The organism is Deinococcus fonticola (assembly GCF_004634215.1).
Classification (GTDB): domain Bacteria; phylum Deinococcota; class Deinococci; order Deinococcales; family Deinococcaceae; genus Deinococcus; species Deinococcus fonticola.
In genome coordinates this window covers 111,786-166,708 of the sequence record NZ_SMMH01000004.1, presented here as the reverse complement: position 1 = coordinate 166,708, position 54,923 = coordinate 111,786, and the positions used below count along the sequence as shown (strand labels likewise).

Annotated in this window: 58 protein-coding genes, 1 tRNA gene and 1 pseudogene (2 of these 60 cut by a window edge); 23 read left to right on the top strand and 37 right to left on the bottom strand. The window is 64.5% G+C overall.

The annotated features are described in order from the left end of the window. The 4 genes from E5Z01_RS04105 to E5Z01_RS04090 all read right to left on the bottom strand — a co-directional run. Window positions 1-761 carry the 5' portion of a serine hydrolase gene (locus tag E5Z01_RS04105; RefSeq protein WP_420810828.1) on the bottom strand. The gene continues 313 nt to the left of window position 1, outside the view, so the window shows 761 of its 1,074 coding nt (coding positions 1-761); the start codon lies at window positions 759-761; the stop codon falls past the left edge of the window. Window positions 762-971: 210 nt separating this feature from the next. Beyond that, window positions 972-1,817, bottom strand: a complete 846-nt coding sequence (locus tag E5Z01_RS04100) for a DegV family protein (protein ID WP_135228204.1) — start codon at window positions 1,815-1,817, stop codon at window positions 972-974. A 228-nt stretch (window positions 1,818-2,045) separates the two neighbouring features. Beyond that, complete coding sequence (locus E5Z01_RS04095) at window positions 2,046-5,294, bottom strand: heterodisulfide reductase-related iron-sulfur binding cluster (protein WP_135228239.1); 3,249 nt, start codon at window positions 5,292-5,294, stop codon at window positions 2,046-2,048. Window positions 5,295-5,450: 156 nt separating this feature from the next. Continuing rightward, complete coding sequence (locus E5Z01_RS04090; protein ID WP_167757756.1) at window positions 5,451-6,107, bottom strand: winged helix-turn-helix domain-containing protein; 657 nt, start codon at window positions 6,105-6,107, stop codon at window positions 5,451-5,453. Window positions 6,108-6,262: 155 nt separating this feature from the next. Between E5Z01_RS04090 and E5Z01_RS04085 the strand changes: the two genes are divergently transcribed. Beyond that, window positions 6,263-6,793 carry a hypothetical protein gene (locus E5Z01_RS04085; RefSeq protein WP_135228202.1) on the top strand — a complete coding sequence of 177 codons (531 nt, stop codon included), beginning with the start codon at window positions 6,263-6,265 and terminating at the stop codon, window positions 6,791-6,793. A gap of 47 nt (window positions 6,794-6,840) precedes the next feature. Here E5Z01_RS04085 and dxs read toward each other — a convergent pair whose 3' ends face one another. From dxs to E5Z01_RS04070, 3 genes are all read right to left on the bottom strand, one after another. Further along, entirely contained in the window at window positions 6,841-8,715 is a 1,875-nt protein-coding gene (gene dxs, locus E5Z01_RS04080; protein WP_135228201.1) for a 1-deoxy-D-xylulose-5-phosphate synthase, read from the bottom strand. Further along, window positions 8,712-9,395, bottom strand: a complete 684-nt coding sequence (locus E5Z01_RS04075; RefSeq protein WP_119765598.1) for a hypothetical protein — start codon at window positions 9,393-9,395, stop codon at window positions 8,712-8,714. Before E5Z01_RS04075 ends, dxs begins: the two co-directional genes overlap by 4 nt. Window positions 9,396-9,565: 170 nt before the next feature. After that, window positions 9,566-10,231 (bottom strand): PspA/IM30 family protein, encoded by a 666-nt coding sequence (locus E5Z01_RS04070; RefSeq protein WP_135228200.1) that lies wholly within the window; start codon window positions 10,229-10,231, stop codon window positions 9,566-9,568. A 148-nt stretch (window positions 10,232-10,379) separates the two neighbouring features. Between E5Z01_RS04070 and E5Z01_RS04065 the strand changes: the two genes are divergently transcribed. After that, window positions 10,380-11,627 carry an MFS transporter gene (locus tag E5Z01_RS04065; RefSeq protein ID WP_240738170.1) on the top strand — a complete coding sequence of 416 codons (1,248 nt, stop codon included), beginning with the start codon at window positions 10,380-10,382 and terminating at the stop codon, window positions 11,625-11,627. A gap of 30 nt (window positions 11,628-11,657) precedes the next feature. Here E5Z01_RS04065 and E5Z01_RS04060 read toward each other — a convergent pair whose 3' ends face one another. Further along, window positions 11,658-12,458, bottom strand: coding sequence for a hypothetical protein (locus E5Z01_RS04060; RefSeq protein WP_135228199.1), 801 nt, complete (start codon window positions 12,456-12,458; stop codon window positions 11,658-11,660). A 323-nt stretch (window positions 12,459-12,781) separates the two neighbouring features. Here E5Z01_RS04060 and E5Z01_RS04055 point away from each other — a divergent pair, with 323 nt between their 5' ends. Further along, the gene (locus tag E5Z01_RS04055) at window positions 12,782-13,462 is read left to right on the top strand and encodes a TetR/AcrR family transcriptional regulator (protein ID WP_240738169.1); all 681 of its coding nucleotides are present in this window, start codon (window positions 12,782-12,784) and stop codon (window positions 13,460-13,462) included. 76 nt (window positions 13,463-13,538) lie between these two features. Here E5Z01_RS04055 and E5Z01_RS04050 read toward each other — a convergent pair whose 3' ends face one another. The 16 genes from E5Z01_RS04050 to E5Z01_RS03975 all read right to left on the bottom strand — a co-directional run bounded on the left by E5Z01_RS04050 (window position 13,539) and on the right by E5Z01_RS03975 (window position 26,279). After that, window positions 13,539-14,102, bottom strand: a complete 564-nt coding sequence (locus E5Z01_RS04050) for a Rieske (2Fe-2S) protein (RefSeq protein ID WP_240738168.1) — start codon at window positions 14,100-14,102, stop codon at window positions 13,539-13,541. Window positions 14,103-14,112: 10 nt separating this feature from the next. After that, window positions 14,113-14,664: a TlpA family protein disulfide reductase gene (locus tag E5Z01_RS04045; protein WP_135228197.1), complete on the bottom strand. Its 552-nt coding sequence runs from the start codon at window positions 14,662-14,664 to the stop codon at window positions 14,113-14,115. A gap of 19 nt (window positions 14,665-14,683) precedes the next feature. Next, window positions 14,684-15,175: a cytochrome c maturation protein CcmE gene (gene ccmE, locus E5Z01_RS04040; protein WP_135228196.1), complete on the bottom strand. Its 492-nt coding sequence runs from the start codon at window positions 15,173-15,175 to the stop codon at window positions 14,684-14,686. Continuing rightward, window positions 15,172-15,288, bottom strand: a complete 117-nt coding sequence (locus E5Z01_RS04035; RefSeq protein WP_135228195.1) for a heme exporter protein CcmD — start codon at window positions 15,286-15,288, stop codon at window positions 15,172-15,174. The genes ccmE and E5Z01_RS04035 overlap by 4 nt, the downstream gene beginning before the upstream one ends. Beyond that, window positions 15,281-15,994 (bottom strand): cytochrome c biogenesis protein CcsA, encoded by a 714-nt coding sequence (gene ccsA / locus E5Z01_RS04030; protein WP_119765610.1) that lies wholly within the window; start codon window positions 15,992-15,994, stop codon window positions 15,281-15,283. Before ccsA ends, E5Z01_RS04035 begins: the two co-directional genes overlap by 8 nt. A 130-nt stretch (window positions 15,995-16,124) precedes the next feature. Further along, window positions 16,125-17,249, bottom strand: coding sequence for a M48 family metallopeptidase (locus E5Z01_RS04025; protein WP_135228194.1), 1,125 nt, complete (start codon window positions 17,247-17,249; stop codon window positions 16,125-16,127). 140 nt (window positions 17,250-17,389) lie between these two features. Continuing rightward, window positions 17,390-18,592: a YjgN family protein gene (locus E5Z01_RS04020; RefSeq protein ID WP_240738167.1), complete on the bottom strand. Its 1,203-nt coding sequence runs from the start codon at window positions 18,590-18,592 to the stop codon at window positions 17,390-17,392. Between the two features lie 89 nt (window positions 18,593-18,681). Beyond that, window positions 18,682-18,993: a hypothetical protein gene (locus tag E5Z01_RS04015; RefSeq protein WP_135228193.1), complete on the bottom strand. Its 312-nt coding sequence runs from the start codon at window positions 18,991-18,993 to the stop codon at window positions 18,682-18,684. 22 nt (window positions 18,994-19,015) lie between these two features. Beyond that, window positions 19,016-19,462, bottom strand: a complete 447-nt coding sequence (cdd, locus tag E5Z01_RS04010) for a cytidine deaminase (protein ID WP_135228192.1) — start codon at window positions 19,460-19,462, stop codon at window positions 19,016-19,018. Then, window positions 19,455-20,807 carry a hemolysin family protein gene (locus E5Z01_RS04005; protein ID WP_135228191.1) on the bottom strand — a complete coding sequence of 451 codons (1,353 nt, stop codon included), beginning with the start codon at window positions 20,805-20,807 and terminating at the stop codon, window positions 19,455-19,457. The genes cdd and E5Z01_RS04005 overlap by 8 nt, the downstream gene beginning before the upstream one ends. A 270-nt stretch (window positions 20,808-21,077) precedes the next feature. Beyond that, window positions 21,078-21,260 (bottom strand): hypothetical protein, encoded by a 183-nt coding sequence (locus E5Z01_RS04000; protein ID WP_135228190.1) that lies wholly within the window; start codon window positions 21,258-21,260, stop codon window positions 21,078-21,080. A gap of 128 nt (window positions 21,261-21,388) precedes the next feature. Further along, window positions 21,389-21,625: a hypothetical protein gene (locus E5Z01_RS03995; RefSeq protein WP_135228189.1), complete on the bottom strand. Its 237-nt coding sequence runs from the start codon at window positions 21,623-21,625 to the stop codon at window positions 21,389-21,391. Window positions 21,626-21,754: 129 nt separating this feature from the next. After that, a complete protein-coding gene (gene leuS / locus E5Z01_RS03990; RefSeq protein ID WP_135228188.1) occupies window positions 21,755-24,259 on the bottom strand; it encodes a leucine--tRNA ligase in 2,505 nt (834 codons plus the stop codon). Continuing rightward, window positions 24,256-24,570: a hypothetical protein gene (locus E5Z01_RS03985; RefSeq protein ID WP_135228187.1), complete on the bottom strand. Its 315-nt coding sequence runs from the start codon at window positions 24,568-24,570 to the stop codon at window positions 24,256-24,258. The genes leuS and E5Z01_RS03985 overlap by 4 nt, the downstream gene beginning before the upstream one ends. A 219-nt stretch (window positions 24,571-24,789) precedes the next feature. Then, window positions 24,790-25,743, bottom strand: coding sequence for a hypothetical protein (locus tag E5Z01_RS03980; RefSeq protein ID WP_338069130.1), 954 nt, complete (start codon window positions 25,741-25,743; stop codon window positions 24,790-24,792). After that, a complete protein-coding gene (locus E5Z01_RS03975) occupies window positions 25,740-26,279 on the bottom strand; it encodes a gamma carbonic anhydrase family protein (protein WP_135228186.1) in 540 nt (179 codons plus the stop codon). Before E5Z01_RS03975 ends, E5Z01_RS03980 begins: the two co-directional genes overlap by 4 nt. A 170-nt stretch (window positions 26,280-26,449) precedes the next feature. Here E5Z01_RS03975 and E5Z01_RS20340 point away from each other — a divergent pair. Both E5Z01_RS20340 and E5Z01_RS20335 read left to right on the top strand, forming a co-directional pair. Beyond that, window positions 26,450-26,767: pseudogene (locus E5Z01_RS20340) on the top strand (phosphotransferase-like protein); the annotation flags it as partial. Window positions 26,768-26,816: 49 nt separating this feature from the next. Continuing rightward, on the top strand, window positions 26,817-27,005 hold the full coding sequence (locus tag E5Z01_RS20335; RefSeq protein WP_205750461.1) for a phosphotransferase-like protein: 189 nt from the start codon (window positions 26,817-26,819) through the stop codon (window positions 27,003-27,005). Window positions 27,006-27,044: 39 nt separating this feature from the next. Here the strand turns inward: E5Z01_RS20335 and E5Z01_RS03965 are convergent, their stop codons facing one another. From E5Z01_RS03965 to lipB, 4 genes are all read right to left on the bottom strand, one after another. Further along, window positions 27,045-27,374 carry a hypothetical protein gene (locus E5Z01_RS03965; protein ID WP_135228185.1) on the bottom strand — a complete coding sequence of 110 codons (330 nt, stop codon included), beginning with the start codon at window positions 27,372-27,374 and terminating at the stop codon, window positions 27,045-27,047. 80 nt (window positions 27,375-27,454) lie between these two features. Beyond that, on the bottom strand, window positions 27,455-28,801 hold the full coding sequence (locus E5Z01_RS03960) for a vWA domain-containing protein (RefSeq protein WP_135228184.1): 1,347 nt from the start codon (window positions 28,799-28,801) through the stop codon (window positions 27,455-27,457). 144 nt (window positions 28,802-28,945) lie between these two features. Further along, a complete protein-coding gene (gene lipA / locus E5Z01_RS03955) occupies window positions 28,946-29,941 on the bottom strand; it encodes a lipoyl synthase (protein ID WP_135228183.1) in 996 nt (331 codons plus the stop codon). Window positions 29,942-29,996: 55 nt separating this feature from the next. Continuing rightward, complete coding sequence (lipB, locus tag E5Z01_RS03950; RefSeq protein ID WP_135228182.1) at window positions 29,997-30,752, bottom strand: lipoyl(octanoyl) transferase LipB; 756 nt, start codon at window positions 30,750-30,752, stop codon at window positions 29,997-29,999. Between the two features lie 176 nt (window positions 30,753-30,928). On the opposite strand from lipB, the gene E5Z01_RS03945 reads away from it, so the two are divergent. After that, window positions 30,929-31,621 carry an alpha/beta fold hydrolase gene (locus tag E5Z01_RS03945; RefSeq protein ID WP_167757755.1) on the top strand — a complete coding sequence of 231 codons (693 nt, stop codon included), beginning with the start codon at window positions 30,929-30,931 and terminating at the stop codon, window positions 31,619-31,621. Here E5Z01_RS03945 and cysM read toward each other — a convergent pair. Beyond that, complete coding sequence (gene cysM / locus E5Z01_RS03940) at window positions 31,618-32,532, bottom strand: cysteine synthase CysM (protein WP_135228180.1); 915 nt, start codon at window positions 32,530-32,532, stop codon at window positions 31,618-31,620. The genes E5Z01_RS03945 and cysM overlap by 4 nt on opposite strands. 182 nt (window positions 32,533-32,714) lie before the next feature. Here cysM and E5Z01_RS03935 point away from each other — a divergent pair, with 182 nt between their 5' ends. Then, window positions 32,715-33,527, top strand: coding sequence for a serine O-acetyltransferase (locus E5Z01_RS03935; protein WP_135228179.1), 813 nt, complete (start codon window positions 32,715-32,717; stop codon window positions 33,525-33,527). 128 nt (window positions 33,528-33,655) lie between these two features. Next, on the top strand, window positions 33,656-34,180 hold the full coding sequence (locus E5Z01_RS03930) for a GNAT family N-acetyltransferase (protein ID WP_135228178.1): 525 nt from the start codon (window positions 33,656-33,658) through the stop codon (window positions 34,178-34,180). Here E5Z01_RS03930 and E5Z01_RS03925 read toward each other — a convergent pair. Next, a complete protein-coding gene (locus E5Z01_RS03925) occupies window positions 34,171-34,962 on the bottom strand; it encodes a coiled-coil domain-containing protein (protein ID WP_420810827.1) in 792 nt (263 codons plus the stop codon). The two genes, E5Z01_RS03930 and E5Z01_RS03925, sit on opposite strands and share 10 nt — an antisense overlap. Before the next feature lie 209 nt (window positions 34,963-35,171). Between E5Z01_RS03925 and rplS the strand changes: the two genes are divergently transcribed. Continuing rightward, window positions 35,172-35,642: a 50S ribosomal protein L19 gene (rplS, locus tag E5Z01_RS03920; RefSeq protein WP_119765644.1), complete on the top strand. Its 471-nt coding sequence runs from the start codon at window positions 35,172-35,174 to the stop codon at window positions 35,640-35,642. Window positions 35,643-35,799: 157 nt separating this feature from the next. Here rplS and tsaB read toward each other — a convergent pair whose 3' ends face one another. Further along, complete coding sequence (gene tsaB, locus E5Z01_RS03915; RefSeq protein ID WP_135228176.1) at window positions 35,800-36,342, bottom strand: tRNA (adenosine(37)-N6)-threonylcarbamoyltransferase complex dimerization subunit type 1 TsaB; 543 nt, start codon at window positions 36,340-36,342, stop codon at window positions 35,800-35,802. A gap of 249 nt (window positions 36,343-36,591) precedes the next feature. Between tsaB and E5Z01_RS03905 the strand changes: the two genes are divergently transcribed. The 3 genes from E5Z01_RS03905 (at window position 36,592) to ruvB (ending at window position 40,196) form a co-directional block, all read left to right on the top strand. Next, window positions 36,592-37,725 (top strand): citrate/2-methylcitrate synthase, encoded by a 1,134-nt coding sequence (locus E5Z01_RS03905; protein WP_119765648.1) that lies wholly within the window; start codon window positions 36,592-36,594, stop codon window positions 37,723-37,725. 119 nt (window positions 37,726-37,844) lie between these two features. Next, window positions 37,845-39,092: a M28 family peptidase gene (locus E5Z01_RS03900; RefSeq protein WP_135228175.1), complete on the top strand. Its 1,248-nt coding sequence runs from the start codon at window positions 37,845-37,847 to the stop codon at window positions 39,090-39,092. Window positions 39,093-39,191: 99 nt separating this feature from the next. Then, window positions 39,192-40,196 (top strand): Holliday junction branch migration DNA helicase RuvB, encoded by a 1,005-nt coding sequence (ruvB, locus tag E5Z01_RS03895; RefSeq protein ID WP_135228174.1) that lies wholly within the window; start codon window positions 39,192-39,194, stop codon window positions 40,194-40,196. 167 nt (window positions 40,197-40,363) lie between these two features. Here ruvB and ada read toward each other — a convergent pair whose 3' ends face one another. Further along, window positions 40,364-41,431 (bottom strand): bifunctional DNA-binding transcriptional regulator/O6-methylguanine-DNA methyltransferase Ada, encoded by a 1,068-nt coding sequence (gene ada / locus E5Z01_RS03890; protein WP_135228173.1) that lies wholly within the window; start codon window positions 41,429-41,431, stop codon window positions 40,364-40,366. 60 nt (window positions 41,432-41,491) lie between these two features. Further along, the gene (locus E5Z01_RS03885; RefSeq protein WP_135228172.1) at window positions 41,492-41,842 is read right to left on the bottom strand and encodes a hypothetical protein; all 351 of its coding nucleotides are present in this window, start codon (window positions 41,840-41,842) and stop codon (window positions 41,492-41,494) included. Window positions 41,843-42,116: 274 nt separating this feature from the next. Here E5Z01_RS03885 and E5Z01_RS03880 point away from each other — a divergent pair, with 274 nt between their 5' ends. Together E5Z01_RS03880 and E5Z01_RS03875 are read left to right on the top strand one after the other, a co-directional pair. Next, window positions 42,117-42,431 carry a hypothetical protein gene (locus E5Z01_RS03880; protein ID WP_135228171.1) on the top strand — a complete coding sequence of 105 codons (315 nt, stop codon included), beginning with the start codon at window positions 42,117-42,119 and terminating at the stop codon, window positions 42,429-42,431. A 21-nt stretch (window positions 42,432-42,452) separates the two neighbouring features. Continuing rightward, window positions 42,453-42,812, top strand: coding sequence for an arsenate reductase family protein (locus tag E5Z01_RS03875; RefSeq protein ID WP_170311948.1), 360 nt, complete (start codon window positions 42,453-42,455; stop codon window positions 42,810-42,812). Window positions 42,813-42,855: 43 nt separating this feature from the next. Here E5Z01_RS03875 and E5Z01_RS03870 read toward each other — a convergent pair. Next, window positions 42,856-42,945, bottom strand: a tRNA-Ser gene (locus tag E5Z01_RS03870). Between the two features lie 219 nt (window positions 42,946-43,164). On the opposite strand from E5Z01_RS03870, the gene murJ reads away from it, so the two are divergent. The 4 genes from murJ (at window position 43,165) to E5Z01_RS03845 (ending at window position 47,248) form a co-directional block, all read left to right on the top strand. Beyond that, a complete protein-coding gene (murJ, locus tag E5Z01_RS03860) occupies window positions 43,165-44,778 on the top strand; it encodes a murein biosynthesis integral membrane protein MurJ (RefSeq protein WP_135228170.1) in 1,614 nt (537 codons plus the stop codon). A 12-nt stretch (window positions 44,779-44,790) separates the two neighbouring features. Continuing rightward, a complete protein-coding gene (locus E5Z01_RS03855) occupies window positions 44,791-45,531 on the top strand; it encodes a peptidylprolyl isomerase (protein ID WP_135228169.1) in 741 nt (246 codons plus the stop codon). Window positions 45,532-45,607: 76 nt separating this feature from the next. Next, complete coding sequence (gene trxB / locus E5Z01_RS03850; RefSeq protein ID WP_135228168.1) at window positions 45,608-46,591, top strand: thioredoxin-disulfide reductase; 984 nt, start codon at window positions 45,608-45,610, stop codon at window positions 46,589-46,591. Window positions 46,592-46,732: 141 nt separating this feature from the next. After that, complete coding sequence (locus E5Z01_RS03845; RefSeq protein ID WP_135228167.1) at window positions 46,733-47,248, top strand: HD domain-containing protein; 516 nt, start codon at window positions 46,733-46,735, stop codon at window positions 47,246-47,248. A 34-nt stretch (window positions 47,249-47,282) separates the two neighbouring features. On the opposite strand, the gene E5Z01_RS03840 is transcribed toward E5Z01_RS03845, so the two are convergent. The 3 genes from E5Z01_RS03840 to E5Z01_RS03830 form a co-directional block, all read right to left on the bottom strand. Further along, the gene (locus E5Z01_RS03840; protein ID WP_135228234.1) at window positions 47,283-48,173 is read right to left on the bottom strand and encodes a complex I NDUFA9 subunit family protein; all 891 of its coding nucleotides are present in this window, start codon (window positions 48,171-48,173) and stop codon (window positions 47,283-47,285) included. A gap of 327 nt (window positions 48,174-48,500) precedes the next feature. Beyond that, a complete protein-coding gene (locus E5Z01_RS03835) occupies window positions 48,501-48,959 on the bottom strand; it encodes a DIP1984 family protein (RefSeq protein ID WP_135228166.1) in 459 nt (152 codons plus the stop codon). 23 nt (window positions 48,960-48,982) lie between these two features. Further along, window positions 48,983-49,789, bottom strand: a complete 807-nt coding sequence (locus E5Z01_RS03830; protein ID WP_135228165.1) for a hypothetical protein — start codon at window positions 49,787-49,789, stop codon at window positions 48,983-48,985. Between the two features lie 124 nt (window positions 49,790-49,913). On the opposite strand from E5Z01_RS03830, the gene E5Z01_RS03825 reads away from it, so the two are divergent. The 5 genes from E5Z01_RS03825 to glmU all read left to right on the top strand — a co-directional run. Beyond that, a complete protein-coding gene (locus E5Z01_RS03825) occupies window positions 49,914-52,199 on the top strand; it encodes an endonuclease MutS2 (RefSeq protein ID WP_170311947.1) in 2,286 nt (761 codons plus the stop codon). Window positions 52,200-52,206: 7 nt separating this feature from the next. Next, window positions 52,207-52,749, top strand: a complete 543-nt coding sequence (locus tag E5Z01_RS03820) for a chloramphenicol phosphotransferase CPT family protein (protein ID WP_338069129.1) — start codon at window positions 52,207-52,209, stop codon at window positions 52,747-52,749. Beyond that, window positions 52,746-52,922, top strand: coding sequence for a DUF2256 domain-containing protein (locus E5Z01_RS03815; RefSeq protein WP_135228162.1), 177 nt, complete (start codon window positions 52,746-52,748; stop codon window positions 52,920-52,922). Before E5Z01_RS03820 ends, E5Z01_RS03815 begins: the two co-directional genes overlap by 4 nt. Then, window positions 52,916-53,800, top strand: a complete 885-nt coding sequence (locus E5Z01_RS03810) for a GNAT family N-acetyltransferase (RefSeq protein WP_135228161.1) — start codon at window positions 52,916-52,918, stop codon at window positions 53,798-53,800. Before E5Z01_RS03815 ends, E5Z01_RS03810 begins: the two co-directional genes overlap by 7 nt. Before the next feature lie 78 nt (window positions 53,801-53,878). Continuing rightward, window positions 53,879-54,923, top strand: the 5' portion of a protein-coding gene (glmU, locus tag E5Z01_RS03805) for a bifunctional UDP-N-acetylglucosamine diphosphorylase/glucosamine-1-phosphate N-acetyltransferase GlmU (RefSeq protein WP_167757754.1). Its footprint extends 398 nt past the window's final position; the window shows 1,045 of its 1,443 coding nt (coding positions 1-1,045); its start codon is at window positions 53,879-53,881; its stop codon lies off the right edge, out of view.

The following is a 54,923-nucleotide window of genomic DNA, read 5'->3' as shown; positions in this document are numbered from 1 at the left end:
GCGACGTTCCCGGCCGCCTGCGCTTTCAGGGCGTAGCGTCCGAACCCTTTTTGCGCCACGTCGCGCTGCCACTTCACCGCCCGGGCGCTCAGGCCGGGGTTCAGGTACTCGTGCGCCAGCAGGGTGCTGAACTCGTAAGGGGTACTCAGGTTGTGGGTCTTCAGGTCGTCTGCGGGCTGATAGCGGTGGTCGAAGTAGCCGTCCAGTTTGCGCTGAATAAAGTCGGAACGGTACTGGCGGGCATCCTCGTCGATGAGGGTGGCCAGCCGGGCGCGTTCCTCGCCGGTGGCCGTGACCCACCGGCCAGTGCCGTTGAAGGTGTCCGACAGGCCCGCTTCCATGACCCACCAGTTACGGGTCGGCATGATCAGGCGCGACCTGCACAGGCCCAGATGGTCGGCGATGTCCTGCACGCTTTGCAGCCCCACCCGGCGGTGAATGATGTCGGTGGCGGTGTTGTCACTCCACTGAATCATGCGCGTGGACAGGTCACGGATGGTCGTGCCGTCAAACGGGTAGGCGCCCAGGCTCTGGTTGCTGCGGGTCACGTCAAAACGCTCGGTGGGCGAGACCTCCCCCTGATCGAACTTTTTCAGCAGCGCCCACAACACCGCCTGCTTGTAGGTGCTGGCCAGCGGAAATTCGCTGTCCGGATTGGTGCCCACCGCCCTGATGACGTTCAGGGTCACCGGGTCGACCTGCGCCACCCAGAGCCCCAGGCGGCCACTCAGCGCAAAGGGCGGCGCCGGCGCTTTCGGCACGCGGGGCGCGTCCGGCAGGCAGCCCCCAGGCCTTAGCGTGGTTCTATCTTCTGACGCCTGGGCCTGTGTCACCGGATTCTGGGCCACCGAGGCCCGTTTCAAAGTCACCTCTGGCCCGGAACTGGCCGCGCCTGGCTTGCCCTGGCAGGCCACCAGGGCCAGCATGACCAGAACGGCGGGACACAGCCGCCGTGGTGCATGCCCCGGCACTTACACGCTCTGGGGTTGCAGCGCCACACCCGCCGCGCCCGGCCCGGCGTGGGTGGCCACCACCGCCCCGATCTGGAAACTGCCGAAATCCTTGAAATTCACGCCCTGCAAGCCGCTACGGATGTCCTCAAGCAGCCCCTCGCCTTCCACCGTACTCAGGAACGCCACCCGCGCCCCACCGTGTTGCTCGGCGTACTTGCGCGTGTGATCTACGATGTCCTGCACCGCCTTTTTGGATCCGCGGGCGCGCCCGCCGGCCTCCACCCGGCCATTTTTCACCACCAGAATGGGCTTGATGTTCAGCAGGCCCCCCAGCAGCGCCGTGGCCCCGCCGATCCGTCCGTTGGCCTTCAGGAAATCCAGCGTGCCGACCGTGAACCGGAAATCCGACTGCTGCGCCAGTTGCCCCAGGGCAGCCACGATGTCCCTCACGTTCTGCCCCGCCCCGGCCAGTTGCGCGGCCCGCACCGCCTGCATGCCCAGGCCCAGGCTTACCGTGCGGCTGTCCACCACCGTGACCCGCTCACCGAACTCCTGCGCGGCCAGCCGGGCGCTGCCCACCGTGCCGGACAGCTGACCGCTGATGTGAATGCTCAGCACCTTCTCGGCGTGCTGCAGCGCCTCGCGGTAAGTCGCCGCAAACTCTGCCGGGCTGGGTTGCGAGGTGCTGGGCAGTTTCTTCCCGCCCCTAATGCCTTGAATCAATTCGGCCGAGTTGATGTCCAGACCGTCCCGGTGCATTTTGCCGTCGAACAGCACATAGAGCGGAACGACAGTGATGCCGTGCCGGGCGGCGACTTCTGGACTCAGGTCACTGGTCGAGTCCGTGACGATGGCGATGGTCATTAGGGAATAATACGGCTTTGAAAAATAGAATTGGACTCCAAGCTGTTTTTCCGAACGGAGGAGAGGCAGGAAAAGACTGTTCTGTCGGGCGCGGAGGGCCTGTGGATGATGCTCCCAAATTCACGCAGGAGATCGCCGTGGGCCATACGTAGGGCGAACGTGGCCAAAGCCATAAAAAGAGCGCCCCGCCCAGCTTTTTGCAGGCGGAGCGGGGTTGGGGAAAGGAAGTTAAGAGGGTTTCTTGGGTGTCCACTTCCTGCGGCCCGTGTCCGGGTTGGTCGGGGATTGTGCCGGGGGGGCCGCCGGGTCGGCCGTGGCTGCGGCCCCCTGCTCCAGCGCGTTCTCACCCGCCTGCTCCAGGTAAACGTGCTCGGTGATGGGGGCCAGGTCGGCGTTGGCAGGCGCTGGAGCAGTCTGGATAGGTGCAGTCGCGTCTGCCGGTTTCTTCGGTTGCCACTTGGGACGCTCGCCTGCTGGGGCTGTTGCCGGGGTCACGTTGGCGGGTTCGGCGGCAGGGGCAGTGACCACTGGAGCGGCACTCGCAGGAGCGGTTTCGTCGGTAGCTGGGGCTTTCGGAGTCCATTTCTTCCGCTCACCTGTCGCCTCCGTTATTGACTCCGCCGTCGATGCGGCAGTAGGGGCTGCGGGTGTGGTCACGACTGGTGTGGGCTGTGCAGCAGTCGCGTCCTCCGCTTTCGCTTTTGGCTTCCAGGCCTGGCGGGCCGGCGCTTCACCCGTGGCGGGTGCGGCCGGGGTGGCGTCCACCTCCGTGACGGGAGCGGCGTTTACGTCATCACTCTTGGCCTTCGGAGCCCAGGCTTTGCGGGTGGAAGTGTCGGCAGAGGGAGCGGCGGCCGGGGCCGTTTCCGGCGACACCACAGCGGCGCTCACGTCATCTGCCCCTTTGGGTTTCCAGGCCTTCCGCGCCGGGGCAGCCTCCGGTGCAGGTGGTTGGGGCGCAGCCGCGGCAGGCGTGACTGGCGTGGGCGTGGCGCTGACCTCATCTGCTCCCCTGGGTTGCCAGGCTTTTCTGGCCGGGGACTCGCCGTCCGTAGCGGGCGCAGGGGGCGGCGTGACCACATCATCGCCCCCTTTGGGCTTCCAGGCCCTGCGCTGCGTGACCTGCTCGGGGTGTTCGGCCTGCGCTTCGTGCTGAGTGCCGCTGCCCGCCGGGCTGCCGGGTTGCTGGTTGATGAAGTCGGCGTTCGTCTGCCCAACCACGGCGTCGGGGGCGCCCGTACCCGCGTGCGTTCCGGTCACGTGCATGGGCATCTGCGCGTTCGGGGCGCTGGCGTACTCGGGCTGGTGAATGGGGGAGACGGGTTCGGGGCCGGTGGGCAGAACCTCCTCGCCAGTGGCCCGCATCACGCTTTCCAGCATGAGCTCGGCCACGTCCTTCACGATGATGTCGTCGCGTTTCTGCTTCTCGGGGGTGCTGTTCATCATGGCCTTGCAAAAGGGGCAGCCCACCGCCAGCACCTTCTCGCTGGGGCCATTCTTCTCGTAATCGGCGCTGCGCTCGGCGGCACTGTCCAGCCGGGCCTGAATCTCGCGGAAACGGTTATCAGACACCCGCTCGCGGCCTTCTTCCTCCTCCTTCCAGAACTGCGCGCCGCCCGCGCCGCAGCAGAAGCTGTTCTCGCGCTGGCGTTCCAGATCGAGGATTTCCCCAGCCATCCTGGTAATCAGGGTGCGCGGGGCGTCGTACACGCCGTTGTGGCGGCCCAGGTAGCAGGGGTCGTGGTAGGTGACGTGGTCGCCGAGGTTCGCCAGCGGCAGTTTCCCGGCGGCCACCAGCGTTTCCAGGTACTCGGTGTGGTGGATGGTGCGGTAGTCCCCGCCGATCTGCCGGTACTCGTTGCCGATGGCGTTCATGCAGTGCGGGCAGGTCGCCACGATCAGCTTCGGGGCCACCGTGTTCAACGTTTCCACGTTCTCCTGCGCCAGTTGCTGGTACAGGAATTCGTTCCCGGCGCGGCGCGCGCTGTCGCCGGTGCAGGCTTCTTTCTTGCCCAGCACCGCGTAGTTCACGCCAGCCTTGTCCAGCAGTTGCACGAAACTGCGGGCGACCTTCTGCGCGCCGGGGTCATAGCTGGCGGCGCAGCCCACCCAGTAGAGGACGTCCGGCTCGGGGTTCTCGTCGATGGTGGGCACCTTCAGGCCCTCGGCCCACTCCATGCGCTTGTCGCGGCTGATGCCCCAGGGGTTGCTGGCGCGTTCCATTCCGCGAAACGCTGTCTGGAGTTGCTGCGGGAATTCCCCGGCCACCATCACCTGATGCCGGCGGATGTCCACGATGTCGAGCATCTGCTCGTCCTGCACCGGGCACACCTGCATGCACGCGCCGCAGGTGGTGCAGGCCCACACACTTTCCTCGTTGATGGCGAATTCCAGCAGCGGGTGCGCGGTGCTGGCCCCCGCCTCGAACGGCACGGGTTTCAGCGTGAACGGACTGTGCCCCGACGCGATGACGTTCAGTTCCATGCGCTTGTTGATTTCCAGCGCGGCGGGCGAAAGCGCCTTGCCGGTGGCGTTCGCCGGGCACACGTCCTGGCAGCGGTTGCACTGGATGCAGGCATAGGCGTCGAGCAATCGGGGCCATTCCAGTTCTTCCAGCTTCTCGGCGCCCAGTTTGGGTTCCTCGGACTCCATCGCTTCCTCAAGGCCCTTCATGGGCGGCAGCACGCCGCTCCCGACAGGGCGTTTCAGCGCGTAATTGAGGGGGGCCAGGAAAATGTGAATGTGCTTCGTGAACGGGAAGTACGCCAGGAACGCCAGAATGCTGCCCAGACCGCCCCAGAACCCGAAAATACGGATGGCGTGAATGGCACTGTCACTCAGACCACCGAACAGCAGGCTGCCCGTCCCTGAAGCGAAGGGTTGCAGAATGTCGTACCCACCGTGCAGTCGGGCTTCCTCCACCATTTTCGCGGCGTTCCCCACGAAACGGCTCCCAATGTGAAACAGGATGAACGCCGAGACGATCAGGCTGTCGCGCTTGATGTAGTTCTGCCGCACCAGCGGATGCAATAGCGTCTTCTCGGTGAAGCGGAAATCCCGTTTGCTGGGCGTCCACAGCCGGCGAATCAGCAGCCCGACCACGCCCACATACACCAGGAAGCTCATCAGGTCGGCCAGGAAGTTGTACACCGCGCCCAGCGGGTGACTGCTCAGGATGGAAAAGTGAAAGTACCCCTCCAGCCCGTCGATGACGTTCACCAGCAGGTAGTAGGTGAAGCCGTAGAAGATGAAGCTGTGCAGGATGCTGATGCCGGTGCGGCGGCGGAAGGTGCGCTCCTGCGTCAGGGCGGTGACCAGCGCGTACCCGATGCGGCCAGGCAGATGGTCGGTACGCGCCTCGCTGGCGGGCGCGCCGCGCATGATCCGCAGGTACAGGCGGTAGAAGCCGTATACGCCAATGCCGCCCACAATCAGGGCGAAAATCAGGAAGGCAATCTGGTGAAAGAGGGGCAGCAAGTCGGGAACCTCCAGGGCGCTGTTGGGCAACAGACAGCGGGATTATTGAACTCAGTTCAAAGAACTTGGGGAAGTATAACGAAAAGCATCGGATACAGCACAGCATAAACGCTCAACCGCGCACCAGATACCCTGCGCGTCACCCGAGCCAGGACATCACTGACTTTCCGGATCGATGTACTGCGGGTGGTACAACACCGTCAACACGTGCGGCCGCCCGTCTTCCTCCTGCTGCCCGGTGTACTTCATGAGCAAATTGAACAGTTCCCCTTCCAACTCCCGCGCTGCCGTTCGGCCCAGCCGCAACACCGTGCCGTGAAACACCGCTGCTGGCGAGTCAGCACCGTAATCCGTGAACACCTGCATCTGCTGATCAGCCATGCCGTAAAAATGTCCCGACGCCAGTTGACCCGCCAGAATGCCCCCCACCGGCTTCTCGCAATGCTCGAAAATACGGTGGTAATTCAAACGAAAACGCTCCGCGAACGGCTGAAACAAATCCAGAAAATACTCGTTCAACGGGTAAAGACTTGTTGGAATGAAGAACTCCTGCGCTGTTGCGCGGTACACCTTCACGTCCCGCCCACGGCGTTTCTGGTGCGCCACGACCTTCAGTAACCCCAGTTGCTCGAAACGCTGTACCCGTCGGTAAACATTATTCAAATCCAGCCTAAGCTGCTCGGCCACCGCCTTAATGGTCTGACCACCCGGTGTCATGAACGCCCGCAAAATCGAGAGTTGTGGCTTGTCCAGCAACACCTGCGCCGCACGGAAGTCTTTAACGACTTGCACGTTTCGTTCAGCGTCCGTCACATTCCACTCTCCTTTAACGACTTGCACGAACCACTATAAATGCAAGTGGACACCCGCTAACCTCGGACTGGCATTAAAAGCGGAACACGGGAAAGACGCTGTTGACCACAAGCAAAGCGGCATGTTACCCGTTCCCCTAAAAAGGAGAGTCTGCCATGAAGAAAATAACCTTGAGTATGTTGACCCTCGCCACCCTACTCAGCGCCTGCGGAGGCGGGGGCGGCGGAGGTACTGGTAACGGCGGTGGAGACGGCGGCAATGGCGGAACAGGCAACACGGCCCTGCAAACGAAACTGGCCGCCTGCCCCGTCCTCTCGCAAAGCAGTGATCCCAGCGCCAGCGCCTGCCTGACCGGAACATATACCGGAACCAACCCCGCAGGCGCAGCTTGCAGCTTTACCATCCGGGCTGACGGCAGTTACGACTTCACCAGCCCCACCCTTACGTACAGCTACACACCAACTGCCAAGAGTTTCCGTTTGTTTGACCACTCCAGCCTGCAAGGAGCGCATCAAGTCCTGTGGAGCATGAATGACCCCATTCAAACCGTGACGTCCTATGAAGTGGATTTCATAGCACGTTTCGGAACTGGGTTTACTGGTGCGCTGTCCAAAATTGAGATCAAAGCCGAAAAAATAAACCCGGACAGCAGCCGGGTAAATGCAACCTGCGTCGTCCCGCTCTAATTTCTGCCGACAAAGGGCGTCATCATGTGAGTGGTGACGCCCTTCGTTTACACACCCACCGGCACGTCCACGCCTAGTTCGGCCAGCGCGGTGCGAATGGCGGCGGCGTCGATGCCGCTGCGGGCATGCACGCTCTCGACGGTGGCGTGATCCTGGAACTCGTCCGGGATGCCCAGCACGCGCACCGGAACGTCCAGGTTCATTCGGTTCAGGGCCTCCAGCACGGCGCTGCCGAAGCCGCCCACCACCGTGTTGTCCTCCACAGTGATGATGGCGCGGGCTTTTTCGGCCACCTCGCGCAGCAGGCTCTCATCCAGCGGTTTGACGAAACGGGCGTTGACCACCCCGACATTGGGGAGGTTCCAGGCGGCCTTCTGGGCGTACTCCAGCGCCTTGCCACCGGCCAGAATCACCACGTCGTCGCCTTCTTTCAGGCGTTCCCAGCGGCCCCACTCGATGGCCGGCCAGGTGCCGTCCGGTACTTTCTCGGTGTTGCCGCGCGGATAGCGGATGGCGTAGGGCCCGGCGTGCTCCTGTGCCCACTTCAGCATGCCACGCAGTTCGGCGGCATCTTTGGGTAGGCCGATGTGCAGCCCGGGGATGCTGCGCAGGAAACTCAGGTCGAACACACCGTTGTGTGTCGCGCCGTCCGCGCCCACGATCCCGGCGCGGTCGATGGCGAAGGTGACATTCAGGTGCTCGATGGCCACGTCATGCAAAACCTGATCGTAGGCGCGTTGCAGGAAACTGCTGTAGATCGCCACGATGGGCCGCAGACCCTGCAGGGCCATGCCGGCGGCGGTGGTCACGGCGACCTCCTCGGCAATGCCCACGTCCAGGTAACGATTGGGATGCTGACGGCTGTACTCGACCAGGCCGCTGCCCTCACGCATGGCGGGCGTAATGACGAAGGTGCGGGGGTCCTGGCGGGCCAGTTCCGTCACTGCGTCCCCGAAAGCGGCGCTCCACGAGTAGGCGCTGCTGGGTTTGAACTCGCCGGTGTCCGGGTCGAATTTGGCCGGGCCGTGCCAGTAGATGGGGTCGGCCTCGGCGTAGGGCAGGCCCTTGCCCTTGCGCGTCACCACGTGCAGGATGGTGGGTCCGTCCAGGTCGACCAGCCTCTCGATCAGCCACACCAGTTCCTCGACGTTGTGGCCGTCGACCGGGCCGACGTAGCGCACACCCATCGCCGCGAAGGGGTTCACGCTGGCCGGGTCGAAGAAATGCCGGGTGCTGTTCTTGGCGCGGCTCATGAAGTTGGCCAGCGGTTTACTGATGGTCTCCACCGCCTTCTTTCCGGCCCCCTCACCCTCCTGAAACCACTTCTGCACCTGCAGGCCGCGCATGAACTTGTTGATGGCCCCCACGTTCTCGCTGATGCTCATCTCGTTGTCGTTCAGAACGATCAGCATCTTGCGGTTCATGTCCCCGATGGTGTTCAGGGCCGCCAGCGCCATGCCGCCGGTCAGCGAGCCGTCCCCGATCACGGCGGCCACGTGGTAATCCTGGCCTAGCGCGTCGCGGGCCATCGCCATGCCCAGGGCGTTGGCCAGGCTGGTGCTGGCGTGCCCCACGGTAATGGCGTCGTGCTCGGATTCGCTGACCTTGGTGAAGCCCGAGAGGCCCCCTTCCTTCTTGATGGTGGGCATCTGCTCGCGCCGCCCGGTCAGGATCTTGTGCGCGTAGGCCTGGTGGCCCACGTCGAACAGAATGCGGTCACGCGGGCTATTCAGCACGTAGTGCAGCGCCACGATCACGTCTGTGGCCCCCAGGCTGCTGGCCAGGTGCAGGCCCCCCTGCGAGCACACCCGCACGATCTCGTCACGCACCTCCTGCGACAGTTGCGGCAATTGCTCGCGGGACAGGCGTTTAAGGTCACGCGGGGACTTCACGCGGTCGAGCAGCGGCGTGGTCTCGTTCACCGTTTCACCTCGAAATTCTTGGCGGTCAGCAGCAGCGCCTCAGGGGTTCGCACGTCCCCGACGAAGGGGGCGAACCAGTACTGCTGGGCCGCCGGGAACAGCCCGCCCACGTCGTCACTGATCTGGCGCGTCACCACGAACACGTTGTAGGTCGCGCTGCCCACCTTCACCTGCCGCTGATCCTGCACGTCGTACTGGTACTTCAGGGTACCGGAGGCCGCCACCTTGCCGCCCTCCATGATCACCTGCACCTTGCTGCTGCCTTCCCAGTGCAGGCCCACCTTCCAGGCCGTCGTGGCGGGCGCTTCCTGCCAGGCCGGGTCAAGCGTGACCGTTACGCCCGGTTTGGTGAAGCCCAGCAGTTTCACGCCCGAGGCGTCGTAATTCCGGAACCAGGTCTGCTCGGCCCCGCGCCCGGTGAGTTGCGTGGCGTACACGTTCTGCCCCTGAAAAATGGTCGGCCCCAGCGTCCGCAACACGTAAGGTGTGGCGTTCGCCTCGCCCTCGGGCACGTAAGTCCAGACCAGGCCGGTCTGGTACGGGTAAAAGGACACCCCGCTGGCACTCGTGTTGGCCGTCACCGTTCCCGGCGCCACCTGCTGGGGGGCGCAACTCCCCAGCAGCGCAGCAAGACCCAGCAGCAGCCAACCGTGACCCGGAAAAAAAGAAGCGCGCAACATAGCTGTCATTGTGTCAGGATTTCATGTTTCCCGTGATGAAGCGTCCATCAAGAGGAGGAGGAGTGATGGCGCGCAATCTGGTTTGCCTCACCGGCTACAGAGCCGGCAACAGAAAAGCGGCAGTCCACGCGGGACGGCCACTCTTCAGCTCAGGTTCAGGTCGGGCGGGCTCAGTTCTGGCCGATCTTGGCCTTCAGGGCGGCCAGGGCGTCGTCCACGTCCTTGTCGCGGCCCAGATCCTTGAGCTGCTCGTCGAAGTCCTTTTCCTTGCGCAGTTCGCCCATGGCGCGGTTCTTGTCCTCCATCGCGGCGACTTTTTCTTCCATGTCCTCGAAGGCGTCCATGGCCCCCCCCGCCTTGTCGAAGCCGCTCACCCTGTCCAGCGTGGCTCCAGCCTGCGCGGTCTTCTGACGGGCGGCCAGCAGGGTCTGCTTGCTCTGCATCTCGTCGATCTTGGCTTCCAGCGCGCGCAGCTGGGTCTTGAGCTGGTCGACCATGGAAGTCTGGCGCTCGCGCTGCTCGTCGAAGCCGCGGGCCAGGTCCTTGTGGTTCTGGGCGCGGCGCAGGGCTTCCCTGGCCAGGTCTTCACTGCCGCCGCGCAGGGCTTCCTCGGCTTTCTTCTCGTACTCGGCGGCCAGGGTGCGGTTGGTGTTGCCTTCGCGCTCCAACTTGGCCGCCTGGGCCATGGCCTCGGCCACCTCGCTGCGGGCTTCGCTGTACGCGCCGCGCATGTCGCGCAGGGCCTGGTCGATGATCTTGGCGGGGTCTTCGGCCTTGCTGATCAGGTCGTTGACGTTGGCGCGGAGCAGGCGGGACAGGCGGTCAAGGATGCTCATGTGTTTTCCTCCAGGAGGGTGGGTGGCGGTTTCGGGAAGATGCCCGCAGCACGGACGGCCACCGGCATCAGTCATCGTTACGTATGAGACCACACTAGCGTTCCATACGAATCCTCAGGCCGCCCTTCCCTCAAGATAGTCTGAAGACATGACCACCCCCCCGACCCCCGTGCAAGGCGGCATGAACCGCGCCTGGCTGACGGTCGGCGTGACCATCGTGGTGCTGCTGCTGGCGGCAGGGGCCAGAAGTGCGCCGGGCGTCTTTCTGAAGCCCATGCAGGCCGACACCGGTTTCACGCTGACCACCCTGAGTGGCGCGGTCAGCGTGGGGCTGCTGCTGTTCGGGCTGGGTGCTCCGCTCAGCGGTTACCTGATGGACCGGCATGGGCCGCGCCGCGTGGCGAGCCTGGGCCTGCTGCTGGTGGCGGCCGCTTTCCTGGCCAGCGCTTTTCTTCGCACGGAGGGGCAGCTGTATGCACTGTGGGGCGTGCTCAGCGGGCTGGGCACCGGCCTGGCCGGCAGCGTGCTGGGGGCGGCGGTCGCGGCCCGCTGGTTCAGGGCGCGGCGCGGGCTGGTCACCGGGGTCTTCGGCGCGGCCACCAGCGCCGGGCAACTGATGTTCATTCCGCTGCTCACGCTGGCCTCGGGGGGACAGGACTGGCGTTTGGCCAGTGCCGGCATCGGGCTCGCCGCCCTGGCGCTGGCCCCCGTGTTCTGGCTGCTGCTGCGTGACCGGCCTTCAGAAGTGGGTCTGGGCCTGGACGGCGAGCCGCTTGACCCGGCAGCGGCGCACATCCCCCCGCCCCAGCCGGACAGTTCAGTCATGCGCCGCGCCCTGACCTCGCGCGACTTCTGGCTGCTCTCGGCGACTTTTTTCGTGTGCGGGGCCACCAGCAACGGCATCATCGGCACGCACTTCATCTCATACTGCAATGACCTGGGCCTGAGCGCCGGGTACGCCGCCGGGATGCTGGCGGTCATGGGTGCTTTCAACTTTGTGGGCACGCTGGGCAGCGGCTACCTGACCGACCGCTTCGACCCGCGCGTGCTGCTGGCCGCGTACTACGCCTTCCGGGGTCTGAGCCTGCTGCTCTTGCCGGCCCTGCCGCCGGGCGCCAGCCTGGGGGCCTTCGCGGTGCTGTTCGGCCTGGACTACATCGCCACTGTGCCGCCCACCGTGGCCCTCACCGCCCGGCGTTTCGGCGCGGCCAACGTCGGCACGGTGTACGGCTGGGTCTTTTTTGCCCATCAGCTGGGCGGCGTGGTGCGCGATCAACTGGGGCAGTACGGCCCGGCGTTCCTGGCCGCCGGGGTGCTGGCCCTGCTGGCAGCGGGCCTGGCCCTGGGCGTCACCCGCCCCGTGCCCCCGACACCGCAACGGGCAGCGGCGAACTGAGGTTCGCCGCTGCCCGTTGCGCGTAATACTTCAGAACACGATGGGTTTCACGCCCACGCTGTCGCTGCCGCAGGCGATGGTAATGCCGTTGGCCGTATCGGTGACGGTGCAGCCCAGCGAGCGCAGGTCGGCGGCAGGAAACAGCAGGTTCTTGCCGTCGGTCAGTGGCACCATGGGCAGGTCGACCGTCCCTCCGCCGCGCTGCGCCACCTTGGAACCGGCAGTGATGGTCAGGGCCGTCTGACCGGGGGCGTTCAGGCGGTACTTGCCGCCCCCCAGGTTGATCACGTTGACCACGCCAGCCAGGTCACTGTCCAGCAGGTACGCCTGACCTTTGACGACCCCGGCGGGCGCGGCAGGTTTGGCCGCGACCGGCTTGGCCTGCACCGCGTCGATCACCACCAGGGTTTCCTGGGGCGACAGGTTACTGAGCAGCACGTAAGCGGCCAGGTTGCCGCCCTCCTGCACCAGCAGACTGCTGGCCTGAGCGCTGGTTTTCCAGTCGCCCAGCGCCTGCGGGCCGACCACGCCGCGTACCGCCGGGCGCACCGTATTGACCGGGGACTTGGTGTACAGGCACACCGCCAGTGGGCTGACCTTCAGGGCCTTGGGGCAGGTCAGCAGTTGGCCCTTCACGGCTTTGCTGATGCCCACCGATAAGGCGCTGACAGTGCGGTGGGTGGTCGCCAGCACCCGCGCGGTTTTGGGGGTAGCGCTGGGCGCAGGGTTGGTGGCGGGCGGCGCGGCTGGTGTGGTGGGGGCGGTCTGTGCCAGGGCCAGGCCGCCGCTCAGCAGCACGGCCAGCGGCAAGGTGAAGCGTTGCATGGGCATACGGCGCATGTTACGGGCCATGCATGAGGATTCACTTTGAGCGCCGTCAGAGGCGGGTCATACGGGTTAGGGCTATGCCACCTGGTGATGGGCGAAGCCCTCATCCAGCAGGGATCGTGAGCTGAGGTGACGAGGATGCTGGGTCGACCATGATGTGTTGCTGCAGAAAGCCCGTTGCCTGCCCAGATGAAGAACTCTTCATCTAATGAAAGAATTGCACATCGTTTAGCCCAACAGCTTCCCAGGGGCTAGTGACCGGGTGTCCTTTTAATGGGTGAAGCGTTTCACCATGTGCTGCGCGCAAAGCCTCTATGGTGCGCCGTGTGTCACACGTAACTTCGCGTCCCCTGCGGGCGCGCAATGCCGAGGAAAAGAAAAAACGCCGCATCGAGATTCTGCGGGCGGCAGAACACCTGTGGCGCACCACCCCCTACCCCGACCTCAGCATGAGCCAGGTGGCCCGCGAAGCCCAGCTGGCCAAAGGCACCCTGTACCTGTATTTCGACACCAAGGAAGAGCTGTTCCTGGCCCTGCTGACCGAGCACCTGGAACACTGCCTCAAGGATCTGCTCCGTGGCCTGGAGGCGGCCCGCTGCACCAGCGCCGATCAACTCACGGATCTGCTGGTGGCCCGCGTGGTGCCGCAGGAGGGCCTACGCCGCCTGCTGGTGCTGCTGACCACAGTGATCAATCCCAGCCTGGCCGACGAGCAGAGCCAGAACTTCCGGCGCATGCTGCTGCGTTACGTGCTGCCCATTTTGGACGTCATGCCCTTCGAGCGGCGCACCAACCTGCGCGTCCTGATGCACATGTACGCCCTGGCCCTGGGCTGGCAGCTGGCGTCCAGCGGCTCGGGCCTCGAAACCCGGGCCGTGTTTTCCTTCCCTTCGCCGGACATTTCCCCGCGCCCCCGCTTCGAGGACGAGTTCCCCCGTGCCCTGCGCGCCAGCGTGCGTGCCCTCGTGGAAGAGGCCTACGCTTCAGTCGCCATTACCGCCGACTGAGACGGCCCTCGACCAGTGCAACGCGTGACGCTTGCTGGTCGTTCCTGCCACGCCGCTGGGTGGGCAGGCCTTCCGGTCAGGTGGAGAGGATCGGGGCCGGTTCAATTCCGGTGGCGTACACGTCCTGACCCCGAAGTTCCAGCTGGACGCGCGGCAGCGGCAAAGTAGCCTTGCCGAACATGGCCTCGCCGCCGCGCAAGGGGTCGAAGACGCTGTAATGACAGCGGCACCCCAGCTGCGGGTGACGTTCGCCTTTGGGCGGGCGGTAGTTGTAAGCGAAGGCCAGCACTTCCAGGTCTTTGACCAGATTCACCGGGCAGCCCAGGTGCGTACATACCCGCGAAAACGCCACGAGGTGTGCCTCGCCGGCCTCGAGGCCGCCCTCCACAAGACGCGGAACGCGCAGCAGCGTGCAGGGACGGCGGTCATAGAAGAAGTCGACTTCCGACCACTCGCCGGGCAGGGCACTGAGGGCCGCGATTTTCTGTGCGGGGCCAGCCACGAAGTGCGGTGCCCCCACCTTCTTCTTGCCGAAGGTGATCTTGGCGGCGTACCACCCCATGAACCCGAACGCCCCAGCCGTGCCCGCGACCGGCAGCATCCACCAGCGTTCCAGCACCTCGCGCCGCGTGATTTTCACTGGCTGACCTTCATAGGGGAGACACTCCAATTTTTTTCAGGCCTTCGTTCAGGCGCTCGCGGCTCAGGCCGCCCTTGTCGATGTGACGCACTACGCCGCGTGAATCGATGAACACCGTCTGCGGCAGGCCCGACACCTGGTAGGCACTCCCGGCGTCCATCTTCGCGTCGATGGCGTTGGGGTAGGTCAGGCGGTACTCCTTCACGAACTTGCGGGCGTTGCCCAGATTGCTGTCCTGAAACAGCACGCCCAGCACCTGATAGTTGCCGCGTTGCCGCCGGGCATCCAGGTCACGAAAGAGAGGCGCCTCGTCACGGCACGGGCCGCACCACGACGCCCAGAAATTCAGCACCAACGGACGCCCCCGGAACGAACTCAGGTCGACCGATGACCCGTCCAGGGCCTTCAGGACAAAAGTGGGCGCCGGCTGCCCCAGCAGTGAACCGTCCGCTGGCCCGCCCGGCGCGGGGCGCAGCAGCAGGAGCGCCAGCACCGCCACCAGCACAAAAGCCAGCAGCGGCGGCAGGAACCGCAGGGGAGAGGAGGTGCGGCCCAGTCTCATGTGGCCTGTCTCACCCGCATCAGTTGGCAGGCCTGGCGTCCTGAAGCATCTTCTTCAGGTCGGCCTGGTTCTCGGGAACGTTGTACTCCTCGGAGTGCTTCACGATCAGTTCAGTGGCGTGAAAGGTGGTTCCCTGGAACTCGCCGCGCACCACCACGCCCTGGTTTTCCCTGAACAGGTCGCTGACCGCCCCTTGGTACTTCACCGGAAAACTGACCCCGCCGTCCGTGACGGTGAAACTCAGGTTCAGGGATTGCGGGTCGTTCTTCACGTCCTTGACCAGCCCGCCAATGCGGATGGCCTTGCCCTGCAACCTGTCCTGTTGCTGCTGGTACTCGGTGGGCGTGACGAAATATTCCAGGCTTTTGCCCACGTTGCCGAACAGAATGAAGCCCGCCAGGCCGCCCACCGCCAGCACCCCCAGCAGGGTGGGCAGCGGGCTGCGTTTGCGCCGCCGGGCCTGCGGCAGGGCCTCAGGCGAACCGGGGGCAGGGGAAGGGGTTCCGGTCATAAGTCGTCCTTTGGCAGGTTTTTGAGGCGCAGCCACATCCAGGCCAGGTAGCCCAGCAGCAGCAGCAGCGTCACGGCGTACACCACGATCACGTAACTCGAGTACTTATCCACGGATAGATTCTCCCTTCAGGTTCAGGTCGCCCAGCAACTCGCGTTCCTCACGGACTTCCTCGCGCAGCGCCAGGATACCGCGCACGCGCAGCAGGTACAGGTATAGCAGCGTAAAGGCCAGCGTGGCCACCAGCAATACCCAGCCGTAAATGGGCGCGGCCTCGAAGCTGGGTTTGCCCAGCAGGCGCAGCGTCTGGGTCTGGTGCACGCCGCGCCACCACTCCACCGCCATGTAATTGATGGGCACGTACAGCGTCCCGACCAGGCCCACCACCGCCGACACGCGCGCGCGCCGATCCGGGTCGTCGATCAGGCTGCGAATCAGGAGGTAACCGCCGTACACCACCAGGCTCAGGGCGGTGGTGGTCAGGCGGGCGTCCCACGTCCAGTACACGCCCCAGGTGGGTTTGGCCCACAGCATCCCGCCCAGGATGGTGCCCAGCGTGAACAGCACGCCGATCTCGGCGCTGGCCATGGCCAGGCGATCCCAGCGGCGCTCGCGCCTGAGCAGGTACAGCAGGCCGAACACGCCCGTGCCGATGTACGCCAGATAACTGAGCCAGGCGCTCGGCACGTGCAGGAACATCAACCTGACCAGCGAACCCTGGTTCACGTCCAGGGGCGCCTTGAGGCCCAGGGCCACCGCCACCAGCAGGCTCAGCAGCGTGGCGGTTCCCAGCAGCGTCGTAAGGCGATCTTTGAGCATCCTGTCTCCTCTTCTGCGCTCTGCGCCGGGCCTTGACCTGAAGTCGGCCCACCTCCGCGTTCACGCTGGCTCCAGATTGCCGCAGCGCCCGCTTTCCCGCAAGTCCGACTGTCCCCGCCGCCAGCAGCCTTCAGGGAGTGGGCTTGCCCTGTTCTTCGATGGCCCTCAGGTGCTCGATGCGCTGCTTCGTGCCGGGGTGGGTGTTCAGCATGTCCTCGGCGCGGCCGGCATCCTGAATGCTGTCCTCGGTGGCTTTGAGGTCGTCCTTTTCCAGCCGGGCCAGAATGCGGCGCAGCGGCGAGGTGGTGCCGTAGGCCTGCATCATGTAGGCGCCCGCCACCTCGTCCGACTGGGTTTCGGCGCGGCGCGAGTAGCCGTTCGAGAGCAGGGTGGTCGGCACGGCGGCAGCAAAGGACGTGGCGCTGACCAGGTCGCCCGTCAGGGCCACCCCCAGCAGTGAGAGGCCCAGGCCCTGGTAGACGCTGCTTAGCGCGTGCCGGTGTGTGACGTGGCCGGTTTCGTGGGCCAGCACGCCCATCAGTTCGCGGTCGCTGCCGGCCAGCGCCACCAGTTGATCGGTCATGACGACCGTGCCATTGGGCAGCGCAAAGGCGTTTGCCCCGATGGAAAACCCGCGCCCGCCAGCTTTCTGCGGTTTGCCGTCACGCAGCAGCAGCGTGTAGGGGTACGCTCCCCCGGCCCAGTCGCGCACCTGTCGGAATTGCTGCTGCAACTGCGCCTGCCGCGCCGCGCTGAGCCTGGACGGCCCCATGAATTCCCCGTTGTCCAGCAGCTTGATGGCTTCACGGTCAAATGAGGCCAGCACGCTGCGCGGGGTGGCGGCCGCCGCCTGCCGCGCCAGGGCCGGCAGCCCGTAAGTCAAAAACCCCCAGGTGAACACCCCCAGCGCCGCCAGCGCCGCCAGTGTCAGGCTCCAGCGCGACTCGATGTGCCGCACCCGTCCCAGACCCCGGTTGCGGGTGGTGCCCGCCTCCAGCCGTGAGATGGCCGCGTCGTCCGGCGTTTCAAAGCGCCCCCCGCCCGGCAGTTTCACGATGCGCCGGATGCGCCCCAGCGGCGGCTCGATGCGCAGGTCGCTGACCTGCCAGCGTTCTTCCAGCGCGCTCAGCGGGCCGTCCGGCTGCACCTGCAGCAGCACCTGCTCGCCCACCACCTGCAACAGGGCCGCGCGGTTGCGGCTGCTGTGCCCATCGAAGTAAATCCCCTCTATCTTCAGGTTCAGGCCCTCAGTCATCACGTCCACCCCGCCAGAGTCGTTCTCCAAATTTCGTCAGGCGGGGAAAGATATCCCACATGACTCCATTCTTCGTCCTGCTCATCTCCATTCATTCGCTTCGCTCGGACAAAAGGCTCTGCGTTCTTTTGTCAGATGCGCTAGAAACCCAGGTTGATGTCCAGCAACTCGGTGGCCGCCTCGCCCAGCGCACTTTCCTGTTGCCCCATCTCCGCCGTGAAGTCGTCCAGGTCGGCGATGGCCCGCACCTGAATGTGCGGCGCGAGGTAATTCATGCGCCGCACCGCTGCCCAGGGCGTCAGAAGGCCCAGCGTGAGAAGTTGCGCGGCAGTGTTCGACAGCGTGATCCACACCAGCCGCCAGGGGCTGAAGGTGGCCCCCAGGCGCACCACGCCCCCCAGTTCCACGTTGTTCAGGACGTACTTCATGGTGGCGGCGCGCACGTACTGCCAGGCCCCCAGGTAGACCAGCAGAAACACCAGGTACGCCGTCGCCAACGCCGCCACTATGCCAGTCATGCTCGCGGCGCTGAGGTCCTCCCAGTCCGCCAGACTCCCCAGATCGAGGGCGCTGAAGAGGCCGAAGCCCAGCAAGCCCAGGCCCAGCAGCAGGATGACCCCGCCAAGGGTCAGGCCCAGGCCAGTCAGGCCAAAGATGAAAAACGGCCCCACATCGCCCCGGAAGCGCCCACTCGCCTGACCGTAGTGCACGCCCTCGACCTGGTAACGCCGCTGCATGAACCACGCCCACGGCAGCGCCAGGCCCACGAAGCCCGCCGCGACGTTCGCCAGGCCGTACGTGACATAAGCCTGCCCCAGCGACCCCTGGAAACTGAAGTGCAGTCCCCGGTGCACGGTGCTGCGGGCCAGGAAGCGCAGCGACTGGCGCACCAGCCACGGGTACAGCAGCACGAAGAGTCCCACCACGATACCCACCACCCACTCCCAGCCCTGAAACTGAAACTGCATGGCCGCGTTGTATGTCCCGAAAAGCGCCGCCACCAGCAGGTAACCGCGCAGCAGCGCCCAGGGGTTCGCGGTGTACTCGAAGTTATGCCCGTCCACCCAGGTATTGCCGTAGAAATACTGCCGCGTCCGTACCCGCGCCCACGGCGTGTACAGCCCCAGCGTCACCACCGACAGCGCTACGTTCACGATCCAGATACGAAAAAACTCTGCCGAGGTGCCCGTGAACGACAGCGGAAACGTCCGCACCTGCGGCATCGGAGCCAGGCCCACCAAACCCGGATTCACTTCATTCACAGGTCGTCCGTACGGCACGCCGCCCGACGCACCAGCAGTCCCCGGCTCAGAAATGGGAATGAAGTCCGGCGGGTCAGTCATGCCGGCATGTTAAAGCAAAAAGACGTGGTGGAGCCGCGCATTTGCCGCCGCCCCACCCGCCCGTCTCCTGAATGCTCACTCTCGAATGCTCAGCGCCCAAATTCGCGTTCCAGCCACTCGCGCTGCCCGCCCTCGGCCTCCAGCGCCTGCCCGGCCAGGTTCAGGTAACGCTCGCGGGCCGCCTGGGCGTCCTGCGCGGTGATGCCATACTTCGCCGGGTCGGCGATCAACTCCCGGATGAAAGGAAACACCTTGCAGTTCGCGTACACTTTGCCGTTCACGGTGACGTCCGCCGGCCACATCAACAGGTATTCCAGCGCGTAGGGCGCGGGTTCCAGCACGCACCCACCCGGATACGGGATTTTCTTCGGGCCGGGAAAATCAACAACTGGGTCAGTCATACGTCCTCCATGTCTACTCCGTCTACTCAGTGCCGATTTCGTGCCCATCGTCGCGGTGCTCCAGGCGGAAACCGTGCGGCAGGAAATCACGTACCAGGCCGCTGACCACCTCGCCGTGCTGGTTGACGCACACCACGCGGGCCTGCGGCGAGAACTCGAACAGCACCTGGCGGCACGCGCCGCACGGACTGGCGGGCGGGCTGGCCTCGCTGTACACCACGATATCGGTGAACTCGCGTTCCCCGGCGGTGTTCATGGCCTGCACGGCGCTCTGCTCGGCGCAGCGGGCCAGCCCGTAACTGGCGTTCTCGACGTTCGCGCCGAAGAACACCCGCCCGCTGGGGGTGCGCAGCGCGGCCCCCACGCGGAACTTGCTGTAGGGCGCGTAAGCCTGCTTGAAGGCCGCCTTCGCTCCCTCCAGCAACTGCGGGTCGGGGACAGCAGCTTCAAGCATGGTGGCCTCAGTCATGGTGGATCTCCTCGGCGGCGTGCCCACTCAGCGCGTCGAACTGCGCCGCCCGCTCCACGCGCACGCGGGCCACGCGGCGCTGATCGGCGGCCTCCACCGTGAAAGCCCAGCCGTCCTGAATAAAGCTCTGGCCCACCTCGGGAATATCCCCGAAGAAACTGGTCATGAAGCCCGCCAGCGTGCCGTACTCGGCCTCGCCTTCCTCCAGTTCGTTGCCCAGGCGCTCCTCGACCTCGTGGATGGTGACGCTGCCGTCCATCAGGTAAACGCCCTCGCCCAGCACCTCGATCAGCGGAATTTCTTCCTCGTCGGTCTCGTCGTAGATTTCCCCCACGATCTCTTCCAGGGCGTCCTCCAGCGTGGCCAGGCCCGCCGTGCCGCCGAACTCGTCGACCACGATGCTCATGTGCGATTTCTTGTCACGCATCTTGGCCAGCAGATCCTTGATCTTCATGCCTTCGGGCACGAAGAACACCGGGCGCATGATGTCGGCGATGCTCAGGTGATCGAGTTCCTCCAGGTGGCCCAGCACGTCATTGGTGTGGGCGATCCCGACGATGTTGTCGGCCGTGTCCTGAAACACCGGAATACGCGAGTACCCGTGTTCGACGTTCAACTCCAGCAGTCGCCGCAGCGGCGAGGCGCCGTCCACGACCACCATGTCCACACGCGGCGTCATCACCTCGCGGGCGGTGGTGTCCGACAGGTCGAAGACGTTGTACACCAGTTCCTTTTCGCTGTCCTCCAGCACCCCCTCCTGACTCGACGCGCTGACGATCATGCGAATTTCTTCTTCCGAGTAAGCGGTGTGGTGGCCGGCCACCGCCTTCAACCCAAAAAGGCGTACCACACCGTTCCCCAGGGCATTCAGGCCCACAATGGCCCATTTGAAAAGAGTGGTGAAGAACAACAAGGGACGAATAATGGCCAGCGAAACCTGCTCACTGCGTTGCAAGGCCAGGCTTTTGGGCGCCAGCTCGCCAAAAACAATATGCAGGATGGTGCTGATAGCGAACGCCACCGCGAACGAGATGGTCTTCTCCTGCCCCGGCGTCAACGATAGGTTCATCTGTTCCAATAGCGGGTGCATCAGGTGCTCAATGGCGGGTTCCGCCACGAAACCAATCGCCAGACTCGCCATGGTGATCCCGAGCTGCGTGGCCGCAATGTACAGGTCAAGGTTTTGTAGGGCGCGGTGCGTGACACGGGCGGCCGCATTGCCTTCCTCCGCAAGTTGCTCAATGCGGGTGCGGCGCACACTCACCAGCGCGAACTCTGCCGCGACGAAATAGCCGTTCATCAGCACCAGCACAAAAAGGGCCAGCAGGCCAAGCAGATCATTCATTAAAAGGCGCTCTCCTGAAAAGCGCCGCAGTCATTCGCAAGGCACATGCTGCTCACCTGCGCCGGTGCGCAGCGTGTCGATGACCGAAAGGGCTGGTTGGCCACAGTAAAAAACGCCGCCTTCAAGCGGTGTTCACCGGGCGTTCTGGTAGAGCCGGAACTGGGAGGCTCCATAGACGAAAGCGAGTTTAACACACGCCCCTGGCCTTCCGAAAAAGATTAAGCCCCGTGAAGGGAAGTTCAACGGGGCCAGCACCGGGAGGAACGGGGATCAGAACAGTTTTTTCTTCAGCAGGGCGCTCAGGCCCTTGGTCTGCTCGGGCGCCGCTTTCTTTTCGGTCATGGGTGTTTTGGCCGACCGGACAGCGGGTTCGGCGGGCAACGTCTCAGCTTCGATATCGACTTCATCCCACTCGTAGATTCGGATGTGGCGGCCCACACGCTGGTCAGTCATGCCCGAAGTTTACGCGTCGCGATTATCAAAACTCTTACACCAGCGTGAGAAATACGGGGCTTTATCGTTGCTGTCTGCCCGTCGCGTTGGCCCTTCAAACGATCTTTGTCCTGCTGTGAGGGCGCAGATCAGGATGAAGTTCTTATTCGGCCCTGCTGCCACTCGCGCCAGTGTTGCTGAGCCGTTCCGAAATGACTGACCATCCCCACCAGGGCCACCAGACCAAACGCCGTCCAGGCGATCACGGCCCACGCATTGCCTTCCGGCAGCCGAACGGAAATCCGCCACAGGCTGTACAGGGTCATGACCGCGCCGCAAAGCGACCCCACTCCGTAAATCAACGCCGTGGCCACCAGATGCGCCATACCCTCCTATGCTACGCGCTGGGCATGGCGAAACTGTCACGCTGTAGGGCCTCCCGTCAGCCTTTGCCCCTGCCAAAGAGAACGCCCCCGCCGGCACGCAGCCGAAGCGGGAGCTTTTCGCCGATGAGGTTAGCGAACCACGATATTGATGATGCGCCCTGGCACGTAGATTTCCTTCACCACGTCCTTGCCCTCGATGAAGCGGGCCACGTCCGGGTTGGCTTTCGCGGCGGCCAGGGCTTCTTCCGGCGTAGCGGTCTTGGAGATGTTCACCTCGCCGCGCACCTTGCCGCTCACCTGCACACCGATGGTCACGCTGTCGCGGGTGGCCGCCGCCTCGTCCACGCTGGGCCACTGCTGAACATGAACGCTTGCCGGATCGCCCTGCGGCGTCCCCAGTCTCTGTTGATACAGCTCCTCGGCAATGTGCGGCGCGACGGGCGCCAGCATCCGGTTGAAGATGCTCAGCGCCTCGTCCCAGACGGGGGTGCCGTACACCGGGCTGCGCTTGGCTTTCACCAGCGTGTTCGTCAGTTCCATCAGCGCGGCAATGATGGTGTTGAAGCTCATGCGCTCGAAATCCGTATCCACCTTCTTCAGGGTGCTGTGCACGGCGTAGCGCACGTCCGCTTCGGTCAGTTTCTCCTCGGGGCCGACCGGCTTCTCCTCGAAATACAGGTTCCACACGCGCCCCAGCCACTTCGCCGGGCCGCCCACACCGCGCGAGTCCCACGGGCCGCCCAGTTCCCACGGCGCGATGAACATCAGGAAAGTCCGCACGGTGTCGGCGCCGTACTCGTTCACCAGGTCATCCGGGTCGATCACGTTGCCGCGAGATTTGCTCATCTTCTCGCCGTCCTCGCCCAGGATCATGCCCTGGTTGCGCAGCCTGGCGAACGGTTCATGCTGCGTGGTCAGGCCCATGTCGCGCATGACCTTCGTCCAGAAGCGGCTGTACAGCAGGTGCAAAATGGCGTGCTCGATGCCGCCGGTATACAGGTCGACCGGCAGCAACTTCGCCTTGCTGGGGTCGAACGGGCCGCCCTCGTAGTGCGGCGACAGGTAACGGTACATGTACCAGCTGCTGTCCACGAAGGTGTCCATGGTGTCGGTGTCGCGCTCGGCAGGGCCGCCGCAGTTCGGGCAGGTGGTGCTGCGCCACTCCTGATCCAGTTTCAGTGGACTCTGCCCGGTGGGCGTGAACTCCACGTTTTTGGGCAACTTGACCGGCAGTTGATCGTAAGGCACAGGCTGCATGCCGCACTTCTCGCAGTGAATAAACGGCACCGGCGTGCCCCAGTAGCGCTGGCGGGCAAACAGCCAGTCGCGCAGGCGGTAGGTGGTCTTGGCTCTGGCGATGCCCTGCGCCTCCAGCTTTGCCACAATCGTAGCGATGCTGGCCTTGCCGCCGGGCATCCCATCGAACTCCCCGGAATTGACGATCAGCCCCTCACCGCTGTAAGGCGCTTCGGGGTGGTCGCCCATCGGTTCAGCCCCTTGAGCGCGAATCACTTCCTGAATGGGCAGGTCGAACGCCCTGGCAAACGCGAAATCGCGCTCGTCGTGCGCGGGAACGGCCATGATCGACCCGGAGCCGTAGGTCGCCAGCACGTAATCCGCCACCCAGATCGGCACCTGATGCCCGCTGATCGGGTGCGTGGCGAAACTCCCCGTAAACACGCCCGTCTTCTCGCCTTCCTGCTGGCGTTCCACGTCCGTCTTGCGCCCGGCGGCCTTCACGTAAGCCTCCACCGCCCCGCGCTGCTCCGGGGTGGTCAGGGCCGCCACTTTGGCGTGCTCGGGGGCCAGCACCATGAAGGTCGCGCCCATCAGGGTATCGGGCCGCGTGGTGAACACCGTTTCCGGGCCGGCGGGCGTATCGAAGGTCACTTCCGCCCCCACCGACTTGCCGATCCAGTTGGTCTGCATCAGGCGAACCTTCTCGGGCATATCGGTGTGCGTGAAATCCAGCAGTTCATCGGCGTAGTCGGTAATTCGCAGGTACCACTGGTTCAGGTTGCGCCGCTCGACCGGGGTGCCGCAGCGCTCACACGCGCCGTTCACGACCTGCTCGTTGGCCAGCACTGTCTGGTCCTTGGGGCACCAGTTCACCAGGCCGTCTTTCTTGTAGGCCAGGCCGCGCTTGTAAAACTCGATGAAAAACCACTGGTTCCAGCGGTAGTACTCCGGGTCGGACGTGGCAAACTTGCGGCTCCAGTCGATCATGGTGCCCATGCGCTTAAATTGCCCGGTCATGTGATCGATGTTCTGGTAGGTCCAGATGGCCGGATCGACATTGTTCTTGATGGCGGCGTTCTCGGCCGGCAACCCGAAGGCGTCGAAGCCCATCGGGAACAGCACGTTATAACCGCGCATACGCAGCCAGCGGGCGCGGGCATCCGGCGCGATATTCGCGTACCAGTGGCCGATATGCAGGTTGCCCGACGGGTAAGGAAACATGGTCAGGGCGTAATACTTCTCGCCCGGTGCGTCCTCGTTGAACGTGTACAGGCCGTCTTTTTCCCACTGCTCCTGCCATTTGCCCTCGATGGCATGAGGGTTGTACCGCTCGGCGCGGGGTTCGGTGATGTTCGGCTTGGTGGTGTGATCCGGAACAGGGGTGTCGGTGGTCATGGTGTGTTCTCCTGAACTTTTGAGGGGTGTTTAGATGACATCGCTAAATCCGTCGTTTGAATGGCTTCAAGAAGGAAAGAATCCACTTCGTCTGGCGTGAGGGCTGAGGAGAAGCCCTGCGCGGCGCCCACCGCTGCTATGGCCTTTCCGCCTGCAAGACCCAGCGAGATAAGGACATGAACCAGCAGGACGGGGCCGCTGCCCTGCTGCTGCACCAACTTCTGAAGGCAGATGAAAGGCCGCTCGCCACTCCCTACACCTTGCAGAATCTGGTTGGCCAGAACCTCCACAATGCCGACCTTTGCTGTCATTCTTCACCTCCCCATCCAAAAAAAGCCCCGCGCAAAGGCGGGGACAGGCACACGAGCGTTCAGGCTAGGTGCGAAGTCCCCGACTTTGAAGCGCAGAGCAGATCATGGACAGGAGTTTAGCCGATTTCGGGGCGCGGTGCACCGTGCGACCTGGGACGCTTCCGGAAGTTCCTGTCAGGCCGCCGCACCCCAGCTGCCCGCCCGGTTTACTCCTCCCTTTTACCCTTCGCGGAGGTAGCCGGTTTTGCTGAAGTCCTGGAGCAGCGGCTCGATTTCATGCAGGGCCAGGTCTTCGCGCATGGCGTACTCGGCCGGGGTCAGGTTTTGCAGGATGGCTTTCATCAGGCCGATGCCGGGGGGGCCGTACTTGGCTTTGAAGGACAGGTGAATGTCGGTGATGGGGTTCACGGCGTCTCTGCCGCGCAGGGTGGGGCTGTAGGTGTGGTGCGCCCACCCGGCCAGGCTGCGCGGCAAGATCAGCGTCTGCGGGCGCAATGGCGCAGGAAAAGCGCCCTCGTAGGGCAGGGTAGCGGGCATGGTGGCCACGATCTCACCGCGCGCGTAGAAAATGGCGCCGCTGGGGCGGGCGTGCAGGCCAGTGAAGTCCTCGGTGAGGTTGAATTTCCAGGCGCGTGACCCGACCCCGCTCAGAACGTGCGCCAGCGTGTGCGAGAGCGGATGCGCCGAAATGTCTGCGCCCTGCTCGTACAGGTTCAGCATTTCTCCCAGTGCCTGTTCACCCGTGGCGCTGGCGGCCGCGGCGGCCACGGTGCGGCCCTCGAACACCAGCACGTAAGCACTCTGGTCGCCCAGCGAGGCGTGGATGTACCCATGCCACGCGATCTCGTGCAGGTATTTCAGGAAAGCGTGCAGGTCGCAGTAAGGCGCCCTCAGGCCCAGGTACGTCGGCGCACTTTGCGGCAGGAACCGCGCCAGGAAGGGGGCGGGGCTGGTGTACATGGGTTTCAGCTCGTCGATCAGGTCGACGGGTTCGTCCGCGATCTCGTTGGTGGGCGTTTCGGGCACTGCGGGCTCGTCATCCCCGATCCAGATGGGTGACTCCAGAACACCTTCCGCCAGGTTCTGCGGAAGATTATGGGGCAACTGCTCCTCTGCCTTTGGCGGCTGGCTGGTGCGGGGCGCCGCTGGGCGGCGTTGACGGGGATCGGTCACACCCACTCCTCCTCGTGCTCAGTGCGTTTTCCCATTGCCGGGCGCAGGCCCGCGAGGTAGCGCTGGGCGTTCTCCACGTAACGCGGCGCGTTCGACGGCGCCGCCACGTCCCGGATCACGCGGGCGGGGATGCCCACCGCCAGTTTTCCGGCTGGCACCTCCGCACCCTCGGGCAGCAGCGCCCCGGCGCCCAGCACCGCGCCCGCGCCCAGCCGGGAGCCGCTCAGCATGACGGCCCCCATGCCCACCAGGCTTCCCGCCGCGCAGAACGCCCCGTGAACAATGGCCCGGTGGCCCACCGTGACGTCCCGCTCCAGCACGCAGGGAAAGCCCCGGTCCGTGTGCAGCACCGCGCCGTCCTGCACGTTGCAGCCCGCCCCCACCGTCACGGGTTCCAGATCCCCGCGCAGCACCGCGCCAAACCACACGCTGGCGTTCTCCATCAGCACCACCTGCCCGATCACGTCCGCACTCGGCGCGACAAAGGCGCTGGGATGCACGTCGGGCGTCAGTTCATCCAGGTTGTAAAGCGGCATAGGGCCTCCAGTCAGGGTGCATAGAACCCCCTGATACTACATGAACCCCGTACAGCAGGCGTGAAAAGAAGGCATCAAAAGCAGGTGTATCGACGGGCCAGGGCCAGGTGACCACGTTAAGCTACTGTGCGGATACCCCCACCGCTGGAAAAACCGGATACTGCTCCGTGATGCCCGGCTCCCTGATTCTCGTCAACGGCGCAAGCAGTTCCGGAAAGACCACCCTCTGCCGCGCGCTGCGTGACGCCCTGCCCCGGCCTTTTTTGCACTTCAGCCTCGACTTCTTCATGTTCGACGCCAACGTGTTGCCCCGCACACCCGAGGGGAGAATTCGTGACTGGACACAACTCCGCCCGCACGTCTTCCAGGGCTTCAACCGCTGCCTGCCCGCCCTGCTGGACGCCGGGAACGACCTCGTGGTGGACTACATCATTGAAACGCCCGCCATGTGGGCCGAATTCGGGCAGTTCCTGCACGGCCATGACGTGTTCCTGATCGGCCTGCACTGCCCCGTCGAGGAACTGCCCCGTCGAGGAACTGGAACGCCGCGAACAGGCCAGGGCCGATCGCCGTGCCGGGGACGCCCGCCGGGACGCCGAAACCGTCCACACCTTCACCCATTACGACCTGGAACTGGACTGCACCGAACCACTGGCGGAGAACGTGCAGAAAGTCATCCGGGCGTGCGAAAACCGGGAAGGGCAGCCCTTCGGCGGGGCTTCGTAGCTCCCCTCCCGGCGTGGCGACATGCCGTTCCGAACCGGATCAGTCCGTTTCCAGCACGCATACGTCCGTTTTTCCGTCCTTCGTCTTGATGCAGTTGATGTACGTTTCCCCCTCGACAGGTGCGCCCTTCAGGATTGCGAAGAAACTGGCGTCTCGCCTGTACTCGATGGCCGTTTTTCCGTTCAACGTGGGAGCTGAGTTGGGCTTGAGGTTCGGGTATTCCACGTAGAATTCCCTGTTGTTGAACGTGTAGGTCACGTACTGTGCCCCTGCTCCATACCCCGGACTGATGACGCAGGGGGCACGCGTCACGGCCTTTCCCTTGAACTCGTAACAGATGCCCAGCCGATCCACGCTCGGACGGGCCACAGCGAAGCTCAGAATGCTAAAAACACACGTAAAGGCCAGATGTTTTTGCATATCACACTTTACCCGCTTGCTCGGGGTAGTCACGCTCCGGTGATGCGGCGAATGTCCTCGTCGCTGGGCAGGGTCTTGTCTTCGACACGCAGGGTCTGGGTTTTCGCGCCGATGCGCAGGGTTTTCGCGGTATTGATGCTGATGGTCTTTCCGGCTTGTAATTCCCCTATGGCCTGATCGAGGACGCGGGTCATGGTGTCGTTCTTGAGCCGCTTGGTGAGTTGCCGCGCCAGAAGCAGTTTCTCGTGCGCGACTTGCGGGTTGCTTTCCTGGGTGGCCTGCACGACAAGCCCCTCGATGTTACGCTGCTGTACCCAGCGCATCACGTCCGGGTGAATGCGGGCGGCCAGGCTGTCATCGGCGGTGAACTCGATCACGATGTCCAGCGGCGGCAGTTCGGCCCGGTCTGTGGTTCCCGGCACCTGATACCCCACCACCAACTGCCCAATCCGGACACGAGATGGGGTACGGTCCGGCACGCTGAATTCCAGCACGAACGTCGAGCCGGTCTGCGCGTCCAGGTTGCCCAGCGGGTAGGGGGTGCGCGTCAAGTCCACCTCCGTCTGTGTGGGTTGCACCCGGGTCACGCGTTCGGTGGTGACGCCCTGAATGGTGCGAATGCCCAGCGTCACTTTCGTCAGCACTTCGTTCGCGGCACTTTGCAGGTCGCCCAGCAGCGCGGCAGGCAGGTCGGAGGCCCGCACGGCTGGCGGCTGGGGGTTTTGCGAGTCCGGCACGACGTCCACCGGCTTTCCCTGCGTCAGGTCAGCAACCTTCGTGAGCAGGGCCGTGTTCACGTCATCCCCGACCCCTACAGTCGTGACGGGAATGTCGAGTTGCGCCAGTTCGTTCGTTTCGCGCCGCACCAGCCCTTCATCCCGCGTTTGCCCGTCCGTCAGCAGCACCATGCGCCTGTTCCCCTGCTCCTGCGCCAGCAAAGGCCGCGCCTTTTGCATGCCCTTTCCCATGCTGGTTCCACCACTGAAATTCGGCAGCTTCCGGATGGCCCCGCGCAACTTCTCCTGCTCCGCCGCCGACGTGAATGGCAGCACGACCCTGGCCCCATCATCAAACTGCGTCAGCGAGAGGCGATCTTCCGGGCGCAGCAAATCGGACACCAGCAGCCCTTCGAGCGCCTGCACCACCAGGTCGAGCTTGTCCTTCCCCGAACCCAGAAGCGCGTCACTGAAACTCGTGGGCGGCGTCACCCGTTCCCGCATGCTCTGCGACGTGTCCACCACGAACGCCACCGACAGGGCCGGACGCACCAGCCGCGCCGCTTCCAGCGGTTGCAGGTGAAGCGCCACGAACAACCGCTGCCCCGGCGTGCGAGACAGGAAAAACTCACGGTGAAGTTGAACACGAGCCTCGAGCATAGGTCACCACCAGAAAGAAAAGAAACGCGATCAAGCCGGGTACTTCACAGACATTGTATCCAGGCGGAAGCCACCCACCGTCTGAAAGTGGCGACAAAAAGCCCCCATATCCCGAAGAACATGGGGGACGAGAGGAAGCCGCGCTCAGATGAGTTTCAGCTCGCTGCCTTCCTGGATGTGCTTCAGGTGCTCGGGCAGGCCGCCGGGTTTGTCCATGACGATCTGCTCGGCTTTGTAACTGCTGCGCACCAGTGGCCCGGCCACGACTTCCATGAAGCCCAGGCTCAGGCCTTCCTCGCGGATCTCGTCGAATTCGGCGGGGGGAACGTAACGCTCGACGGGCAGGTGGTGCATGGTGGGGCGCAGGTACTGCCCGAACGTCAGGACGTCCACCCCGGCGGCGCGGCAATCTTTCATGGCCTCCAGGATTTCTTCGCGGGTTTCGCCCAGGCCCAGCATGATGCTGGTTTTCGTGATCACGTCGGGGCGGGCTTTTTTGGCGTGCGCCAGCACCGCCAGGGTCTGGTCGTAATCGGCGCGAATGTCCCGCACCGGGTGCGTGAGGCGGCGCACCGTCTCCAGATTCTGCGCGTAGGTGTCCACGCCGCTGTCCAGCACCAGATCGACGCAGTGAGTATTGCCGCCGAAGTCGGGCGTCAGGGCCTCCACGCGGGTCTCCGGGTTCACGTCCTTGATGGCCTTCACGGTCTTGGCGAAGTGGTACGCGCCGCCGTCCGGTAGGTCGTCGCGGTCGACGCTGGTCAGCACCACGTACTTCAGCGCCATCAGTTTCACGCTCTCGGCCACGCTGCGGGGTTCTTCCAGATCCAGTTTGCCCATGGGGTTCCCGGTGTCCACCGCGCAGAACTTGCAGGCCCGCGTGCAGATGTGACCCATCAGCATGAACGTCGCCGTGCCCCGGCTCCAGCACTCGCTGATGTTGGGGCACATGGCTTCCTCGCACACCGTGTGCAGGCGGTGCTCTTTGACGATCTTGCGAACTTCGGTGTACACCTGCCCGGTGGGAATGCTGATTTTCAGCCACTCCGGTTTCTTCTCCCGCACCGGCACGCTGTCCTTGCGGTAAATGCCGTTCTTGATGAATTTGACTTCCGGTGAACTCGAGTCTTGCTGGGTCATGTGGGTTCCTTTATGTGATCGTGGTGGAGAGGGTGTGGCTTCTGGAAAAAAGTGGTCAGCGGGCGGAAGCGGGCTCCCTTTCAAGCGGAGCTGTCGCCGGAGGAGTTGGGGTTAAGACCGGAATACTCCAGTCGTAGCTGGCGAAAACGTCCCTGAAGGCGTCCGCCAGGGCCTGCTTGGCCTCCGGCACGCGGACGGTACGGTCGATGCCGCGCAGGTCGTACTCGCGCTGGACGCTGGTCATCTGGGTGTCGGTGAGGCCGCAGGGGACGATCAGGTCGAAGTGCTGCAAATTCGTGCTGATGTTCAGCCCGATGCCGTGCAGGGCCACGTGCCGCTTGACCGCCACACCGAAACTGGCGATTTTCTGCCCGTACACCCGGCCGTTCACTTCGCGGTCATTCACGTACACGCCGGCGTAACCGGGGTTGGGTCGGGCGTCCGGCAGGCCCAGGGTGCTCAGGGCCTCTATGGTGGCCTGTTCCAGCAGCCGCAGGAAATCCACAATTTTGCGGCCCACCGGAAAAATGGCGTAGGCGACCAGCTGGCCGGGGCCGTGGTAGGTCACGTCACCGCCGCGCTCGATCTCCAGCACCTCAATGTGCTGAGAGGCCAGGTATTCCCGCGTGACGATGATGTTGTGGCCGTCCCTGGCCTTGCGGCCCAGGGTCAGCACGGGCGGGTGCTCGAGCAGCAGCAGCGTAGGTGTTCCCCCGGCGACCACGCGTTCGTGGTGCTGGTGCTGCAAATCCCAGGCTGCGCGGTAAGGCACGGTGCCCAGGTCGAGGATGTCGAAAGTCGAGGCGGTCACGCTTTGGATTGTAAACCGCACAGGGCATTTTTTAACGTGTTTCAGATGCGGTTTCCGTGGCCATTGACAGGGGAAAGTGGTGAATTGATGTGCTCAGGCTGGTTACAGGCGTCCAGATGGCGGGGACAGGCCATTGTACTGATGCCTTGCGGCTGCGAACCGGGCAGCATGGGCCAATGCACTTTCAAGCACCCGATGGAACGAACCTGTTCACTGAGCAACTGGGCGACGGCGAGCCTTTGCTTGTTCTCTCTGGCGGGCCGGGATGCGTGAATTACCTGCGTCCCGTGGCAGAACTCCTTGAACATCGCACGTGTTTCCTGACTGACCCTCGTGGCGTGGGCAGAAGCCAGGGTAGGCCGCACGACATCGCCACGGGCATCGCTGATCTGGAAGCCCTGCGCGAGCACCTGAACTTAGACGCGTGGGACGTGCTGGGCCACTCGTGGGGCGCTGATCTGGGACTGGCCTATGCCCTGATGCATCCAGATCGCGTCTCGAAACTGATTTCTTTCGCTGGAACGGGCATCCAGTATGACCGTGACTGGAAAGCCGCTTACGAGGCCGGGAAACACCTTGAGGCGGACTTCGTGGTGGAGTACAGCGAAGACGTTCATGCTGCCCTACGAACCGACTACAGACGGTTCATCAAAACCCCTGACCTGCTCGCCCGCCTGTCGCGCCTGAACGTGCCCATCACTTTTCTGCACATGGGCGCGGATATTCGCCCTTCCTGGCCGGCCCGTCAACTGGCGTACCTGCTTCCAAACGCTGAATTCGTCGAGTTGCCCGGCGCACCGCACAATGCCTGGCTCACGCACGCGCGTCCCCTGGGCGAGGTGCTGCGGCGCCTGCTCGGCCGGGCTTAATCGTCCTTCGTGAACAGGTCGCTGCTCAGGTAACGGTCTCCCCGGTCGCAGATGATGCACACCAGCAGGCCGCTCTCCAGTTCGGCGGCGACTTTCACGGCGGCGGCCACTGCTCCACCGCTGCTCATACCGCCGAACACCGCCTCGTCGCGGGCCAGCCGGCGGGTCATAGCGCGGGCTTCATCCTCGCTGATGTCCACGATCCGGTCGACGCGCTGCGGCTCGAAAATGGTGGGCAGGTACTCTTTGGGCCAGCGGCGAATGCCGGGAATGCTGGAGCCCTCGGTGGGCTGCACCCCCACGATCCGCACGTCCGGGTTCTGTTCCTTCAGGTAACGCGACGTGCCCATGATGGTGCCGGTGGTACCCATGCTGGACACGAAATGCGTGATCTGGCCGGCGGTGTCCGCCCACAGTTCCGGCCCGGTGGTTTCGTAGTGCGCCTGCGGGTTGTCGGGGTTGCCGAACTGGTTGAGCATCCACGCTTCGCCCTTTTCCACCTGTTCGCGGGCGTAGTCGATCGCGCCTTCCATGCCCCCGGCGGTGGGCGTCAGGGTCACGGTGGCGCCGTAGGCCCGCATGGTGCCCACGCGCTCGGCAGTGGCGTTCTCGGGCATCACCAGTTCCAGTTGCAGCCCCTTTTGCCGCGCGATCATGGCCAGGGCAATGCCCGTGTTGCCGCTGGTGGCCTCGATGATGCGCTTGCCGGGCGGCAGGTCACCGCGCTCCAGGGCGCCTTCGATCATGCGCCGGGCCGCACGGTCTTTGACGCTGCCGCCGGGGTTCTGGCCTTCCAGTTTGGCGTAGATGTCCACGCCGGGCCGCGAGAGGGTATTCAGGCGCACCAGGGGCGTTCGCCCGATCAGGTCGGTCACTTGCTGCGCCGCGTGCAGGGAAGGGGAAGGGGCCATACCCCGGAGTGTAGGCGTTTGTGCGTCCAAAGAAGACCTTTGCGCTCAACAAGTTTCCGCCGACCATCAGGTCAAGCGTGGCGCGACCCAGGGCTTTGAGCGCGCGGGGCCGATGTTTTCTGCCGCTGGGCGGTTAGACCTCTGGTCGGCCCGCCGCCTGCCTTCCTGCCTATACTTTCCCCATGGACGCCGAGTTTTTTGCCACGTTGATGCAGCACCACCGCCGTGGGCGGCGTTACCCACCGTCGGCCGAAGCCCTGGCCTTCGCCAACCGCCTGCTGTACGCGCTGTTTCCCGAGCGTCAGGGCGAGTGCATGAATTCGGTGCCCGAGCTGGAAGCCGAGTTCGGGGCGCTGCGGGCCGAACTCCGCCGCATTCTGGAATCCCTGAGGGGCGAATTGATCCGGCCCCCCACCGACATCGCGCGGGACTTCATGAATGCCATTCCCGGCATCTTTGGCGTGCTGGTGCAGGACGCCCAGGCCCTGCTCGACGGTGATCCGGCGGCCCGCAGCGAGTACGAGGTGATCCGCACCTATCCTGGGTTTTACGCCGTGGCCCTGTACCGTTTCGCGCACGAGCTGCATCGCCTGAACGTCCCCCTGCTGCCGCGCCTGATCACCGAGCACGCGCACAGCCGCACCGGCATCGACATTCACCCCGGCGCGGTCATCGGCCCGCAGTTCTGCATTGACCACGGCACCGGCGTCGTCATCGGCGAAACGACGCACATCGGCACGAATGTCAAGATTTACCAGGGCGTCACGCTGGGCGCACTCAGCGTCACCAAGGCCCTCGCCAGTCAGAAACGCCACCCCACCATCGAGGACAACGTGGTGATCTACTCCGGCGCGACCATCCTGGGCGGCAAGACCGTGATCGGCCAGGGCAGCGTCATCGGCGGGAACGTATGGATCACGCAGAGCGTCCCCGCCAACTCCCGCGTCTATTACCACGGCGGCGATCAGGTTCAACCGCCCGGCGTGGAAGTCTGAGACCAACTCCGATTGGATCGTTGACATAACGGTTCAATCCGAGCGAAGCGAGAAGGAGAAAAACGGAAGCCGTATAAGTTACGCCATCTGGCGCATGATTCCGGTGGGGCGTTCAGTTACGTTGGGTCATGCGTGAACTCGTCAGGCCCTCCGCCAGATATCAAGCAAGTTTCATAGAAGCCGTGAAGGAAGCGCAGGCAGCCGGCAGCGGACTGGGCGACACCCTCCTGTGGAACGTGCCGGACATCGAACGCGATTTCGAGGCCCTGCTGAAGAACCTTCAGCGGTACGAACCAGGCCAGAACCTGCCCGAGGGCTTCGTTCACAGCGAGTATCGGTGGCTGGTGGACGGGGACACTTACCTGGGGCGCGTCAGCATCCGCCACAGCCTCAATGAGCGCTTACGCGAGTTCGGCGGTCACATCGGGTATGAAATTCGCCCGTCCGCCCGCCGGCAGGGCAATGCTACGCTGGCCCTCAAGCTCGCGCTGGAACGTTGCCGGGAAATCGGGATCGACCGCGCCCTGGTCACCTGCGATGTCGAGAACCTGGGGTCACGCCGCACCATCGAGAAAAACGGCGGCGAACTGGAAGGTGAATTCAGCCTCGACTTCCACGACAAACCCATCCGGCGCTACTGGATTCAGCTCTGAGGGTTGCCCCGAACCTCGGCGGCTTTCTCCTGCGCGGCCTGCGCCAGTTTCTCCAGCGTGGCGGCCTGCTGCTCGCTGGCGGCGCCCGTCTCGGCAAGTTGCTGCACCACCGCTTCCCCGATCTGCTCGAGCGCGCTGAGCTGCTGGGGGTACGCCTCGTCCAGTTGCGTAATGCGCTCGGCGATGTCCGCCCCGGCCTCGCCCAGGGCCGCCAGTTCGTGCTCGGCGCTGAACTGACGGATCTCGGTGACGCGCTGCTGGTGCTCGGCGATCACCTGCTCGAGTTCGGTCACCTGTTCCAGCGTCCGCGCCTGCACTTTCGCGGCGTCCATGATGGTGTTCAGGGCGCCGACCTGCTCCTGAAGCCGGGCATGAATGGCTTTCAGGCGCTGGATGTTCAGCTCGTCGAGCGGAACCTCTGCCACGTCCTCCAGCGCCCCGCAGATCAGCTGGTCCAGCGCCTGCGCGGACGTGAGCTGCTCGGTGCTGCTCTGCAAGATGTCCTGCAAAGCGTCCAGGTGAGCGTCGCGCTGCTTGGTCATGGCCTTCAGGGGCAGGTTGCGCAGCTGCTCGGTGGTCAGCGACACCACCTGGCGCAGGGCGTCGGTGGCGGCCAGACCCTCGCGGCCGGCGCGCACGATGCTTTCCAGCGCGGAGGTCTGCGCCCAGCCGGCCGCGCCCACGTGCTCGCGGGCTTTGACTTCAGACAGGCGGCGGCGCTGCGACTGGGCGGCTTCACGGGCGCTGGACAGCAGGGAATCACGAACTGAACCGTCGTTCACGTCTCTCATCTTGGCGTGTCCGGGCAGCCGGAAAGGTGCTTTTTCGCACTTGCCTCCCTGGCCGGGGCCAGGTATACTTCTCAGGCTTGATTTGCTGCCCCAGGAGTGGAGCAAGTCGTTAAGGAGTAAGAACGCCCCGGCCAGCACCGTCTGGCATCAGTCCAGGCTGAACCGTGGAGTGGTCCGCTGCCCGAAGGAGAAAAGAAGTCATGCAAAGCGCCATCAAAGTCAACCGCGGGGCCATCCTGAAGGCCGTCGAACAGCCCCACCTCAAGGAACTCCCCGATTTCCGCCCCGGCGACACCGTGCGCGTGGAAACGAAAGTGGTGGAAGGCAACCGCACCCGCAACCAGGCCTTCGAGGGCGTCGTGATCGCCGTCAACGGCACCGGCAGCCGCAAGAGCTTCACCGTGCGCAAAATTTCTTTCGGTGAAGGCGTGGAGCGCGTGTTTCCGTTCAGCAGCCCGCTGGTCGCCAAGGTGAGCGTCATGGAACGCGGCAAGGTGCGCCGCGCCAAGCTGTACTACCTGCGTGACCTGCGCGGCAAGGCTGCCCGCATCAAGTCCGACCGCAGCCGCGTGATGAAAGACGCCGCCAACGCCAAGGCTGCCAAAGCCAACGCCGCAGCAGCGCCCGCCGCCAACGAGGTCGAAGCCGCCCCCGAAACCCAGGGCGAGTAAAGCTTCCGCCGCTGGCACCGCCTGCCCTTTATGGGTGGGCGGTGTTCTTTCTATCTTTAGGTGGTGGCTATTCTGTCGGCCGCGCTACTCAGGTAGTCGCCGGGCTCGCCCGTGACTGACACGGGTGGCCAGTTCTATGGGCTCCAGGGAATCTGGGTTACAGGTAAGCCAGTTGCCACTCGCGGACGCCGTGTGCCAGCCCGGCCCGCAGCAGTGAAAGTCCGCTGGGGGCGGTGTCCTGGTGGTGCGGCAGACCGTTGAGGGTGGCGGTAAATTCCGTGGCTTCCCGCTTGGCGACCGGTTCGACCGTTTGCTGAACCACGCCACCCTGGGCGTCGTACACGGCGCTGTACACGTTGCCTTTGCGGGCGTCCTGGCTGACCGCCTGTCGCCCGGAACCCTGCACCAGGCCCTCGAGCGTGCTGACGCCCAGTACTGGGGCGCTCCACACACGTCCCAGCCCCAGCGCGTAACTGGCCCCCACACGCACGCCCGTGTAAGACCCCGGCCCGGTGCCGATCACCAGCGTGTCCGCACGGAAGGGCAGCCCCGCTTCCCCGAACAGTTCTCTGGTCGCGTCGGCCAGCCGCTCGGCATGCGCCCGGCCCACTTCACGGCTGATCTCCAGCGTCCCGCCTTCCCACGCCAGGGCGAGGGTCAGGAAGGGGGTGGCGGTGTCCAGCGCAAGGGTGACGGGCATCGGACGGCAGTCTAGAGCATTTGACAAAAGAACGGAGCGCTTTCTGTCCGGGCGGAGCGAGTGAATTTGTATGAGCAGGGCGAAGGATGGAGCGATCTGGGGTGACCTTTCACAGAGCGCGGAATTCGGAGGACTGCGCTAGCGGACAGCCCTTGCAGGGCCAAAAGAGCCGGTCTTGTCACCGGATTGGGGACGTTTAACCGTCAGTTCAGGGTCAGTTCCGGCAAGCCTGGTATCCTTATTTTCACCATGACGCAAATTGCAAAAGGCCTGGAAGGAGTGCTCTTCACCGAGAGCAAGCTCACGTTTATCAATGGCTCGGAGGGCATTCTGACCCACCTGGGCATTCCCATTCAGGAGTGGGCCGAGAAAAGCACCTTCGAGGAACTGTCGCTGGCGCTGCTCGACGGCGAACTGCCCACGGCCGCCGAACTGGCGAAATTCGACGCGGAACTGAAAGCCAACCGCGCCATTCCCAGAGAAGTCGAAGACCTGATCCGCAACATGCCCAGGGGCGCCAACCCCATGCAGGCGCTGCGCACCGCCGTGTCCTACCTGGGCCTGACCGACCAGGAGTCCGAGGAAGTCACCCCTGAAGCCCGCCGCGCCATCAGCATCCGAATGATCGCGCAGTTCGCCACCATCATCGCCGCCATCAACCGCGTGCAAGAAGGCCAGGACATCGTGGCCCCGCGCGCCGACCTGACGCACGCCGGCAACTACCTGTACATGCTCAACGGCAAGGAGCCCACCGCTGAGCAGGCCCGGCTGTTCGACATCGCGCTGATCCTGCACGCCGACCACGGCATGAACGCCAGCACCTTCACCGCCATCGCCACCAGCAGCACCATCAGCGACATGTACTCCTGCATCGTCAGCGCCATCGGTGCGCTCAAGGGGCCACTGCACGGCGGCGCCAACGAGCAGGTCATGGTGATGCTCGACGAGATCGGCAGCCCCGAGAACGCCGTGGACTACATCACCGACAAACTGAACAAGAAAGAAAAGATCATGGGCGTCGGTCACCGCGTGTACAAGAACTTCGACCCCCGCAGCCGCGTCCTGCGCGATTACGCCGCGCACGTGGCCGGCAAGGAAGGCAAGAGCAACTACTACCAGATTCTGGAGAACATCGAGAAGACCGTGGTCGACCGCATCGGTGACCGCGGCATCTACCCGAACGTGGACTTCTACAGCGGCACCGTGTACGCTGACCTGGGCATCAAGAAGGAGTACTTCACGCCCATCTTCGCGCTGGCCCGCATCAGCGGCTGGTGCGCCAGCGTGATCGAGTACAGCCAGAACAACCGCCTGCTGCGCCCCGACGCCTATTACATCGGCAAGAGCAACCAGCGTTACGTGGACATCAAAGACCGCCAGTAACCTGACAGGACAGGAAAAATACGCAAGCTGGGGCCGTGTGCCCCGGCTTTTTTCATGCGGGAAACCGTCACTGTTTTTCGGCCACGGTATACCTGGCTGGGGTGTGCTTAGCTGACGCCATGCCTCAAGACATCCTGGGCGCGCTGCTGGCCTGCCTGACGGCCCTGCCTCTGGCCCTCGCGCAGGCTCCCGTTACCCCGCTGCCAGCAACGCAGGTACCAGCAACACAGGGATCAGCAACGCAGTCACCCGCGCCTCAGCCGCCCGCGAGCCTCGAAGCCAACGTCGAGAACATCCTGAAGTTCGGCCCGCGCGTAGCAGGAACGCCGGCCAACGAGCTGGCCCGCACCTATCTGGAAACGCAACTGCGCCTCCTGGGATACGAAACGCAGCGGGAGCCCTTCACCTATCCGCGCTTCGACGACCTGGGTTCGGGCGTGACGACCACGGCCGGCACGGTCAGCGGCCTGGCCCTGGAAGGCAGCGCGGGCGGCAGCGTCAGCGGCGCAGTCGTGAACGTCCCGGAGTTCGGCACGTCGGCTGGATTTGCCCGCGTGGACGTGAAAGGCAAGCTGGCAGTGGTCGCCCGCGGGAGGATTCCTTTTCTGGAGAAAGCCGAGAACGCCCAGAGGGCCGGAGCGACCGGCCTGATTATCCTCAACTCGGAAGATCAGCCGCTCCGGGGCCGGCTGACCACGCCCCTGGCGTTTCCCGTGCTGGGGGTGCCTGCCGGGGCCGCTGAACGACTCGGGGACGGGCAGGACGTGACCCTGAATGTCCGCGTGCAGCAGACCACCGTGCAGGCGCAGAACCTCATCGCGTACAAAAAGGGCGTCACCCAGCCCGAGGTGCTGTTCGGGGCGCACCTGGACAGTGTGCCCGGCGCCCCCGGCGCGAACGACAACCTCTCGGGCACCCTGACGGTGCTGGAACTCGCGCGCCGGACCGTCAACACGCCCCTGAGTGCCCGCGCTTACTTCGTGCTGTTCGACGGCGAGGAAAACGGACTGCTGGGAGCAAAGCACTTCACGGGCCGCCACCCGGCGCTGCTGGGCGGGCTGAAAGCCATGCTGAACTTCGACATGGTGGGCGTGGACGTGCAGCCGCTTCAGGCCACCGGAAGCCGTGCGCTGGTGAACGCGGCGCAGGCGGTGAGCGGGGTCGATCTGCTCGAAGGGCAGGAAAGCGGCAGCGACCACGTGCCCTTTCAGCAGCAGAACGTGCCGGTGCTGTTCTTTCACCGCGGCCTGGATGCCAATTACCACCAGCCCGGCGACCGGCTGCTTGACCCGCAACTTATCCGGGCAACCGTGGCCGCCGGCCTTGAAGTCGCCCAGGCGGTGCTGGCGCAGCAGGGCGGCAAGTGAGCGACACAAGCACCATGACAGCGACGCCCCGTTAGGGCAATATTACAGAGCATGCCTTGCCTATTCCGTTCACACCTAAATCAGGGTATGATCTTGGCTATGACCGCGCCTGACCTGCAAAACGACGCCGCCCTGCGGCCCAAGACCCTGCACGAGTATGTCGGCCAGGAGAGGCTCAAGGAGAAACTCAGCGTCTACCTTCAGGCGGCGCGCGGGCGTAAAGAAGCGCTCGACCACACCCTGCTGTTCGGCCCGCCCGGACTGGGCAAGACCACCCTGGCGTACATCATCGCGCACGAACTGGGCGTGAACATCCGCGTCACCTCCGGCCCCGCTATCGAGAAGCCCGGCGATCTGGCGGCCATCCTGACCAACAGCATCGAGGAAGGCGACGTGCTCTTCATCGACGAAATCCACCGTCTGGGCCGCGTGGCCGAGGAACACCTGTACCCCGCGATGGAGGATTTCAAGCTGGACATCGTGCTGGGGCAGGGGCCAGCCGCCCGCACCATCGAGTTGCCGTTGCCACGCTTCACGCTGGTGGGCGCGACCACCCGCCCCGGCCTGATCACCGCGCCCATGCGCAGCCGCTTCGGCATCATCGAGCACCTGGAGTATTACACCGCAGAGGAAATCGCCACCAACCTGCTGCGTGACGCCCGCATGCTGGGCTTCGGGCTGGAAGAAGACGCCGCGCTGGAAATCGGGGCGCGTTCACGCGGCACCATGCGCATTGCCAAGCGGTTGCTGCGGCGCGTGCGGGACTTTTCCGAGGTCGCCGGGGAAAGCAGCATCGGCCTGACGCGGGCCCACGACGCCCTCGACAAGCAGGGCCTCGACTCGGCGGGCCTCGACGACCGCGACAAGAAGTACCTGGAAACGCTGATTCACCGTTTCGCGGGTGGCCCGGTCGGCGTGGACACCCTTGCGACCGCCATTTCCGAGGATGCCCTGACGCTGGAAGACGTGTACGAACCCTACCTGATTCAGCTCGGCTTTATTAAACGCACGCCCCGGGGCCGCGTGGCGACCGCCCACGCCTACGAGCACCTGGGCCTGCCGGTGGGCGGCGCAGACGGCGACCTGGGCATGTTCGTGAACTGAAGCTGGCCGACAAGAAACGGGCCAGCAACCGGCACAGGCATCCCGTTTGTTTCGTTCTCCCTCCGGAAAAACGCCGCAGGGCTCACTGCACGTCCGGGACGCTTTTTGTTCCTCTTCGCTCCACTCAGGTTTCCAGTTATTCCATAACTGAAGGGCCGGAATTCTTATCAGAACAGGGTGGGTTGAGCCTGCCCTGTCTTTCCCTTTTCAGTGTCCAGCAGGCGCTGCTTCATATCCAGGCCCCACCTGTAGCCACCCAGCGCCCCACCCGTGCGCACAATCCGGTGGCACGGCACCACCAGCGCCACCGGGTTGCGCGCGCAGGCACTGGCCACCGCCCGCACGGCGCCCGGTTCCCCGATCATCTGCGCCAGCTCGGCGTAACTGCGCGTCTCACCGTAAGGAATGCGGCGCAGGGCGTCCCACACGCGCTGCTGAAAGTCGGTGCCGCCCGCGTCGGTGCGGAGGTTCAGGGCAGTGTTCTGCCCGCTGAGGTACTCCAGAATGCCCGCGACGTAAGGTTTCAGGGTCTCCGCGTCTTCCGTGACCTCGGCTTTCGGGTACTCGGCCCGCAGTTGCGGAACCATGTCGTCCATGTTCCCGAAACGTACGGCGCACAGGCCGCGTGCCGTGGCCGCCACCAGCATCTGCCCCAGCGGGCTGCTTGCTACCGTGTAATGAATCATCTCTCCGTGGCCTCCCCGGGCGTAGGTGCGGGGCGTCATGCCCAGCTGATCGGTGCTTCTGGCGTACAGGGTCGCCGGCGAGTCGTGCCCGGCGTCGTAAAGGGCTGTGGTCACGCTCTGCCCGGTGCGCAGGCCGGTTTTCAGCCGGTCAGTGCGGACGCGCAGGGCGTACTGCTTGGGGCTGACGCCCAGGCGCTCCTTGAACACGCGCTGGAGGTGAAAGGGGCTGAGGCCCACCGCCGCCGCCAGTTCGTACAGGGACGGTTCCGTTTGCGCCGTGTCCAGCAGGTGTTGCGCGGTGGCGACCGCCTGCGCCGCCGCGTTGACCCGCTCCGGCTGGCAGCGTCGGCATGCCCGGAACCCCGCCGCCACCGCTTCTGCCGGCGAGTCGAAAAAAGTCACGTTCTCGCGCCTGGGCCGGCGCGACGGGCAAGCGGGGCGGCAATATACCCGCGTCGTCTTCACGGCGTACCAGAAAAGGCCGTCGGCCGCCCGCTCGTGCGCCAGCACCGCCTCCCAGCGCTGCCTCTCGGTGGTGAATTCGGTCATGCCGACATGCTAGGCGAGCAGGCACTCTCCGTTGCCGAATTTCTTGCGGTCAAATTGCGGTTACGGCTGTTTCAGCAGAATGGTCTTCACTTCCATGTAGTCCACACTGTCCCCCGTGATCTCACAGGCAAACGGGACGGTCATCTTCTTCGTCTGGTCGTTCTGTGGCTGGATGGCGTCGAGCAGAAGCCAGCCCTGCTCCGTGCGCTGCGCTTCGCCCTGGTAGGTCATCAACTTCATCTCCTCGTCTTTCTCGGGGAGCCCCAGGGCTTCGGCGCAGACGCTGTAAACGATGAAGTCATCGAAATTTCCCACCGAGGCGTAAGTCAGGGGCGCCCACATGTCCTTCCACCACCGGGCCAGGTGGCGCGTGTCTTTGACCACCAGCAACCCCAGCAGGAGGCCCAGCAAGCCTCCAAGCACAAAGGTCGGAACATGACTGACCAGCCGCCTGAGCCACGGGGGGCGTTTGAAAGGCGCTGTATGATCCTCTGGCCAGGGATTTGCCATAACGCCGTAAAGTCTGTCACACGCGCTTCCGCTGGACTTTACACTTTGCCGTATGGCCCGGCCACCCGAAAGCGCTGAACTCCGGCAAGCCAGAGAAGAACTGGCCAGAGCGCAGGCCCGCGTAAATGAACTGGAAGGGCAAGCTCATCCTCAACGCGCCAAGTCCCTCTGGCGCATGCTGACCTTCACGTCCGGTTTGCCTTTCTTCTTTATTGGACTGGGCTTGAGCAGCGTCCTGGTCTACTTGGGCGAGTCGGCGGCCGCGAAGAACCACCCTGACCACCTGGTGGCCTTTCCAGGTCGGCCGGTTTTTCTGCTCGTCAGTTCTAGCCTTGGGGTGCTGTGGTTCCTCTGGCTGGCCAGGCAAAATCCACACTTGAAGGCCGTGCCGAAGCACCTGCCAGAACTTCGCCCCGTAGTGCTAGGCGGAATCGGCGGCGGTTTTCTGCTGGGCCTGCTGCTCCCGGTGGTTCTCGAATTTTTGTTGTGATGCGCCCGCTAAACTCCTGTCATGCCCGAGCTTCAGGTTCAGATTTTCGGTACCAAGAAAAGCAGTGCCACCCGCGCTGCCGAGCGCTTCTTCAAGGAACGTCAGATGAAAATTCACTTCGTGGACTTGAAGGAACGCCCCATTGCCAAAGGCGAGTTGCAGCGCTTCGTGCAGAAATTCGGCCTGAACGGGCTGCTGGACATGGGCGGCAAGGCCTACGCGGCCAGCAACCTGGCTTATCTGCGCACCACCGAAGAGAGCATCATCGCCAGGGTCATCGAGACGCCGGAACTTCTGAAACTGCCGCTGGTGCGCGGCGGCAAAGTCTTGAGCGTGGGCGACGACCAGGAGAGCTGGAAGCAGATGCTGGAGCAGGGCTGAGCAACGACGAAAAACCCGCCGGTGAAGGCGGGCTTTTTCCCTTTGGCGAAGAGGGTGGGATTCGAACCCACGGTAGCCTTGCGACTACTTCGGTTTTCGAGACCGACCCATTCAACCACTCTGGCACCTCTCCGCGCGCAAGCCGTAAGGGCAAGCGGGAGGATAGCACGCGCGAAAGGAAAAGGGGAGAGGCCAGCGTGGCTCTTCTGCGCTCGAGCAGGTCTCCGCATTCCGTCAGGCGCGGAATAGCAACCCGCCGGCCTCGATTCTTCGGCCTGCTCGTCTCAATTCACTCGCTCAGCTCGGACAAAAAGCACTCCGTTCTTTTGTCCAATGCTCTAAAGTACGGCCCGTGACCGTCCCGCCGACCCCCGGCCCCTCCACCACCCCGCCGGAACTTCCGGAACTGGACATCGATTTTGAAGCGGCGGCCGCGCCTCCCGCCGGTGGCCCGAAACGCTCGCTGCGGGTCAACACCATCATCGTCATGCTGGGAACCCTGGGGTCGCGCCTGAGCGGCATCGTGCGCCAGCAGATCATCAACCTGTTCGACACGTCCCTGACCGACGCTTTCAACGTGGCGTCTAAGGTGCCGAACCTGCTGCGCGAACTGCTGGCCGAGGGAGCGCTGGTCAACTCGTTCATTCCGGTGTACAAGACGCTGGACGCCGCCGAGCGGCGCAAACTGGCGCAGGCCTTCAGCGGCACCCTGATCGCCGTGAACCTGATCCTGATGGCCCTGGGCATTCTGGCCGCGCCGCTGATCGTGGACATTCTGGTGGCCCAGGGCGGGAACGTCGACCGGGGCGTGGCGCTGTACATGACGCAACTGGTGATGCCGTTCCTGATGCTGATTTCGCTGTCGGCGGTGGCGATGGGCCTGCTGAACGCCGACGAGCACTTCAAGGAAAGCAGTTTTGCCCCGGTGGCCTTCAACATCGCCAGCATCGTGGCGCTGATGCTGTTGCCGCGCACGGCCACCTGGCTGGCGCTGGGGTGGCTGCTGGGCGGCGTGGCGCAGCTGGTGGTGCAACTGCCGGCCCTGAACCGCTTTGGGCTGCTGCCCACGCCTTCGCTGGCGGGTCACCCGGCCCTCAGGCGCGTGCTGGTGCAGATGGCCCCTTTTACCCTAACGGCGGGGGCGCGGCAGTTTCTGAACATCTACGTGACGCGCCTGCTGACCAGCAGCCAGTTTGCCGCCGGGACGCAAACCGGGTACGCCAACGCCGAGGCGCTGTTCACCACCGTGAACGGCCTGTTCGTGGTGTCGCCGGTGCTGGCGCTGTTTCCCCGTTTCTCGCAGCACGCGGCCGACCGCGACTGGGCCGCCTTCCGGGGGCTGACCGTGCAGGGGCTGCGCACCACCACCTTCCTGGCCGCGCCCATGAGCGCCCTGCTGGTGGCCCTGGCGCCGTATGCCGTGAGCCTGTTTAACCTGAGCCGCACGTTCGAGGCCGCGAAATTTCAGGCCGGGGCGGGCATCCTGACCGGGTGGGCGCTGGCGCTGGTGCCGTGGGCGCTGGTGACCGTGCTGCTGCGCACCTTCTACGCCCGTGAACGCACGCGCGAGGCCGTGACCGTCAGCGCCGTGGGCTTCGTACTGGAGGTCATTCTGTACCGCCTGCTGGTGCCCCCCCTGGGCCTGCTGGGTTTTGGCGTGAGCACCATGATCAGCGGCCTGCTGATGACCGCTGCGCTGATCCTGATGTACCGCCGCGCCCTGGGCTTTCCCCTGCGCGAACTCACCCTGCACCTGCTGAGGGTCGTGCCGCTGGCCGCTCTGGCGGGGCTGGCGGCCTGGGCGGCCTCGCGCTTCCTGCCGTTTATGCCCACGCCCGGCTTCATCGTAAGCGGCGTGATCGGCGGCGCCGTGGCCGGCGGCGTAGGGCTGGCCGTTTACCTGGCGGGGGCGCTGGCCCTGCGGCTGCCGGAAGTGTCGGGGGCGCTGCGGAGGCTGCGGCGTTAGTTGGAGGAACCGATGTGGAATGAACTTCTGCCTGAACACCTGCTGGTGATCGACACCACGCGCGGCCGGGTCGTGGTCGAGATGTGCCCGGAGCTGGCGCCCAGGGCCGTGGAGCGCGTCAAGCTGCTGGCCCGTGAGGGCGTGTACGACGGCCTGCAATTTCACCGGGTGATCGACGGGTTCGTGGCCCAGACCGGCAACCCGAACAACCGCGACGGTGGCGCGTCGAGTCATCCGGATCTGATGCCCGAGTTCTCGGCGCGTCTGCCGCTGGGGACGGCCTGGACGTGTATTCAGCGCACGGCGGACTTCAACGCGGGATTCCTGGGCACGCTGCCGGTGCTGACGACCTCGGACGCGGAAACGGCGCGGCAGACCGACGGGAAGGTTCAGGTGTGGGGCGCGTACTGTCCCGGCGTGGCGGGCATGGGGCGGCAGCATGCGCCGGACAGCGCCAACAGCGAGCTTTTCTTCATGCGCGGGTCGGCGTTTCGCCTGAACCTTAATTTCACCGCGTGGGGCAATGTGGTGGTGGGCCGCGAAGTGGTGGAGCAAGTGGCGGTGGGTGAGCCGCCCGCGTCGCCGGACCTGATGCTGCGCGTGCAGGTGGCGTCCGACATGACACAGAGGCCGCGGGTCGAAGCGATGGACACGAACTGCACAGCGTTCCGGGAACTGGTACAAAAAGCCCGTGAGGCACGCGAGGCGGACTTCAGCCTGAGTGACGTGCAGGTGCCCACCCGACTGATATAAATGATTTAAACCGGTTTAGAAAATAAAGTGTGCCTGTCTGACTTTCTCACAACGTGACGGGTGCTACGCTTGACCCATGAGCCAGACCCCCAACACCCAGACCTATGACGTCGTCATCATCGGCGGTGGGCCCGCCGGACTGACCGCTGCCATCTACACCGGCCGCGCCAGCCTCAGCACCCTGATTCTGGAAAAAGGCCTGCCCGGCGGCCAGATCGCCCAGACCGAGGAAGTCGAGAATTACCCCGGTTTCCCGGATCCCATCCCCGGCATGGAACTGGCCAGCCGTATGCAGCAGCAGGCCGAGAAGTTCGGCGGCAAAATCGAGATGGACGAGGTGCAGAGCGTCACCAAGGACGAGTACGACACGCACTATCCCTTTACCGTGAAGGGGTACAGCGGCGAGTACCGGGCCAAAGCAGTGGTGCTCGCCACCGGCGCCAACCCCAAGAAACTCGGCGTACCTGGCGAGGAGCACTTCTGGGGCAAGGGCGTCAGCACCTGCGCCACCTGCGACGGTTTCTTCTACCGTGGCAAGAAAGTCGTGGTGGTGGGCGGTGGGGACGCTGCCGTCGAGGAAGGGCTGTTCCTGACCAAGTTTGCCGACGAGGTGACCCTGATTCACCGCCGCGACACCCTGCGCGCCAACAAGGTCGCCCAGGCCCGCGCCTTTTCCAACCCCAAGATGAAGTTCATCTGGGACACCGCCGTCGAGGAAATCCAGGGCCAGGATCACGTGACCGGCGTGCAACTGAAGAACCTCAAGACCGGTGAAGTCACGGCTTTTCCCACCGACGGCGTCTTTATCTTCATCGGGCACGTGCCCAATACCGAATTCGTGAAGGACGTGGTGAAGCTGCGTGACGACGGCTACGTGGATGTTACCGACGAAATCTACACCAACGTCCCCATGCTGTTCGCCGCCGGGGACGTCAGCGACTACGTGTACCGCCAGCTGGCCACCAGTGTGGGCGCCGGCACCCGCGCGGCCATGACCGTCGAGCGCAGCCTCGCCGCTCTGGAAGTCGCCGGGGAAGAAGCAACCACCGCCGCCGATTGAGCCGGGGCCGCATTACTCACGTTGTTCGGAAAAAGAGAATGGTTATCCGTTCTCTTTTTCAGAGGAGTATTACCTTTCGGTTTTCCTGAACTCGCGCCCGCGCAACTGTCGCTGGCGCGGATTTTCTATTAGGCTGGAGGCATGCTGCACCTGAGCCTGCTCGAACGCCTGACCAGAAAGGCCAGCGGGTACATGGGCAAAATGGCCCGCCTGAGCCGCAGCTTCCGGGAAGAGGACGCCCACCCCGACGACTTCTGGGCGCAGACGTACCTGACGCCCGGCGAGCAACGCATCTACCTGGGTATGGACGCCCGCGACCGCGAACATGCCTGTCGCGTCACCCGCCATCTGCTGCGCGAACAGAAGAATCCCAGTCCCGAACTGATCGCCGCCGCCCTGCTGCACGACAGCGGCAAAAGCGTGCGCCGGTACAACATCGTCGAGCGCGTGCTGGTCGGCCTGATTCCCAACCGGATCGCGCATATCCTGCCCCCCATCGGGGCCATCGGCATCCGCGCCGCGCACCCCGAACTGGGCGCCCAGCTCATCGCGCACGCCGGAGGCCGCCCCCGCGTGGCCCAGCTGGTGGTGCGCCACCACCACTCGGTCGGCGACCCCGAAGCGGCCCTGCTGCACCACTACGACGAAAAGGAATAAGGGAAAAAGGACGCGCGCGGTACGCCGGACAACCTCAACCTTTCACGATCTGTGGCAACCTGTCTGCCAGCCCCAGCATGGGCAGGTTAAACATCACGCGGGCCGGGTCGTTGGAGGCGGTATTCCCGGCTTTCAGCATGGCGTACTGGTCTTTCGTGATGGGCGGATTGGGGAGAAGCTGCATCAGCGGCACGGCCACGTCCATCAGGGGTAATGGCACTGGCAGAATGGGTTTCTGCTTGCCCAAAGCCTTCAACTCCAGCTCCAGCAACTCGCGGAAGGTAAATTCCTGCGGCCCTGTCAGGTCGTAACTCTCTCCTGCCGTTTCCGGGTGTTCCAGCGCCCCCGCGAACGCCTGCGCCACGTCCTCGATGCTCACGGGCCGGAACGGAAAGGAGCCGTTCCCGATCTGCGGCACGACCGGCGCAACCGACACCAGTTCCTTCAGCACTCTCCCGAAAAAATCGTCTCCAATGCCAAAAATCAGACTGGGCCGGAAGATCGTCCAGGCCAGGCCGCTTTGTTTCACGAGTTCCTCGGCCTCACCTTTCGATGCACTGTAAAGACTTTTGCTCGTGCGATCTGCACCCAGGGCGCTCATATGAACGTAACGCGCCGAACGCGGAACAGCCGCCAGCACATTCCGCGTTCCCTCCACATGCACCCGCTGAAAAGTCTGCTCGCCCTTCTCCTGAATAATCCCGACCAGGTGCACCACCGCCGTCGGGTCAACCAGCCCCACCGCCCGCCCCACGCTGCCGGGGTCGGTCACGTCCAGTTTCAGCCCCTGCGCTGCCCCGACCGCCTCGCCGCCGCGCGAGCCGGCGTACACCGTGTGACCGCGCCGCAGCAACTCGGCCACCACCCCCTTCCCCACGAACCCCGACGCCCCCGTCACCAGAACCCTGTGCTTCATGCCCCTCATTCTGCTGGCGTTGCCGGCCTCACCCTGCCCCGCGTGAACATACACTGAAGGCCCCATGCTCCACAGATCATGAAAAACCGCCCCTCCCGGAGCGGTCTGAAGTAAAAATGCGGGGCGCGTGCGGCGTGTCGAAACCGTGGTGGTGAGTGGTGAACAGTGACGGGTGAAGGGTGAAGCGTGCTGGGCCTGCCCTGTGAAAGATCGGGAGTCGAACCCGAGACGCCGCCCCAACGTCACCTCAAGGAGTGCAGCCTTCTCCCCGCTGCGAGGTAGGCTTCCGCCCACACCAGGGCCACGCGCCCCGCACCAGCATATCAACGGTGGCGTTTATTCCGGCAGTTCCGTCAGCCAGTTGGCCTGCTGAATCTGCGTTTCCAGTTCCCGGCGTTCCTTCGCCAGCGCGTCCACCTGCTTTTGCAGGTCACGGGCGGGAATCACGGCGATCATCTTCACCTCGCTGTTGCTGTACCTGATCTGCCGTTCCGACGCGGCTGCCGCTGCCCGGCGCAGCACTTTCAGGCGCAAGTCCAGCATGTCCCGCCGCGCCAGGGCGTCGGTCAAGGTCAGTCCTGCTGCCAGAGTCGCGCTCAGGTTCGCCCGGTGGATACGGGGAAGTAAGCCATCCAACGTAGCCACCACCCCCAGGAATTCCTGAAGCAACTGCCGCGGGTCTTCCGAAGGCTCCTGACCCTCCTGCACCTGCATGTTCTGCACCAGGCGTTCTTCCAGTTGCGCCGCCCGCTTCTGCAAGTCAGCGCGTTCAATCAGGGCTTCGGCCAGTTTCATGCGTTCAGGGTAACAGGCTTGGGTTATCGCACCCGCAGACTTTCCAGTGCCCTGTCCAGCGCTAGCATCTGGCGTGCGGTGTCCTGGGCGTCGAAGGTGCGTTGTAGATCGGCCAGGTAGTCGGCATTCCGCTTCTTGAAGGCGCGGCCCTCAGGGCTGTCCAGGGTGCCGGGGTAGGGGGCGAGTGCCCAGGCTTTCGCGGTGTCCAGGGCGGCACGGGACGGCAGTGCAGCTACGGGGTAAGGCACGTGCATGGAAATCAGGGTTCTGCCATCCGTCGTCAAGCCCTGGAAGGTGTATTCCACCGCTTCCCGTGGAAAGCGCACCCCGGCTTCCTGCGAGTGGATGGTCAGGTAACGCACGCCTCTGAAGGTGGGGGTGCGGATCACCCTGGCCGCGCCGCTGACCGCCTGAAAAGCGTTTGGTACGGGAAAATAGGGCAGAGGGCGGGCGAGCTTTTCGGCGGGTTGCAGGTTGCGCAGGGCATTGAGCCGCTTGACGACCTCGCGGTACATGGTGTTCGGCCCCCGCTGCGGGAACTGTCCAAGGAGAGCATCGACCGGATACAGCGCGATGTACGCCGGCGGCTGGTCACCCGTGTAACTCGCCTTCCAGCGTTCGCCGGGTCTGTTCAGCACCAGGCGGGTATGGGCAGGGAAGTTGAAAAATGTGCCCGCCGCCTCGTCGACCGGCACGCCCGGCACCTGCTGCACCTCCACCACCCGGCCCAGGGGCGCGGCGTTCAGGCCAGTTCCGGCAGGCGGCTCCCGTCCACCCGCGGACGCCACGACACCCAGATTCCAGGCCAGTAAAAGCAGAACCTTTCTCATGGCCTTACCCTACCGGCTTCGGCCTGAGCCGGCGTTCAGTCGCCCTGAAACCAATTGTCACCAGAATTTCTAAGCCACTTGACGCACGTTATTTTTCCGGCGTTCGCTTATTCTTCTTACCAAGATGGCTTTCGATTCCCGTGCTCTTTCTGCTCTTGATTTTCCGCGTGTCACGGCGGCCCTGGCGGAGCGCAGCGCCACGACGCTGGGCCGTGAACGCGCCCTGGCTTTGTTGCCCTCGGATGACGGGGGGCGCATTGCCCGTGAACTGGATGAGGTGGAGGACGCCCTGTTCGGCGTGATCCTCAGCCTGGGCGGCATTTATGACATTCGTGACATTCACGCCCGTTCGCAGGAGGGGCGCGTCCTGACCGGACCGGAACTCCTGAACGCGGCTTACTCGCTGGACGGGGCCATGACCGTGAAACGCGCCATCAACGCCAATTCGCGTGGGCCGCTGCGCGAGGTGGCGCTGGGCCTGGGCGACCACTCGGAACTGGTGCGGCGGGTTCTCTCATCGCTTGACCGTGAAGGCAACGTGCGCGATGACGCCAGCCACAAGTTGCGCGACCTGCGCCGACGCATCGAGCCCCTGCGCGGACGCATCCGCGACAAGCTCACCAACACGCTGGAACAGTGGTCGGAGGTCTTGCAGGAGCACCTGGTCACCATTCGCCGTGACCGGTACGTGCTGCCGGTGCTCGCTTCGCGCGTGGGAAGCGTGCAGGGCATCATCGTGGATTCCTCTGCCACAGGGCAGACCTACTTCGTGGAACCCGCCGCGATCACGCAGCTGAACAACGAACTCACCCGTCTGATTCTGGATGAAGAAGCCGAAGTCAGGCGGATTCTTATTGAACTGACCGGCCTGCTGGCGCAGGACGCGGACGTGCCCATGACCCTGGCCACCGTCGGCGAACTGGACCTGATCGCCAGCAAGGCGAAACTGGCCCGCGACTGGCACCTCAACCGCCCCGAGGAAAGCCGCGGCGGCGTGTACGACGTGCGCGAGGGGCGTCACCCGCTGATCGAGAACCCCGTGCCGAATGACCTCCAGCTCGGCGAGACGAAGCTGCTGCTGATCACCGGGCCGAACATGGGCGGCAAGACCGCGACCCTCAAAACGCTGGGCCTGGCCGTGCTGATGCACCAGTGCGGGATGTTCGTGGCGGCGGCCTCGGCGAAACTCCCGGTGGTGCGGGACATTCTGGTGGACATCGGCGACGAGCAGAGCATCGAGGCCAGTCTGTCCACCTTCGCCTCGCACCTGAAACACCTGCGCTACGTGTTGCGCCACGCGGCCCCCGACACTTTGGTGCTCATTGACGAGCTGGGCAGCGGCACCGACCCGAACGAGGGCGCGGCGCTGGCCCAGAGCCTCATCGAGCAGTTGCTGGCGCAGAATGCCCGCGGGGTCATCACCAGTCACCTGGCGCCCTTGAAGCTGTTCGCGCTGGAAACGCCGGGCCTGAAGAACGCGAGCATGGGCTTCGAGGTGGATACGCTGGCCCCCACCTTTCACTTGCAGGTGGGCCAGCCGGGGCGCAGTTACGCGCTGGCGATCGCCGACCGCATGGGCCTGCCCAAAGACGTGCTGGCCCGCGCCGAAAGTATTCTGGGCACCGACGCCGGCCTGATGGAGCGCATGCTGGAGGGCCTGGAACGCGAACGCGCCGACCTGGCCCGTGAACTGGAGGTGGCCACCACTGCCCGCCGGGAGGCCGAAGCTGAAGCGGGCCGCGCCCGGCAGGAACGCGAAACGCTGGAAGTTCGCAAGAATGAGATGCTGGCCGAAGCCGCGCAGAAGGCCGAGAGCCTGTACGCCGACGCGGTAGAGCGTGTGCGCACGCTGCGTTCCCGCGCCCAGGAGGACGGCGCCCGCCCGCGCGTCATGCAGGAACTCCGCGAACTGCGCACCGCCGCGCAGAGGGCGCGACCGGCCCCCATCGTGCGTGAGGAGCGGGGCGACCCCATTCGGGTGGGCAACAAGGTGGACGTTCCCGCGTACAACGCGCAGGGGCAGGTGCTGGAAATGCGGGGCGACGACCTGGTGGTGCAACTGGGCGTCATGAAAGTCGGCGTGAAACGCCGCGACGTGCGCCTCGTTCCCGAACCGAAAATGAAAGGCCCACGCCCCAGTTTCGTCGGTACAGCCCCCAGCCGCTTCGACAACGAGTTGCAACTGCGCGGCCTGGGCGTCGAGGAAGCCGTGGAGGAACTGCGCGCCGCCATCGCCGAGGCCCGCGCCCTGCGCGAAAAGCAACTCCGCGTCGTTCACGGCAAAGGCATGGGCGTGCTGCGGCGCACCCTGCGCGACTACCTGAAAACCGACAAGAACGTCGATTCGTTCCATGACGCCGAAGCCAATCAGGGCGGACACGGCGTCACCATCGTGAATGTGAAGGCCTAAGCGGGAAGTGGTGAGCAGAGTTCAGGTCATTGTGTTAAATGGCGCGTCCAGTTCAGGGAAAAGCACACTGGGCCGCGCTTTGCAGAACGCGTTGTCGGAGACGTGGTTGCTCTGTGGCGTGGATGACCTGATTCGCGCTCTGCCGCCGCGTTTGACCTCGCCGGAAGGCATTGAGTTCAGCGATGACGGGCAGGTGAGGGTAGGCCCGGCCTTTCGCGCCGCTGAAAAAGCATGGATGCAAGGCGTGGCTCACACGGCCCGCTGCGGCGTCAACGTCATCATCGACGATGTTTTTCTGGGTGGGCCGGCGGCTCAGGCCCACTGGCAGGAGGCTCTGTTTGACCTGCGGGTGCTGTGGGTGGGTGTTCATTGCCCGGTCGAACTGGGCGAGGCCCGCGAGCAGGCACGGGGAGACCGCGTGACCGGAATGCACCGGCAACAGGCCGCAGTCGTGCATAAGGGCGTGCAGTATGACCTGGAAGTGGACAGTGCCGCCTCTACGCCCGCAGCACTGGCGCAGCTAGTCGTTGCGCGCCTAAATCACCTATGAGCAGAGAACCGAAGGGCTTCGGGCAGGGGCGCAGGCCGGGTGAACGGCCCACAAAAATCTGCCCGGTGTGCGGTCTGCCTTTCACGTGGCGCAAGAAGTGGGCGCGCGACTGGGAGAACGTCAGGTACTGCTCTGAACGCTGCCGCACCCGTGTTAAGGAGAAAGCGTGCTGACCTTCCGGCCCACGCGGGCAGCCGACCTCCCGGCAGTGCAGGAGCTGTTGCAGATCGTATGGAAGGCTGAGGAGGGCGCGGTCGCCTATCACGGGAGCGGGCGTCGTCCCGGCGTGGTGGCCGAGGTCAATGGTCGGCTGGTCGGGTACGCGCTCACCTGGCAGAGTGCTTTGCATCCCACGCATGCTTACGTGGGCGTGCATGTTCACCCGCTGTTCCGCGAGCAGGGAATAGGGTTGGCGCTGTGGCAGGCGGTCACGCGCGACATCTCCGGTTCGGTGAAGGTGAAAACCTACGCTTCACAGTTGGCGGGCGTGCGTTTCCAGCGGGCGCGTGGTCTGGCGTTGACCGTGGAGACGCATGAACCGACGCTGAGACCCTCGGACGTGGCCCCAAATGAGGTCGCAAAGTGGGCCAGGGAAGCACAGGCGCTGGGTTTTGAACTGTTGCCCATGACTGCCTTGCCAGACGGCGTGGAAGAGTTGGCGCGCTTGCATGAGCAGGTCTACCTGCACTCGCACGAACATGATCCCGCGCAGGCGGGCGTGCTGGACGCCGATGATTTCCTGGGGGACGACCTCGTTCCCGGGTGGCTTTACCTGGCGCGAAAGGGTGGTGTGCTGGCGGGCGTTTCCAGCGTGCGGCTGGATCAGCCTTTGCCCATGCTGGGCTGGTTTGGCGTGACGAAGGAGTTTGCGTCATTGGGTGCGCCTCTGACGCTGGCCTTGACGGGGCTGGCCATTCAGGCCGCAGGCCGCGCCGGGGTGACGGAACTCGCAGCGGAACTGGACAGCGCCGAGCCGGGCGCCCTGCATCTGCTGCACGCTTTGCCGTGGCGGCCTGACCGGGTGTGGTTTACCTTTACTGGACACGTTTGAAAAATTGGGCGCTGCTCTCATGCAAACACCTCACTTCAAGCTGACCGTGTGTCCTACACTGTATTAAAGGTGAAATCCATGACAGAACAAAATCGTCCGTTGGACGTGGTCATTCTTGCGGCGGGACAGGGAACACGAATGAAATCGGCCCTCCCCAAAGTCATTCATTCCGTGGCGGGGCGCCCGATGGTCGCGTGGGCCGTGAAGGCCGCGCAGGAACTCGGGGCACGGAACATCGTGGTGGTGACCGGGCACGGCGCGGAGCAGGTCGAGGCGAAAGTGCAGCAGCCGGGCGTGGCGTTTGCCCGTCAGGAAAAGCAACTGGGCACCGGGGACGCCTTCCTGAGCGGCGTGGCGGCGCTCAGCGAGCGGGACGCCGACATTCTGGTGCTGTACGGTGACACGCCCCTGCTGCGCGCCGAGACGCTGCGTGACCTGCTGGCCGACCACCGCGAGCGCCAGAGCGCCATGACCGTGCTGACCGGCGAATTGCCGGACGCCACCGGGTACGGCCGCATCGTGCGCGGCGAGCAGGGCGATGTCGAGCGCATCGTGGAGCAGAAGGACGCCAGCGAGACCGAGCGCTCAATCGGCGAGTTCAACAGCGGCGTTTACGTGTTCGACGCGCAGGCCAGCGAACTGGCCCGACGCATCACGAACGACAACAAGGCCGGCGAATACTACCTGACCGACCTGCTGGGCCTGTACCGGGGTGAAGGGGCCCACGTGCGGGCCTTCAAGCTCGCCGACCCGGACGAGGTGCTGGGCGCGAACGACCGCGTGGGCCTGGCAAAGCTGGAAGGAATCTTTCGCCAGCGCATCAACGAGCAGCACCTGCGGGGCGGCGTGGCCATCCCGGCGCCGGACACCGTGTTCATCGAGGACACCGTGACCATCGGGCGCGACGTGACCCTGGAACCGGGCGTCATTCTGCGCGGCCAGACAAGCATTGCCGACAACGTGACGGTGGGCGCGTACTCGGTCGTCACCGACTGCGTGCTGGGCGAAGGCGTTAACGTGAAACCCCACAGCGTGCTGGAAGGCGCCGAGGTCGGGGCAGGCAGCGATGTCGGCCCCTTCGCCCGCCTGCGCCCCGGCAGTGTGCTGGGGGCTGGGGTTCACA

Excerpts from the sequence above, each read along its gene's own strand:
- E5Z01_RS03960 (WP_135228184.1), bottom strand. The coding sequence starts at position 28,801 with ATGCTCGAGGCTCGTGTTCAACTTCACCGTGAGTTTTTCCTGTCTCGC.
- leuS (WP_135228188.1), bottom strand. The coding sequence starts at position 24,259 with ATGACCACCGACACCCCTGTTCCGGATCACACCACCAAGCCGAACATC.
- E5Z01_RS04015 (WP_135228193.1), bottom strand. The coding sequence starts at position 18,993 with ATGACTGACCCAGTTGTTGATTTTCCCGGCCCGAAGAAAATCCCGTAT.
- E5Z01_RS03830 (WP_135228165.1), bottom strand. The coding sequence starts at position 49,789 with ATGAGAAAGGTTCTGCTTTTACTGGCCTGGAATCTGGGTGTCGTGGCG.
- E5Z01_RS04020 (WP_240738167.1), bottom strand. The coding sequence starts at position 18,592 with ATGACTGACCCGCCGGACTTCATTCCCATTTCTGAGCCGGGGACTGCT.
- E5Z01_RS04065 (WP_240738170.1), top strand. The coding sequence starts at position 10,380 with ATGACCACCCCCCCGACCCCCGTGCAAGGCGGCATGAACCGCGCCTGG.
- E5Z01_RS04045 (WP_135228197.1), bottom strand. The coding sequence starts at position 14,664 with ATGAGACTGGGCCGCACCTCCTCTCCCCTGCGGTTCCTGCCGCCGCTG.
- E5Z01_RS03995 (WP_135228189.1), bottom strand. The coding sequence starts at position 21,625 with ATGGCGCATCTGGTGGCCACGGCGTTGATTTACGGAGTGGGGTCGCTT.
- E5Z01_RS03840 (WP_135228234.1), bottom strand. The coding sequence starts at position 48,173 with ATGAGGGGCATGAAGCACAGGGTTCTGGTGACGGGGGCGTCGGGGTTC.
- cysM (WP_135228180.1), bottom strand. The coding sequence starts at position 32,532 with ATGGCCCCTTCCCCTTCCCTGCACGCGGCGCAGCAAGTGACCGACCTG.
- E5Z01_RS04005 (WP_135228191.1), bottom strand. The coding sequence starts at position 20,807 with ATGAATGATCTGCTTGGCCTGCTGGCCCTTTTTGTGCTGGTGCTGATG.
- ada (WP_135228173.1), bottom strand. The coding sequence starts at position 41,431 with ATGACCGAATTCACCACCGAGAGGCAGCGCTGGGAGGCGGTGCTGGCG.
- E5Z01_RS03825 (WP_170311947.1), top strand. The coding sequence starts at position 49,914 with ATGGCTTTCGATTCCCGTGCTCTTTCTGCTCTTGATTTTCCGCGTGTC.
- E5Z01_RS03975 (WP_135228186.1), bottom strand. The coding sequence starts at position 26,279 with ATGCCGCTTTACAACCTGGATGAACTGACGCCCGACGTGCATCCCAGC.
- cdd (WP_135228192.1), bottom strand. The coding sequence starts at position 19,462 with ATGACTGAGGCCACCATGCTTGAAGCTGCTGTCCCCGACCCGCAGTTG.
- E5Z01_RS03930 (WP_135228178.1), top strand. The coding sequence starts at position 33,656 with ATGCGTGAACTCGTCAGGCCCTCCGCCAGATATCAAGCAAGTTTCATA.
- E5Z01_RS04100 (WP_135228204.1), bottom strand. The coding sequence starts at position 1,817 with ATGACCATCGCCATCGTCACGGACTCGACCAGTGACCTGAGTCCAGAA.
- ruvB (WP_135228174.1), top strand. The coding sequence starts at position 39,192 with ATGACCGCGCCTGACCTGCAAAACGACGCCGCCCTGCGGCCCAAGACC.
- trxB (WP_135228168.1), top strand. The coding sequence starts at position 45,608 with ATGAGCCAGACCCCCAACACCCAGACCTATGACGTCGTCATCATCGGC.
- ccsA (WP_119765610.1), bottom strand. The coding sequence starts at position 15,994 with ATGCTCAAAGATCGCCTTACGACGCTGCTGGGAACCGCCACGCTGCTG.
- E5Z01_RS03835 (WP_135228166.1), bottom strand. The coding sequence starts at position 48,959 with ATGAAACTGGCCGAAGCCCTGATTGAACGCGCTGACTTGCAGAAGCGG.
- E5Z01_RS03815 (WP_135228162.1), top strand. The coding sequence starts at position 52,746 with ATGAGCAGAGAACCGAAGGGCTTCGGGCAGGGGCGCAGGCCGGGTGAA.
- E5Z01_RS04075 (WP_119765598.1), bottom strand. The coding sequence starts at position 9,395 with ATGTTGCGCGCTTCTTTTTTTCCGGGTCACGGTTGGCTGCTGCTGGGT.
- lipA (WP_135228183.1), bottom strand. The coding sequence starts at position 29,941 with ATGACCCAGCAAGACTCGAGTTCACCGGAAGTCAAATTCATCAAGAAC.
- E5Z01_RS04070 (WP_135228200.1), bottom strand. The coding sequence starts at position 10,231 with ATGAGCATCCTTGACCGCCTGTCCCGCCTGCTCCGCGCCAACGTCAAC.
- E5Z01_RS03945 (WP_167757755.1), top strand. The coding sequence starts at position 30,929 with ATGCACTTTCAAGCACCCGATGGAACGAACCTGTTCACTGAGCAACTG.
- E5Z01_RS03880 (WP_135228171.1), top strand. The coding sequence starts at position 42,117 with ATGCTGACCTTCACGTCCGGTTTGCCTTTCTTCTTTATTGGACTGGGC.
- E5Z01_RS04085 (WP_135228202.1), top strand. The coding sequence starts at position 6,263 with ATGAAGAAAATAACCTTGAGTATGTTGACCCTCGCCACCCTACTCAGC.
- ccmE (WP_135228196.1), bottom strand. The coding sequence starts at position 15,175 with ATGACCGGAACCCCTTCCCCTGCCCCCGGTTCGCCTGAGGCCCTGCCG.
- E5Z01_RS03875 (WP_170311948.1), top strand. The coding sequence starts at position 42,453 with ATGCCCGAGCTTCAGGTTCAGATTTTCGGTACCAAGAAAAGCAGTGCC.
- E5Z01_RS03900 (WP_135228175.1), top strand. The coding sequence starts at position 37,845 with ATGCCTCAAGACATCCTGGGCGCGCTGCTGGCCTGCCTGACGGCCCTG.
- E5Z01_RS03845 (WP_135228167.1), top strand. The coding sequence starts at position 46,733 with ATGCTGCACCTGAGCCTGCTCGAACGCCTGACCAGAAAGGCCAGCGGG.
- E5Z01_RS04000 (WP_135228190.1), bottom strand. The coding sequence starts at position 21,260 with ATGACTGACCAGCGTGTGGGCCGCCACATCCGAATCTACGAGTGGGAT.
- E5Z01_RS03985 (WP_135228187.1), bottom strand. The coding sequence starts at position 24,570 with ATGACAGCAAAGGTCGGCATTGTGGAGGTTCTGGCCAACCAGATTCTG.
- E5Z01_RS03855 (WP_135228169.1), top strand. The coding sequence starts at position 44,791 with ATGTGGAATGAACTTCTGCCTGAACACCTGCTGGTGATCGACACCACG.
- rplS (WP_119765644.1), top strand. The coding sequence starts at position 35,172 with ATGCAAAGCGCCATCAAAGTCAACCGCGGGGCCATCCTGAAGGCCGTC.
- E5Z01_RS03905 (WP_119765648.1), top strand. The coding sequence starts at position 36,592 with ATGACGCAAATTGCAAAAGGCCTGGAAGGAGTGCTCTTCACCGAGAGC.
- tsaB (WP_135228176.1), bottom strand. The coding sequence starts at position 36,342 with ATGCCCGTCACCCTTGCGCTGGACACCGCCACCCCCTTCCTGACCCTC.
- E5Z01_RS03935 (WP_135228179.1), top strand. The coding sequence starts at position 32,715 with ATGGACGCCGAGTTTTTTGCCACGTTGATGCAGCACCACCGCCGTGGG.
- E5Z01_RS04060 (WP_135228199.1), bottom strand. The coding sequence starts at position 12,458 with ATGCCCATGCAACGCTTCACCTTGCCGCTGGCCGTGCTGCTGAGCGGC.
- E5Z01_RS04025 (WP_135228194.1), bottom strand. The coding sequence starts at position 17,249 with ATGACTGAGGGCCTGAACCTGAAGATAGAGGGGATTTACTTCGATGGG.